Origin of the sequence: Micromonospora sp. DH14 (genome assembly GCF_029809455.1) — a bacterium.
In the GTDB taxonomy this organism is placed as follows: Bacteria; Actinomycetota; Actinomycetes; order Mycobacteriales; family Micromonosporaceae; genus Micromonospora; species Micromonospora parva.
In genome coordinates, this window is the sequence record NZ_JARVKT010000005.1 from 221,702 (window position 1) to 277,761 (window position 56,060).

At 72.0% G+C, this 56,060-nt stretch carries 53 protein-coding genes (1 of these 53 cut by a window edge); 15 read left to right on the forward strand and 38 right to left on the reverse strand.

Going from position 1 to position 56,060, the window contains the following annotated elements:
- Positions 1-229 precede the first annotated feature (229 nt).
- The 3 genes from treZ to glgX are packed head-to-tail and all read right to left on the reverse strand — an operon-like array spanning position 230 to position 6,376.
- Positions 230-1,954 (reverse strand): malto-oligosyltrehalose trehalohydrolase, encoded by a 1,725-nt coding sequence (gene treZ / locus QCZ28_RS09980; RefSeq protein ID WP_279516317.1) that lies wholly within the window; start codon positions 1,952-1,954, stop codon positions 230-232.
- Complete coding sequence (gene treY, locus QCZ28_RS09985) at positions 1,951-4,257, reverse strand: malto-oligosyltrehalose synthase (RefSeq protein WP_279516318.1); 2,307 nt, start codon at positions 4,255-4,257, stop codon at positions 1,951-1,953. Before treY ends, treZ begins: the two co-directional genes overlap by 4 nt.
- Position 4,258: 1 nt before the next feature.
- Positions 4,259-6,376, reverse strand: a complete 2,118-nt coding sequence (gene glgX, locus QCZ28_RS09990) for a glycogen debranching protein GlgX (protein ID WP_279516319.1) — start codon at positions 6,374-6,376, stop codon at positions 4,259-4,261.
- A gap of 318 nt (positions 6,377-6,694) precedes the next feature.
- Here glgX and QCZ28_RS09995 point away from each other — a divergent pair, with 318 nt between their 5' ends.
- Complete coding sequence (locus QCZ28_RS09995; protein WP_279516320.1) at positions 6,695-8,140, forward strand: glycosyltransferase family 4 protein; 1,446 nt, start codon at positions 6,695-6,697, stop codon at positions 8,138-8,140.
- Positions 8,141-8,517: 377 nt separating this feature from the next.
- Entirely contained in the window at positions 8,518-9,162 is a 645-nt protein-coding gene (locus QCZ28_RS10000; RefSeq protein WP_279516321.1) for a maleylpyruvate isomerase N-terminal domain-containing protein, read from the forward strand.
- 186 nt (positions 9,163-9,348) lie between these two features.
- Here QCZ28_RS10000 and QCZ28_RS10005 read toward each other — a convergent pair whose 3' ends face one another.
- From QCZ28_RS10005 to QCZ28_RS10050, 10 genes are all read right to left on the reverse strand, one after another.
- The gene (locus QCZ28_RS10005; RefSeq protein ID WP_279516322.1) at positions 9,349-10,632 is read right to left on the reverse strand and encodes a citrate synthase; all 1,284 of its coding nucleotides are present in this window, start codon (positions 10,630-10,632) and stop codon (positions 9,349-9,351) included.
- 209 nt (positions 10,633-10,841) lie between these two features.
- Positions 10,842-12,887 carry a sulfatase-like hydrolase/transferase gene (locus QCZ28_RS10010; RefSeq protein WP_279516323.1) on the reverse strand — a complete coding sequence of 682 codons (2,046 nt, stop codon included), beginning with the start codon at positions 12,885-12,887 and terminating at the stop codon, positions 10,842-10,844.
- Positions 12,880-14,313, reverse strand: coding sequence for a class I SAM-dependent methyltransferase (locus QCZ28_RS10015; RefSeq protein WP_279516324.1), 1,434 nt, complete (start codon positions 14,311-14,313; stop codon positions 12,880-12,882). The genes QCZ28_RS10010 and QCZ28_RS10015 overlap by 8 nt, the downstream gene beginning before the upstream one ends.
- Before the next feature lie 17 nt (positions 14,314-14,330).
- Positions 14,331-14,480: a hypothetical protein gene (locus tag QCZ28_RS10020; protein ID WP_165947858.1), complete on the reverse strand. Its 150-nt coding sequence runs from the start codon at positions 14,478-14,480 to the stop codon at positions 14,331-14,333.
- Between the two features lie 217 nt (positions 14,481-14,697).
- Positions 14,698-16,539, reverse strand: coding sequence for a glycoside hydrolase family 15 protein (locus QCZ28_RS10025; RefSeq protein ID WP_279516325.1), 1,842 nt, complete (start codon positions 16,537-16,539; stop codon positions 14,698-14,700).
- Positions 16,540-16,786: 247 nt separating this feature from the next.
- The gene (locus QCZ28_RS10030) at positions 16,787-18,034 is read right to left on the reverse strand and encodes a glycosyltransferase family 2 protein (protein ID WP_279516326.1); all 1,248 of its coding nucleotides are present in this window, start codon (positions 18,032-18,034) and stop codon (positions 16,787-16,789) included.
- On the reverse strand, positions 18,031-20,310 hold the full coding sequence (locus QCZ28_RS10035) for a glycosyltransferase family 39 protein (protein ID WP_279516327.1): 2,280 nt from the start codon (positions 20,308-20,310) through the stop codon (positions 18,031-18,033). Before QCZ28_RS10035 ends, QCZ28_RS10030 begins: the two co-directional genes overlap by 4 nt.
- A 44-nt stretch (positions 20,311-20,354) precedes the next feature.
- The gene (locus QCZ28_RS10040; RefSeq protein WP_279516402.1) at positions 20,355-21,800 is read right to left on the reverse strand and encodes a HAMP domain-containing sensor histidine kinase; all 1,446 of its coding nucleotides are present in this window, start codon (positions 21,798-21,800) and stop codon (positions 20,355-20,357) included.
- A gap of 34 nt (positions 21,801-21,834) precedes the next feature.
- Complete coding sequence (locus tag QCZ28_RS10045) at positions 21,835-22,581, reverse strand: response regulator transcription factor (protein ID WP_279516328.1); 747 nt, start codon at positions 22,579-22,581, stop codon at positions 21,835-21,837.
- Between the two features lie 103 nt (positions 22,582-22,684).
- Positions 22,685-22,915, reverse strand: coding sequence for a hypothetical protein (locus tag QCZ28_RS10050; RefSeq protein ID WP_030332596.1), 231 nt, complete (start codon positions 22,913-22,915; stop codon positions 22,685-22,687).
- 188 nt (positions 22,916-23,103) lie between these two features.
- On the opposite strand from QCZ28_RS10050, the gene QCZ28_RS10055 reads away from it, so the two are divergent.
- The 3 genes from QCZ28_RS10055 (at position 23,104) to QCZ28_RS10065 (ending at position 25,925) form a co-directional block, all read left to right on the forward strand.
- On the forward strand, positions 23,104-24,042 hold the full coding sequence (locus tag QCZ28_RS10055; protein WP_279516329.1) for a serine/threonine-protein kinase: 939 nt from the start codon (positions 23,104-23,106) through the stop codon (positions 24,040-24,042).
- Between the two features lie 70 nt (positions 24,043-24,112).
- The gene (locus QCZ28_RS10060) at positions 24,113-24,538 is read left to right on the forward strand and encodes an OsmC family protein (RefSeq protein ID WP_030332593.1); all 426 of its coding nucleotides are present in this window, start codon (positions 24,113-24,115) and stop codon (positions 24,536-24,538) included.
- Between the two features lie 538 nt (positions 24,539-25,076).
- Positions 25,077-25,925: a hypothetical protein gene (locus tag QCZ28_RS10065; protein ID WP_279516330.1), complete on the forward strand. Its 849-nt coding sequence runs from the start codon at positions 25,077-25,079 to the stop codon at positions 25,923-25,925.
- A 30-nt stretch (positions 25,926-25,955) separates the two neighbouring features.
- Here the strand turns inward: QCZ28_RS10065 and QCZ28_RS10070 are convergent, their stop codons facing one another.
- The 5 genes from QCZ28_RS10070 to QCZ28_RS10090 all read right to left on the reverse strand — a co-directional run bounded on the left by QCZ28_RS10070 (position 25,956) and on the right by QCZ28_RS10090 (position 30,373).
- Positions 25,956-26,474: an ATPase gene (locus tag QCZ28_RS10070; protein ID WP_279516331.1), complete on the reverse strand. Its 519-nt coding sequence runs from the start codon at positions 26,472-26,474 to the stop codon at positions 25,956-25,958.
- 113 nt (positions 26,475-26,587) lie between these two features.
- Positions 26,588-27,034 carry a response regulator gene (locus tag QCZ28_RS10075; protein WP_279516332.1) on the reverse strand — a complete coding sequence of 149 codons (447 nt, stop codon included), beginning with the start codon at positions 27,032-27,034 and terminating at the stop codon, positions 26,588-26,590.
- Between the two features lie 84 nt (positions 27,035-27,118).
- Positions 27,119-27,466, reverse strand: a complete 348-nt coding sequence (locus QCZ28_RS10080; RefSeq protein ID WP_279516333.1) for an STAS domain-containing protein — start codon at positions 27,464-27,466, stop codon at positions 27,119-27,121.
- A 115-nt stretch (positions 27,467-27,581) separates the two neighbouring features.
- The gene (locus QCZ28_RS10085; protein WP_347815098.1) at positions 27,582-28,607 is read right to left on the reverse strand and encodes a cobalamin-dependent protein; all 1,026 of its coding nucleotides are present in this window, start codon (positions 28,605-28,607) and stop codon (positions 27,582-27,584) included.
- 8 nt (positions 28,608-28,615) lie between these two features.
- Positions 28,616-30,373, reverse strand: a complete 1,758-nt coding sequence (locus QCZ28_RS10090) for a PP2C family protein-serine/threonine phosphatase (RefSeq protein WP_279516335.1) — start codon at positions 30,371-30,373, stop codon at positions 28,616-28,618.
- 234 nt (positions 30,374-30,607) lie between these two features.
- Between QCZ28_RS10090 and QCZ28_RS10095 the strand changes: the two genes are divergently transcribed.
- The gene (locus QCZ28_RS10095) at positions 30,608-30,937 is read left to right on the forward strand and encodes an STAS domain-containing protein (RefSeq protein ID WP_279516336.1); all 330 of its coding nucleotides are present in this window, start codon (positions 30,608-30,610) and stop codon (positions 30,935-30,937) included.
- A 75-nt stretch (positions 30,938-31,012) separates the two neighbouring features.
- Here QCZ28_RS10095 and QCZ28_RS10100 read toward each other — a convergent pair whose 3' ends face one another.
- Positions 31,013-31,327: a hypothetical protein gene (locus QCZ28_RS10100; protein WP_279516337.1), complete on the reverse strand. Its 315-nt coding sequence runs from the start codon at positions 31,325-31,327 to the stop codon at positions 31,013-31,015.
- Positions 31,328-31,527: 200 nt separating this feature from the next.
- Here QCZ28_RS10100 and QCZ28_RS10105 point away from each other — a divergent pair, with 200 nt between their 5' ends.
- The 3 genes from QCZ28_RS10105 to QCZ28_RS10115 all read left to right on the forward strand — a co-directional run bounded on the left by QCZ28_RS10105 (position 31,528) and on the right by QCZ28_RS10115 (position 34,560).
- On the forward strand, positions 31,528-32,505 hold the full coding sequence (locus QCZ28_RS10105) for a DUF2267 domain-containing protein (RefSeq protein WP_279516338.1): 978 nt from the start codon (positions 31,528-31,530) through the stop codon (positions 32,503-32,505).
- Between the two features lie 115 nt (positions 32,506-32,620).
- Positions 32,621-33,415: a fused MFS/spermidine synthase gene (locus QCZ28_RS10110; RefSeq protein WP_279516339.1), complete on the forward strand. Its 795-nt coding sequence runs from the start codon at positions 32,621-32,623 to the stop codon at positions 33,413-33,415.
- Positions 33,416-33,474: 59 nt separating this feature from the next.
- On the forward strand, positions 33,475-34,560 hold the full coding sequence (locus QCZ28_RS10115) for an AI-2E family transporter (RefSeq protein WP_279516340.1): 1,086 nt from the start codon (positions 33,475-33,477) through the stop codon (positions 34,558-34,560).
- A gap of 33 nt (positions 34,561-34,593) precedes the next feature.
- Here the strand turns inward: QCZ28_RS10115 and QCZ28_RS10120 are convergent, their stop codons facing one another.
- A complete protein-coding gene (locus QCZ28_RS10120) occupies positions 34,594-35,895 on the reverse strand; it encodes an NAD(P)/FAD-dependent oxidoreductase (protein WP_279516341.1) in 1,302 nt (433 codons plus the stop codon).
- A gap of 53 nt (positions 35,896-35,948) precedes the next feature.
- Positions 35,949-38,102 carry a glycogen debranching N-terminal domain-containing protein gene (locus QCZ28_RS10125; RefSeq protein ID WP_279516342.1) on the reverse strand — a complete coding sequence of 718 codons (2,154 nt, stop codon included), beginning with the start codon at positions 38,100-38,102 and terminating at the stop codon, positions 35,949-35,951.
- Positions 38,103-38,273: 171 nt separating this feature from the next.
- Between QCZ28_RS10125 and QCZ28_RS10130 the strand changes: the two genes are divergently transcribed.
- Positions 38,274-39,743 carry a M1 family metallopeptidase gene (locus QCZ28_RS10130; protein ID WP_279516343.1) on the forward strand — a complete coding sequence of 490 codons (1,470 nt, stop codon included), beginning with the start codon at positions 38,274-38,276 and terminating at the stop codon, positions 39,741-39,743.
- Between the two features lie 37 nt (positions 39,744-39,780).
- Here the strand turns inward: QCZ28_RS10130 and QCZ28_RS10135 are convergent, their stop codons facing one another.
- From QCZ28_RS10135 to QCZ28_RS10145, 3 genes are all read right to left on the reverse strand, one after another.
- Positions 39,781-40,308, reverse strand: coding sequence for a GNAT family protein (locus QCZ28_RS10135; RefSeq protein ID WP_279516344.1), 528 nt, complete (start codon positions 40,306-40,308; stop codon positions 39,781-39,783).
- Positions 40,309-40,397: 89 nt separating this feature from the next.
- On the reverse strand, positions 40,398-41,120 hold the full coding sequence (locus QCZ28_RS10140) for a VOC family protein (protein WP_279516345.1): 723 nt from the start codon (positions 41,118-41,120) through the stop codon (positions 40,398-40,400).
- 97 nt (positions 41,121-41,217) lie between these two features.
- A complete protein-coding gene (locus QCZ28_RS10145; RefSeq protein ID WP_279516346.1) occupies positions 41,218-41,982 on the reverse strand; it encodes an antibiotic biosynthesis monooxygenase in 765 nt (254 codons plus the stop codon).
- A gap of 71 nt (positions 41,983-42,053) precedes the next feature.
- Between QCZ28_RS10145 and QCZ28_RS10150 the strand changes: the two genes are divergently transcribed.
- The gene (locus QCZ28_RS10150; RefSeq protein ID WP_279516347.1) at positions 42,054-42,398 is read left to right on the forward strand and encodes a helix-turn-helix domain-containing protein; all 345 of its coding nucleotides are present in this window, start codon (positions 42,054-42,056) and stop codon (positions 42,396-42,398) included.
- A 28-nt stretch (positions 42,399-42,426) separates the two neighbouring features.
- On the opposite strand, the gene QCZ28_RS10155 is transcribed toward QCZ28_RS10150, so the two are convergent.
- The 5 genes from QCZ28_RS10155 to QCZ28_RS10175 form a co-directional block, all read right to left on the reverse strand.
- The gene (locus QCZ28_RS10155; RefSeq protein WP_279516348.1) at positions 42,427-42,720 is read right to left on the reverse strand and encodes a DUF6510 family protein; all 294 of its coding nucleotides are present in this window, start codon (positions 42,718-42,720) and stop codon (positions 42,427-42,429) included.
- Between the two features lie 25 nt (positions 42,721-42,745).
- Entirely contained in the window at positions 42,746-43,510 is a 765-nt protein-coding gene (locus QCZ28_RS10160) for a ferredoxin reductase (protein WP_279516403.1), read from the reverse strand.
- Between the two features lie 7 nt (positions 43,511-43,517).
- Positions 43,518-44,117, reverse strand: a complete 600-nt coding sequence (locus QCZ28_RS10165; RefSeq protein ID WP_279516349.1) for a sulfite oxidase-like oxidoreductase — start codon at positions 44,115-44,117, stop codon at positions 43,518-43,520.
- A gap of 75 nt (positions 44,118-44,192) precedes the next feature.
- Positions 44,193-45,218 (reverse strand): TerC/Alx family metal homeostasis membrane protein, encoded by a 1,026-nt coding sequence (locus QCZ28_RS10170; RefSeq protein ID WP_279516350.1) that lies wholly within the window; start codon positions 45,216-45,218, stop codon positions 44,193-44,195.
- A 217-nt stretch (positions 45,219-45,435) separates the two neighbouring features.
- Positions 45,436-45,846: a DUF2267 domain-containing protein gene (locus QCZ28_RS10175; protein WP_279516351.1), complete on the reverse strand. Its 411-nt coding sequence runs from the start codon at positions 45,844-45,846 to the stop codon at positions 45,436-45,438.
- A 156-nt stretch (positions 45,847-46,002) separates the two neighbouring features.
- On the opposite strand from QCZ28_RS10175, the gene QCZ28_RS10180 reads away from it, so the two are divergent.
- Together QCZ28_RS10180 and QCZ28_RS10185 are read left to right on the forward strand one after the other, a co-directional pair.
- Positions 46,003-46,275 carry a DUF2795 domain-containing protein gene (locus tag QCZ28_RS10180; protein WP_030332551.1) on the forward strand — a complete coding sequence of 91 codons (273 nt, stop codon included), beginning with the start codon at positions 46,003-46,005 and terminating at the stop codon, positions 46,273-46,275.
- A 42-nt stretch (positions 46,276-46,317) separates the two neighbouring features.
- Complete coding sequence (locus tag QCZ28_RS10185; protein WP_279516352.1) at positions 46,318-46,986, forward strand: DUF1345 domain-containing protein; 669 nt, start codon at positions 46,318-46,320, stop codon at positions 46,984-46,986.
- Positions 46,987-47,246: 260 nt separating this feature from the next.
- Here the strand turns inward: QCZ28_RS10185 and QCZ28_RS10190 are convergent, their stop codons facing one another.
- From QCZ28_RS10190 to QCZ28_RS10210, 5 genes are all read right to left on the reverse strand, one after another.
- The gene (locus tag QCZ28_RS10190; RefSeq protein ID WP_279516353.1) at positions 47,247-47,915 is read right to left on the reverse strand and encodes a hypothetical protein; all 669 of its coding nucleotides are present in this window, start codon (positions 47,913-47,915) and stop codon (positions 47,247-47,249) included.
- Between the two features lie 57 nt (positions 47,916-47,972).
- The gene (locus tag QCZ28_RS10195) at positions 47,973-48,947 is read right to left on the reverse strand and encodes a pirin family protein (RefSeq protein ID WP_279516354.1); all 975 of its coding nucleotides are present in this window, start codon (positions 48,945-48,947) and stop codon (positions 47,973-47,975) included.
- A 170-nt stretch (positions 48,948-49,117) separates the two neighbouring features.
- On the reverse strand, positions 49,118-50,092 hold the full coding sequence (locus tag QCZ28_RS10200; RefSeq protein WP_279516355.1) for a hypothetical protein: 975 nt from the start codon (positions 50,090-50,092) through the stop codon (positions 49,118-49,120).
- A 443-nt stretch (positions 50,093-50,535) separates the two neighbouring features.
- Positions 50,536-51,120, reverse strand: coding sequence for a hypothetical protein (locus QCZ28_RS10205; protein WP_279516356.1), 585 nt, complete (start codon positions 51,118-51,120; stop codon positions 50,536-50,538).
- A 597-nt stretch (positions 51,121-51,717) separates the two neighbouring features.
- A complete protein-coding gene (locus QCZ28_RS10210) occupies positions 51,718-52,041 on the reverse strand; it encodes a MazG-like family protein (RefSeq protein WP_030332544.1) in 324 nt (107 codons plus the stop codon).
- Positions 52,042-52,230: 189 nt separating this feature from the next.
- On the opposite strand from QCZ28_RS10210, the gene QCZ28_RS10215 reads away from it, so the two are divergent.
- Entirely contained in the window at positions 52,231-53,601 is a 1,371-nt protein-coding gene (locus QCZ28_RS10215) for a hypothetical protein (RefSeq protein ID WP_279516357.1), read from the forward strand.
- A 63-nt stretch (positions 53,602-53,664) separates the two neighbouring features.
- Here the strand turns inward: QCZ28_RS10215 and QCZ28_RS10220 are convergent, their stop codons facing one another.
- From QCZ28_RS10220 to QCZ28_RS10235, 4 genes are all read right to left on the reverse strand, one after another.
- The gene (locus tag QCZ28_RS10220) at positions 53,665-54,381 is read right to left on the reverse strand and encodes a hypothetical protein (RefSeq protein ID WP_279516358.1); all 717 of its coding nucleotides are present in this window, start codon (positions 54,379-54,381) and stop codon (positions 53,665-53,667) included.
- Positions 54,382-54,810: 429 nt separating this feature from the next.
- Positions 54,811-55,092, reverse strand: a complete 282-nt coding sequence (locus QCZ28_RS10225; protein ID WP_279516359.1) for a DUF3626 domain-containing protein — start codon at positions 55,090-55,092, stop codon at positions 54,811-54,813.
- Positions 55,008-55,499, reverse strand: a complete 492-nt coding sequence (locus tag QCZ28_RS10230) for a DUF3626 domain-containing protein (RefSeq protein WP_279516360.1) — start codon at positions 55,497-55,499, stop codon at positions 55,008-55,010. The genes QCZ28_RS10225 and QCZ28_RS10230 overlap by 85 nt, the downstream gene beginning before the upstream one ends.
- Positions 55,468-55,938 (reverse strand): VOC family protein, encoded by a 471-nt coding sequence (locus QCZ28_RS10235; protein ID WP_279516361.1) that lies wholly within the window; start codon positions 55,936-55,938, stop codon positions 55,468-55,470. Before QCZ28_RS10235 ends, QCZ28_RS10230 begins: the two co-directional genes overlap by 32 nt.
- Positions 55,939-55,984: 46 nt before the next feature.
- On the opposite strand from QCZ28_RS10235, the gene tsaA reads away from it, so the two are divergent.
- Positions 55,985-56,060, forward strand: the beginning of a protein-coding gene (gene tsaA / locus QCZ28_RS10240; protein ID WP_279516362.1) for a tRNA (N6-threonylcarbamoyladenosine(37)-N6)-methyltransferase TrmO. It continues 353 nt past the right edge of the window; the window shows 76 of its 429 coding nt (coding positions 1-76); it begins with the start codon at positions 55,985-55,987; its stop codon lies beyond the right edge, outside the window.

Consider the following 56,060-nt stretch of genomic DNA (forward strand, 5'->3'; position numbering starts at 1 on the left):
TCTCGCGGAAAAGCGTCGACCACGAGGCGACGCCGACGTGTGCGGCTGCAACCTGCCTAGCAGGCCCGGCAAAGTTTGGTTCGCCGCCCATCGCCAGCAGCAACAGGCCTCGTTCTACCTCCGGACGGCATTTAGGACCACCCGACTAACCACATCGACGCGTCGAAGTCCAACCTTCATCGTGCCAGTCTTACGGCGGTTCGCTCCGCCGAGGCACGCACCTCTGAATTCAGAGCGCCACGATCGCCGCAGTCTCCGCAGGCAGCTCGATCCGGTCACGCATCACGGTGACGCCCTCCCCCGTAGCCAGGAGCACCCGCCGAGCCACCCCAGGCAGCGACACCCCCTGCCCCCGCCCAGCAAAGTTCGCCACCACAAGCGTGTCCCCCCGCCGCATCACCAGGAACTGGTCCCCGTGCTGCACAGAAACAGCGTGCAGCCGAGGATCAGACAGGTCCGGAGAAGACCGACGCAAGGCAATCAACCGCTGGTAGAACGACAGCATTGACGCATGCTCGGGCTTATCCAGCTCGGCCCAGTCCAACCGCGACCGTACGAACGTCTCCGGGTCCTGCGGGTCCGGCACGTCCCCCTCCGGCCACCCGTGTGAGGCGAACTCCCGCCGCCGCCCCGTCCGCACCGCAGAGGCCAACTCCGGCTCGGGGTGCGAGGTGAAGAACTGCCACGGCGTGGAGGCCGCCCACTCCTCCCCCATGAACAGCATCGGAGTGAACGGCGCGGTCAGCAGCAGGACAGCGCCAACCCGCAGCAGCGCGGGCGACAACGAGGCGGAGATCCGATCCCCGGTAGCCCGGTTCCCGATCTGATCATGGTTCTGAAGGTAAGCCACAAGCCGATGACCAGGAACGCGGGAATCCAGAGGCCGCCCGTGGTGCCGGTTGCGGAAGCTCGACCAGGTCCCCGCGTGGAAGAACCCGCCGGTCAACACGTCCGACAGCGTCTCCAGGGACCCGAAGTCGCCGTAGTACCCCTGCCGCTCCCCCGTCAGCAACGTGTGCAGCGCGTGGTGGGCGTCGTCGTTCCACTGCGCGTGCAGCCCGAACCCGCCCGCCTCCCGAGGCGTGATGAGCCGCGGGTCGTTGAGGTCAGACTCGGCGATCAGCGACAGCGGCCGACCCAGGTGCGTCGACAGAGCCTCGACCTCAATCGCCAGTTCCTCCAAGAGCGGCACCGCCCGCGTGTCCGGCAGCGCGTGTACGGCATCGAGGCGTAGCCCGTCCACGTGGTAGTCGCGCAGCCACATGAGGACGCTGCCGATGATGTAGCGGCGTACCTCGTCGGAGTGCGGCCCGTCCAGGTTGACCGAGCGCCCCCAGCTGTTCGATTGCTCAGCGAGGTACGGGCCGAACTGCGGCGCGTAGGCCCCGGAGGGCCCGAAATGGTTGTAGACAACGTCGAGGATCACCCCCAGACCGCGAGCATGGGCGGCGTCGACGAACCGTTTGAGGCCGTCGGGGCCGCCGTAGGGCTCGTGTGGGGCATACCAGCAGACGCCGTCGTACCCCCAGTTGTGTTCGCCGTTGAAGGCGTTGACCGGGAGCAGTTCGATCAGGTCGACACCGAGCGAGACGAGGTGGTCGAGGCGGTCGATGGCCGCGTCGAAGGTGCCGTCCGGGGTGAAGGTGCCGATGTGCAGCTCGTAGAGGATGCTGCCGGGCAGTTGCCGGCCGGTCCACGAGCTGTCGGACCACGCGAATTCGGCGTGGTCGTAGCGGCGGCTGGGCCCGTGCACTCCCGCAGGCTGCCACGGTGACCGGGGGTCGGGCAGTGGGGTTTCGTCGTCGTTCAGCAGAAAGGAGTAGTCGAGGCCGGCGTCGGGCACCTCGACCTGCCACCAGCCGTCGGCGGCGGCGCGCATCTCGTGGTCGGTGTCGCCGGCCAGGCGCAGCCGCACCCGGGTGGCGTCCGGTGCCCAGACGGAGAATTCGGTCATGAAACGGCCTCCTCGGCAGCGGTGGGAGGAGCCAGCAGAGCGACGGGATAGTCGGCCAGAAGAGTGTCCAGTGGCGTCTCCCCGCCACTGTAGACCCGGCCGGTGAACAGGTCCTTCATCTCGTGAACGGGAAGTGACAGGGCTGTGTCGCACCACCCGCCGGCGCGGGCCAGGCCCAGCGGCAGCCGGGTCGCCACGGCGATCACGCCACCCCGGTCGAAGGCCAGGGCGTGCCGGCCCAACGGCCCGTGCGCGGGCACCGGCCGGTAGGTGGTGAACAGCTCCGGGTGCGCCCGCCGCAACCGCAGGGTCCGCGACACGACGAGCAGCTTCGCCGCTCCGTCGGTGTCGATCGGGGGACGCCAGCCGCCGTCGATGCGTGCCAGCAACTCTCGGCGTACGTCGAAGTCGACCGGGCGGCGGTTGTCGGGGTCGACGAGGGAGTTGTCCCACAGCTCGGTGCCCTGGTAGGTGTCCGGCACCCCGGGCATGGTGAGCTGGATGAGCTTCTGCCCGAGGGAGTTGCACCAGCCGGCCGGGGTGATCGCGGCGGCGAGTTCGGTCAGCTCGTCGTGCAGGCTCGGGTCGTCGTACAAGCGGTCGACCACGTCGTGCAGTGCCTGCTCGAAGGCCGGGTTCGGGTCCGCCCAGCTGGTCGAGGCGCCGGCCTCCCGGGCGGCCTTCTCGACGTACGCGTGCAGCCGTTCCCGTTCGATCGGCCACGCGCCGACGGCGGTCTGCCAGAGCAGGTGCGCGAACGCCGGGTCGGGCAGCGGCGCGTACTCCATCCAGGTCTTGACCTGCTCGGCCCAGCGGCCCGGCAGTTCGCTGAGCACGGCGAGGCGGGCGCGGACGTCCTCGCCGCGTTTGGTGTCGTGGGTGGAGAGGGTGGTCATGCTGGCCGGCCAGCGGACCTGCTGGGCGGCGGCGAAGCGGTGGAACTCCGCGGGTGGCACGCCGAAGCGGGTGGGGCTGTCGCCGACCTCGTTGAGCGCCACGAACCGGGTCCAGCGGTAGAACGCGGTGTCCTCCACGCCCTTGGCCATCACCGCACCGGTGAGCTGGGGGAACCGCATGCCCAGCTCGTCGTCGGGGTTGCGCAGCCGGCGGGTGATCGCGTCCAGGGCGGCGGCCAGGTCGGGGCGGCGGCGGCCGGCCTCGGAGCGGGCGGCGGCGAGGTGCCGGGCGCCGTGCGGCGGGTAGCCCCGGTAGACGTCGAACGCGGCGGCCAGCTCGGCGAGCGCCGCGCGGGCCTGCTCGGTGGGCACCTCGGGGGCGAGGGCGGCCAGCCGGGTCAGCTCGGCGGCGAGCAGTTGGGTGGCGGCGGCCAGCTTGGTGGTGTGGGTCAGGTCCTCCCAGGAGGTACGCCGACCGGCCAGCTGGGTGTCCAGCACCGTGAAGTCGCCCTCGGCGTCGATGTCGATGAAGAGCCCACCGGCCATGGCCAGGGCGTCGTAGCCGGTGGTGCCGTCCACCGGCCAGTCCGGCAGCTCCTCGCCGTACTCCAGGATCTTCTCCACCACGAGCCAGGCGTCCGGCGCGGCGGCCCGCAGCCGGGCCAGGTAGCCGGCCGGGTCGCGCAGGCCGTCCGGGTGGTCGACGCGGATGCCGTCGACCTCCCCGGCGGCGGCCCAGCGCAGGATCAGCTCGTGGGTGGCGGCGAACACCGCCGGGTCCTCCACCCGCAGGCCCGCCAGGCCCGCGATGGCGAAGAACCGGCGGTACGTCAGCTCGGCGTCACCGCGCCGCCAGGAGACCAGCTCGTAGTGCTGTCGGTCGTGCACCTGGGCGGCGCTGCCGTCGCCGGTGCCGTCGGCGACCGGGAAGCGGTGCTCGTGGTAGCGCAATTCCCCGTCGACGAGCTTGAGGTCGTCCAGGGCGCCCGGGTCGTCGGCCAGCACCGGCAGCAGCAGGCGGCCCCGGTCCCAGTCGATGTCGAACCAGTCGGCGTACGCCGAGTCGCGTCCCCGGCGCAGCACGTCCCACCAGGCCGGGTTGGCGGCCGGGACGGCCACCCCGGCGTGGTTGGGCACGATGTCGACGACCAGGCCGAGGCCCTTGTCGCGCAGCGCGCGCAGCAGCCGCTGCCGGGCGGCCTCCCCGCCCAGCTCCGGGTTGACGGCCCGGTGGTCGACCACGTCGTAGCCGTGCGGGGAGCCGGGGGTGGCGGTCAGCAGCGGGGCGCTGTAGAGGTGGCTGACGCCCAGGTCGGCCAGGTAGTCGACGATCGCGGCGGTGGCGTCCAGGTCGAAACCGGGGCGGACCTGGACGCGGTAGGTGGCCTTCGGAGGGGTGGCCGGCATGTCAGATCATCCTCTCCAGCACGACGAGGGAGCGGTCCGGCACCCGGATGGTGCCGCCCGCGCTGATCACCGTGGCGTCGTCCGGCTCCGGTTCGGCGGTGCTGATCACCCGCTCCCACTTCTGGCCGTACTCGCTGCCGGGCATGGCGAAGTCCAGCGGCGCGTCGTGGGCGTTGAAGCAGAGCAGGAACGACGCGTCGTGGTGCTTCTGGCCGTACTGGCCGCGCTCGCGGATGCCCTCACCGTTGACGAAGAGCGCCACCGAGCGGCCGAAGTCGTTGCCCCAGTCCTCGCCGGTCATCTCCCGCCCGTCCGGGGTGTACCAGGCCAGGTCGGGCAGCGGCTCGTCGATGCCGCGCCCGCCCACCGGCAGTCCGGTGAAGAACCGGCGGCGGCGGAACACCTGGTGTCGTTTGCGGAACGCGGTGAGCGTGCGGACGAAGTCCAGCAGCTGCTCGTCGGCGTTGTCCCAGTCGACCCAGGACAGCTCGCTGTCCTGGCAGTAGACGTTGTTGTTGCCGTGCTGGGTGCGGCCCAGCTCGTCGCCGTGGCCGATCATCGGCACGCCCTGCGACAGCATCAGGGTGGCCAGGAAGTTGCGCCGCTGCTTGGCCCGCAGCGCGAGCACCGCCTCGTCGTCGGTGTCGCCCTCGACCCCGCAGTTCCAGGACCGGTTGTGGCTCTCGCCGTCCCGGTTGTCCTCGCCGTTGGCCTCGTTGTGCTTGTCGTTGTACGACACCAGGTCGTTGAGGGTGAACCCGTCGTGCACGGTGACGAAGTTGATGCTGTGGAACGGTCGGCGGCCGTCGTCCTGGTAGAGGTCGGCCGAGCCGGAGATGCGGGACGCGAACTCGGCCAGGGTGGCCGGCTCACCGCGCCAGAAGTCCCGTACGGTGTCGCGGTACTTGCCGTTCCACTCCGTCCACAGTGGCGGGAAGTTGCCCACCTGGTAGCCGCCGGGGCCGACGTCCCACGGCTCGGCGATCAGCTTCACCCGGCTGACCACCGGGTCCTGCTGCACCACCTCGAAGAAGGTGGACAGGCGGTCCACCTCGTAGAACTCGCGGGCCAGGGTGGCCGCCAGGTCGAACCGGAAGCCGTCGACGTGCATCTCGGTCACCCAGTACCGCAACGAATCCATGATCAGTTGCAGCGAGTGCGGGCTGCGCACGTTGAGGCTGTTGCCGGTGCCGGTGTAGTCGACGAAGTAGCGCCGGTCCTCCTCGCTGAGCCGGTAGTAACTGGGCGCGTCCACGCCCTTGAAGCTCAGCGTCGGCCCGAGGTGGTTGCCCTCGGCGGTGTGGTTGTAGACCACGTCGAGGATGACCTCGATGCCCGCCGCGTGCAGCGCCTTCACCATGCCCCGGAACTCCTGCACCTGCTGGCCGAGCCGGCCCAGCGCCGAGTAGCCGTGGTGCGGGGCGAAGAACCCGATGGTGTTGTAACCCCAGTAGTTGCGCAGCCCCAGATCGTTGAGCCGGTGGTCGTGCACGAACTGGTGCACCGGCATCAGCTCGATCGCCGTCACCCCGAGCCGGGTCAGATAGTCGATCATCGGTGGGGAGGCGATGCCCGCGTACGTGCCGCGCAGCTCCTCCGGGATGTCCGGGTGGCGCATGGTCAGCCCGCGTACGTGCGCCTCGTAGATCACCGAGTGGTGGTAAGGGGTGCGCGGCGGCTTGTCGTTGCCCCAGTCGAAGTACGGGTTCACCACCACCGACTTCGGCATGAACGGCGCCGAGTCGGTCTCGTTCATCCGCTCCGGCTCGGCCATGTCGTAGTCGTAGACCGCCGGGTCCCACGTCACGTCACCGTCGATGGCCTTCGCGTACGGGTCGATCAGCAGCTTGTTCGGGTTGCAGCGCAGCCCGTTCGCGGGGTCGTACGGGCCGTGCACCCGGTAGCCGTAGCGCTGACCGGGCTCGATGCCCGGCAGGTACGCGTGCCACACGTAGGCGTCCACCTCGCGCAGCTCGACGCGGCGCTCCGCGCCGGTGTCCCACTCGTCGAAGAGGCACAGCTCGACCCGCTCGGCCACCTCGGAGAAGATGGCGAAGTTGGTGCCCATCCCGTCGTAGGTGGCGCCCAGGGGATACCGCTCGCCCGGCCAGACCTGCATCTTGCTCCCTCAACCCGTGGTGATGTGCGCACCGGCCGACGCTGGCCCGCGCGCGCAGGCAGGTAGTGCCCCCTGCCCGTGCGCGCCAATCCATCCTTTCAGGCGGTGCCCGGAAACCACCTGTCTGATGCGACCTAAACCATCGGGTGTCCTCCGTCACGATGGCCCTTTTCGAGATGCGTTCTTGGGCCGGATGCCCTTTCCTTGTTCGGGGGCAAGCGTCCGCTCGCGCCCGCCAGGCCCTCGGCCACCCCTTACACCTCTCGCTCCGCCGCCACTGACGCCGGCGCGCACCACCATGCATGGACGGAGATTGATGTGACGACCCTGCGGGTCGACGAGCAGCTCGCTGCCACCAAGGAACGGGCCCACCGGCCCACCCTCACCTCACGGCCCCCCGCGCAGCCCGGCCCCGCTCTTGGCGTGCAGCCCGGCACGCCCGTGCCGGCGCAGTCCGGCGCCGGGGTGCCCCCGCAGACCCGCCGCATCCTCATGCTGTCCTGGGAGTACCCGCCGGTGCTCGTCGGTGGCCTCGGCCGCCACGTGCACGCCCTGTCGGTGGCCCTGGCCGCCGCCGGCCACGAGGTCACCGTCGTCACCCGGCACAGCGAGGGCGCACCCCTGGAGGAGTACGCCGAGGGCGTGCGCATCCTGCGCGCCCCCGAGGACCCGGTCACCTTCCCCCTCGCCACCGGCTCACTGCTGGCCTGGACGATGGCCTTCAACCACACCCTCACCCGCACCGCGCTGCGCGCCACCCAGGCCGGCTCGTACGACGTCATCCACGCCCACGACTGGCTCGTCGCGCACACCGCGATGACGCTGCGCGACCACCTGGACATCCCGCTGGTCAGCACGATCCACGCCACCGAGGCGGGTCGGCACCAGGGCTGGCTGCCGGAGGAGATGAACCGCACCATCCACGGCGTCGAGCACTGGCTCAGCAGCGAGTCCAACCGGGTGATCGTCTGCTCCGGGTACATGCGCGACGAGGTGAACGCGCTGTTCGGCGTACCGGCCGGGCGGGTCGACGTGGTCGCCAACGGCGTGGAGCCGCACCGCTGGCGGGTGCCCGCGAGTGCGGTGGCCGCCGCCCGCGCCCGGTTCGCCGGGAACGGCCCGCTGGTCACCTTCGCCGGCCGCCTGGTGTACGAGAAGGGCGTGCAGCACCTGATCGCCGCGCTCCCCCGGCTGCGCGAACGGCACCCCGGGCTGCGTGCCGTGATCGCCGGCGACGGCCCGTACCGCGCCGAACTGGAGGCCGAGGTGCACCGCCGCGGCCTGGGCGGCATGGTCAGCATGCCGGGCTTCCTCGGCGGCACCGACCTGCCGGCGCTGATGGCCGCGTCCGACTGCTTCGCCGTGCCCAGCATCTACGAGCCGTTCGGCATGGTCGCCCTGGAAGGCGCTGCGGCCGGTGCCCCGCTCGCCGTCGCCGCCACCGGTGGCCTCGCCGAGATCGTCGAACCGGGTGTCACCGGGATGACCTTCCGCCCACACGACCCGGACAGCCTGACCGACGCCGTGCACGCCCTGCTGTCGGACGCCGAGGGCACCCGTGCCATGGCCCGCCACGCCCGCCGGATGGTCCACGACCAGTACGGCTGGGCCGCGATCGCCCAGCACACCGCCGCCAGCTACGCCGCCGCCATCCAGCACGACGCCGCGTTCACCGCCGAGCGCGCCGAGCAGCGGATGTCGCAGGGCCGTGCGCTTCCGGCGCTCCCCGAGGGCAACCTGCTCGCCGCCGCCGGCCTGCGCTGACCCGCGCCGACCCGGCCCTTGCGGTTGGCAGGGCGGGGCGCGGCCTGGCGGGGCGCGGCCTGGCGGGGCGCGGCCTGGCGGGGCGCGGCCTGGCGGGGCGCGGCCTGGCGGGGCCATGCCTTTGGCGGTTGATCGACTCGGTTTTCGTGAAGTCGGGGTGTCCCCGGCACTGGGACACCCCGACTTCCTGAAAGCCGAGTTGATCACGCTGGGCCCGGCCGGTGTGGTGTGCCCGTCGGGGCGGGCCACGCGGGTGGGCCCGGCGGGTGTGGTGCCGGCCGGGCCGAGTCGATCAAGCTGCGCCCGCCGGGTGTGAGGGCCGTCGGGCCGGGCCGCGCCGCTCGGCGGCTGTCGGCCGGTGCTGCCAGAATGTGCTGATGTTTCGCGCTGTCGACGCCCTGGATGCCACCTTTCCGACCGCCGCCGCCATCGCGCTGGACCTGATCCGACGCCCCGAGGTGACCGAGCGGTGGTCACACCCGAGCGCGCTGCCGCACCTGTCGGTGGGTGGCCTGGCGTGCCACCTGGGACGTCAGGCGGTCCGCGCCGCCGAGTTGCTGCCGATGCCGACCGACCTACCGACGTTGGATTCGGCGGACGACCACTACGAGCAGGCCCCGTGGGTCAGCGAGGGCACCCCGGACGAGAAGTCGGTCGCCGAGAGCAACGACGAGGCGGACGCGGCCCGCGGACCGGCCGACCTGCACGCCCGCTGCGCCCAGGCGCTGGAGGTGGTCGGCGACCTGCTCTCGCGGGGTGCCGCCGGTGAGGTCGTGCCGATCCCGTGGCAGGGCTGGTCGCTGCGGCGCGGTGACTTCCTGCTCACCCGCCAGCTGGAGATCGTCGTGCACTCCGACGACCTCGCGGTGAGCGTCGGCGTACCCACGCCGGAGTTCCCGGCGGACGTCTTCGACCCCGTCAGGGACCTGCTGGTCCGCCTGGCGGTGCGCCGCCACGGCCAGTCGGCGCTGATCAGCGCCCTGAGCCGCAGCGAACGATCCCAGGACATCTCGGCCTTCTGAGCACCCGCCGGCGCCCGCGCGTGATCGACTCGGCTTCCTGAAAGTCGGAGTGTCCCGGTCCGAGGAACACCGCGCCTTCAAGGATCCCGAGTCGATCAAGGGCGATCGGGCACGGCCGGAGAGCGGAAACGCGACAGGCCGCCGACCCGGGAGGGTCGACGGCCTGTCGGTGCAACGAAGAGCGGGTCAGCGCTCGCCGAAGGGGACGTAGTTCCGCTCGGCGGAGCCGACGTAGACCTGCCGCGGACGGCCGATCTTGGTCTCCGGGTCGTTGATCATCTCGCGCCACTGGGCGATCCAGCCGGGAAGCCGGCCGAGCGCGAAGAGCACGGTGAACATCTTCGTCGGGAAGCCCATGGCCTTGTAGATCAGACCGGTGTAGAAGTCCACGTTCGGGTAGAGCCGACGCGAGACGAAGAAGTCGTCGGCGAGGGCGATCTCCTCCAGCTCCATGGCGATGTCCAGCAGCGGGTCGGGCTTGGCCATCCGGCCCAGCACGTCCTGCGCGGCCTTCTTGACGATCGCCGCCCGCGGGTCGTAGTTCTTGTAGACCCGGTGGCCGAAGCCCATCAGCTTGACGCCGTCCTCCTTGTCCTTGACCTTACGGACGAAGGACCGGACGTCGTCGTCGCCGGCGTGGATCTGCTGGAGCATCTCCAGCACCGCCTGGTTGGCGCCGCCGTGCAGGGGGCCGAACAGCGCGTTCACGCCGGCCGAGACCGAGGCGAACAGGTTGGCGTTGCTGGAGCCGACCAGCCGGACGGTCGACGTGGAGCAGTTCTGCTCGTGGTCGGCGTGCAGGACGAAGAGCATGTCCAGCACCTTCGACATCACCGGGTCGACCTCGTACGGCTCCGCCGGCACGCCGAACGTCATCCGCAGCAGGTTGTCCACGTAGCCCAGCGAGTTGTCCGGGTACAGCAGCGGCTGACCGATGGACTTCTTGTACGCGTACGAGGCGATGGTGGGGACCTTGGCCATCAGCCGGACCGTGGAGATCTCCACGTGCTCGGAGTCGAACGGGTCCAGGCTGTCCTGGTAAAAGGTGGACAGGGCGCTCACCGCGGACGAGAGCACCGCCATCGGGTGGGCGTCCCGGGGGAAGCCGTCGAAGAAGCGACGCATCTCCTCGTGCAGCAGCGAGTGCCGCCGAATCCACTCGGTGAACTCGGTCAGCTGCTGCTCGGTCGGCAGCTCACCGTAGATGAGCAGGTAGGAGACCTCCAGGAAGGAGGACTTCTCGGCCAGCTGCTCGATCGGATACCCCCGGTAACGCAGGATGCCCGCGTCGCCGTCGATGTAGGTGATCGCGGATGAGGCAGCGGCGGTGTTGACGAAACCGGGGTCGTACGTGGTCATCCCGGTTTCCTTCAGCAGCTTGCTCACCCCGATACCGGCGGGGCCCTCGACCGCAGGATGCACCGGCATCGACAGCTGCCCACCGGGGTGATCGAGCTTGACTTCCGTCATGTGGTTCCTCGCTTCGCCGGCAGATCTACGTTGAATTGCCTTCGCTTCTACCGTAATTGCGGCTCGGGGGACAACGCCCGCCGTGGTTCGGCGGTGAGGTATGCGTCACCCGATTCCCGACCAGGCGGCCGGGAAACCCGGCGTCCCGCCAGCCGGGACCAGACCGGGCCGGCCCGGAAAGCCAGGCCGGACCGACCCCCGGAGCCAGGTCACGACAGGGTGAGGCGGCGCAGCGCACCGTCCGCCGCGACCTGGTAGACGTCGAGTGTGTTGGTGCCGGCGTGGAACAGCTTGTCGTCGGCGAGCAGCGCGGCGAACCGGCGTCCACCGGGGTCGGCCGGCACCACCGGGACGACCGCCCCGATGCGGCCGTTGACGGCGACGGCGAGCAGGGTGCCGTCCGGGATCCCGTCCGGGACGTCGCCCCAGACCAGCGCCGGCAGGGTGCCGGTGTCCGGGTCGGTGGCGGTGAACGCGGCCAGGTCGGCGACCCGGGCGGTGCCGGCGGCCGGGCCGGCGCGTACCTCGGTGCCGACCAGAGGATGCGGTGTGGGCAGTGGCGGAGGGGTGGGCACGCCGCCGGGGAAGGTGACCGGTTCGCCGGGGCGGTCGTAGAAGTGCTTCGTACCGTCGGTGCGGGGCGCCTGCCGGGCGGAGCGCCCGTCGACACGCCAGGGCAACCGGATGCCGGCCTCGTCGGCCACCGTCGGCAGCAGGTCGACGTGTTCCCAGTTGCGGTCGTCGACCCGGCCGGTCTGCTGCCGGGGTTCCTTGACGAACGTCGGCACCCAGGCGACCTCGCCGGCGGCGGCCTTGATGGCGTCCATGCCCCGGCCCTGGGCGCCGGGGCGGAAGCTCACCCCGTGGTCGGCGGTCACCACGACGAGCGCCTGGTCGTAGAGGCCGCTGGCGCGCAGCGTCCGCAGTGTCTCGCCGATCAGCCGGTCGGTGTAGCCGAGCTGGGCGAGGTGCCGCTGCCGGGCCAGGTCGACCCAGCCGGCGCCGTCGTTGGGCAGGTCCTCGGGTGCGTCGTAGCGCGCGCCGGACGGCAGGTACGCCCACGGTGAGTGCGGCATCAGCAGGTGCAGGAAGTGCAATGTGGGGCGGGCGGTCGGCTTCAGCCCGGCCAGGAAGCTGGTGAACCGGGCCGGTTGGTTGTCGTCCAGGCTGTCCCAGCGGAACTTCGGGTCGGCCGGCACCGGTTCGGCGGCGTCCAGGCCGGCTTCGGCCCGGGTCTGCTCGCGGTAGGAGTCTTCCGGGTCGACGGTGCTCTCGGTGGGTCCGGCGACCCGGCCGAGCAGTTTGCCGGTCTCGCGGACCAGCACGCCCATCCCCTGTTCCGGGGTGACCGGCTGTTCGCACCGGCTGGGTGGGCACAACCGGGTGATGCTCTCCTCGGCCTTGATGTCGTAGAGGCCGCCGAAGGCGGTGAAGATGTTGTCCGGGTACTGCGAGTAGTGCGGGGCGACGGGCTTCGCCGGGTAGCGGCCGGTGAGCATCGCCGGCAGCGCGTTCGGTGTCCACCCGCTGACCCCTGTCGAGTTGCGGTACCAGGTGGAGGCGCCGGCCAGCTCGGCGAAGTGCGGGTACCGCCCGGCGTCGATCTTCCCGTCCGCGCCGAGCAGGCTGACCAGTGGCAGCTCGTCGAGGATCAGCATGACCACCGGTGGGTGCACGGCCGAGCCCTGCGCGGTGCCGGCCGCACCGCCGTCGCCGCGCGGCAGGACCACCGCCGAGGTGGGTGAGACGAGCAGGAAGAGCGCCACGAAGGCCACCGGGCCGGCGGCGGCCAGTCGCAGGACCCGGCCCGGCGCCCGCCACCGCCGGTGCGCGAGCGCGCCGGCGGCTCCGGCCAGCACGGCGACCAGCAGCAGCGGTACGCCCCGAAGCGGCGTCACGTGTCGGCCCACCTGCACGGCGAGCGCGGCGACCAGCAGCCCGATCAGCCCGGTGTGGGTGACGGCGCGGGCGGTCCGGCCGGCGAGTCGGCTGAGCGCGCCGAGCAGCGCCACCGCGACGGTGGGGACCACCGTCACCAGGGCTACCAGCAGCAGGATCTCGGCCGGGTCGGCGCGGTGGAAGAGGAAGAAGTCGGGGCTGCGGCCGAGCACGTCCAGCAGGGGTTGGGTGACCACGAGACCGACCAGCGCGACGATCTCCAGCAGCCGACCCAGCTCTGCGCGCCAGCCCCGCTCCCACCGCCCGGCGGGCGGGTCCGGCGGGGCGGGCGGGTCGACGGAGACCGGTTCAGCCACCCATCACCGTCCGGTAGAGGGTGCGGGTGCCCGAGGGCAGCTCCAGCCGGTCGGTGATCCGTCCCCGGGCGGCGAGCAGCGTCTCGAAGGTGTCGCGGCGGTAGTCCGGGAAGAGGCCGGCGGGCTTGTTGGCCAGCAGCCGGGTCGCCATCGGGTCCTCCGGGTGGACGAACTCCACCACCACCGCGCCGCCCGGCGCGGTCAGCCCGGCCAGCCAGTCGACGACCTCCGGCAGCGGCACGTTGCGCCCGATCGCCAAATGGTGCACGACGGCCAGGGCGAGCACCACGTCGGCGGACGCCCGCTCGGCGAAGCCGGCCCGCTCGACGCCGCGCCAGCCGCCACCCGGCGAGGGGTCGGCCAGGTCCAGCACCAGCGGCAGGATGCGCCGCTGCCCCTCGGAGCGCAGCTTGCGGTACAACTCGTCGACAACGGCCGGGTCCTGCTCGACGGCGACCACGTAGTCGGCGTGCCCGGCCGCCAGGCGGGAGTACCGGCCGTCGTTGGCGCCGAGGTCGAGCACCAGGCGGGGGCGGGTGCCGGCGGCGGCCACCGAGGCGGCCACGAACTGCTCCTTCGCCACCCGGTCGCGCACCGAGTAGCCGCAGGTTTGCTGGTAGTCCGACCAGTGGGTGCCGGCCGGGCGGTGCTCCAGCTTGCGGACCAGTTTCTCGATGCCGCGTACGGTGGCGAGCAGCAACTCCCGGGAGAAGCCGGCAGCGCGCAGTTGGTCGCGGACCTCGGTGGTGCTGGCGGCGGCGTTGCGTTGCTGCATGGCCCCGTGCAGGTGCAGGTGGGTGAGCACGCCGGGGCGCAGCCGGCGGGCACCGGTGAACAGGGGTCGCAGCTCGTCGGCCTCGATGCCGTCGACCCGGGCGCGCAGCCAGGGTTGGAAGTCGACGCCCAGGTGGGCGGTGAGCATCAGCGGGTAGAGCACGGTCTGGCAGAACTGCCGGTAGCCGGCCCACGGTTCGCCGTCGCGGACCGGTTCGAACGAGCCGATGTCGATGAAGACCGGTTCGGCGCCGCGCCACTGCAGGTTGTACGCGGAGCCGTCCTTCGTGGTGAATCCCTCGCCGAGCGCGGCGTTGAGGATCTCCAGGTGCAGCAGGGCGGCGTCGCGCAGCATGCTGAACGACCACTCGTACGGGTGGGAGACGAACGGGATGCGCTCGTGACGCAGCACGGCGGCCCACGGTGTTCCGGTCGCGGCGGGCACCAGTGTGGGCGGGGCGTCCTCGGTGGCGCAGACCTTGCGCGCGGCAACGAGCGCCGGAAAGAACGTGCTGCCGGTCAGCGCCCGCCAGTGCTGCGCGGCCTGGGGGTCCAGCCCGCGCAGCACCTCGTCGCCGACGTGGAAGACCCGGTTGGCCGGGTCGCGGAAGGAGGCCGGCTCGGGCCGTACCCCGGTGGGTGAGATCGCCATGGTCGCGACTGGCCTGCTCAGCGCTGGTCGGTGGGTTGCCGGCGGAACCGGTCGACGAGCCGTCGCCAGTAGAGCTTCGCGGCGACCGCGGCGCCGGCCACCCCACCCACGACCGCCTGCACGATCAGGCTGCCGGACCCCGCGTCCAGGTAGGCCAGATGTTCCACGGATCGCTCCTTGCCCTCGCCGTCTCGACACCGGCATCTCGGTCATCACCAATGAGGCTTTTAACCCGGAAAGCCGGACTTGTCCATCACCGTACGCTGGTCCCCGTCGCCGTCGCGGGCACATCGGCGGACTCCCAGCCTCGGCACAGAATGCGGCAGCGACGGCCGGGCACGCCGGCACGCTGCGGACACGCGCGGAGACCTCACCGCGACGCGGTCAGCCGCCGGCCGTTCCCGGTCGCGGCGTCCGTTGCGCCCACGCGTGCAGCGCGTCGCGGTCGCCGGCACCGTCGAGGTTCAGCGCCGCCTCGATCAACGCCAGGTGGGTGAAGGCCTGCGGGTAGTTGCCCAACGCGGTGCCGTCGGCGTCGAGCTGCTCGGCGTACAGGCCGAGCGGCCCGGCGTGCCCGCACAACTGGTCGAACAGCTCGGCGGCCTGCTCGCGTCGCCCCGCCAGGACCAGGGCCGAGACCAGCTCGAAGCAGCACAGCAGGAACGCGCCCTCCTGCCCGGGCAACCCGTCGTCGGCCGTGTACCGGCGGATGAGCGCCGGGGCGACGGCCAGATCCCGCCGGATGCGATCGATGGTGGACAGCACCCGAGGGTCGTCACCGGCGAGGAACCCGACCAGGGGCATCCGCAGCAACGACGCGTCGAGTTCGGTCGAGTCGTACGCCAGCACGAAGCTGCCGATGCCGCTGTCGAAACCACGCTCGACGACCTCGGCGTGGATGGCGTCGCGCTCCCGGCGCCACCGCTCGACGGGGGCGTCGTGGTCGCCGACCAGGCCGGCCAGGCGGATGCCCCGGTCGAGGCAGACCCAGGCCATCATCTTCGAGTTGACGTAGTGCCGCAGCGGCCCGCGGATCTCCCAGATGCCGTGGTCCGGCTCCCGCCACCGGGTGGCCATGGTGTCCACGTGCCGCCGCAGCACCTGCCACTGCTCAGTGGTCAACTCGCCGGTGAGCTGCTGGTACGACAGCGTGGCGTCGAGCACGTGCCCGTACGTGTCGAACTGCAGCTGCTGGGCGGCCTCGTTGCCGATACGCACCGGCCGTGAGTCGGCGTACCCGTCGAGGTGCTCCAGCACCGCCTCCTCGCGGGTCACCCCGTGGATCCCGACGAGGGGGGTGAGAACCTCGCCGGCACAGTCGCACATGGTGAGCAGGAAGTGCAGGTAACGACGGCCCTCCTCGGCGTGGCCCAGCCTAAACAGCGCGAGCAGCAGCAGCGCGGCGTCGCGGTGCCAGGTGAAGCGGTAGTCCCAGTTGCGCACCCCGCCGATCTCTTCCGGCAGCGAGGCGGTCGGCGCGGCGAGCAACGCCCCGGTCTCGTCGAACGACAGCCCCCGCAGGACGGCCGCGCTGTGCCGCACCTCGGCGCTGCCCCGCCCGGTGTAGTCGATGCGGTCCGACCACTCCCGCCAGCTCCGGCAGGTCCGCTCCAGCAGCTCGGCCGGGTCGACCTCGTCGATGCGGCCGGGGCCGTAGCCGAGCAGCACGTCGATCGTCTGCCCCGCGCGCAGCACCGCCTCGGCGCGCAGTGTCGCGCCGTCGACCCGGAACGGCAACGCGGAACGCAGCCGCAGCCCCGCCTCGGCAGCCTCCCACTGGCCGTGGTCCCACCGCCAGTCCACCGGGCGGGAACCGTACCCGGGGCGCGGTGTCACCTCGGCCCGCACCCGCACCGACCCGGCACCCACGTGCAGGCGGCGCACCAGCAGCATCTCCGCGCGGAACGGCTGTGCCTCGTCGCCGGTCCGGACGGCGAGGAAGTCCTGACCGGTCGCGGTGCCACCGGCGGCCCGGTACGCGCTCTCCAGCACCAGGGTGCCGGGCAGGTACCGGCGGACCGGCGCGGCGTCAGCGGCGACGGAGACGGTGAACGCGCCACCGACGCGACGGTCCAGCAGCCGGGCGAAGACCGCGTCGCCCTCGAAGTGCGGCACACAGAACCAGTCGACAGCGCCGTCCGCGCCGATCAACGCCCCGGTGTGGGTGTCGGAGAGGAACGCGTACGAGTCGATCGGCGGCGTGCGCGCGAAGCCGAAGGCCGGCACGCGACTCCTTACCCGGCGGGTCGACGCGGAAACGCGACTACCGGTCATGCCGGTGGGTACACCGCCGCATGCGACAGTTCGTCAACTGGTCCGGCAGCCTCTCGTTCACACCGAGGAGTTCGCCGAGCCGGCCGACGAGGACGCGGTGCGGGAACTGGTCGCCAACGACCTCCTCCGGGCCGACCGACGTGCCCCGAGACGAGGCACGCCGGCTGGTCCGCGAGGCCGCCGCTGGCTGACCGGCGCCTCAGGTACGGCGGTGGTGCATGCCGAGGCGCAGCAGCACGAACCGCAGCACGGTGGCGGTCAGGTTCGCGGCCACCAGCACGGCCAGCTCCACCGGACGGGCCGGTACGGCGGAGACGGCGTGCAGTACGGCCAACGCGCCACTGGTCAACGCCAGACCGAGGGCGAAGGCCAACAATCCCTGCGCGTGGTGCCGACCGGCGTGCCGACGTCCGCTGATGCCGAACGTCAGCCGGCGGTTCGCGGCCGTGTTCGCCACCGCCGTCAGCAACAGCGCCAGCAGGTTCGCCGGCTGCGCGCCAAGCAGGCTCCGGGTGGCCACGAACAGCAGCAGGTACGCGAGCGTGCTCGCCAGCCCCACGGCCGCGAACCGGACCAGCTGCCGGGGCAGCCCGACCGGCATCTGACCCGGCAGAGCCGCTCCGGGCTGGGCACACGGCCCGGTCAGCGGCGCTCGACCGAGCTGCGCGCGCAGGTCGGCCAGTGGCAGCGCGCCGGTGAGCAGCGCCCGGCCCAGCCGACCCACGCCGCGCAGGTCGGCCAGCGCGGTGGCGACGATGTCGACTCGGCTGTCCGGGTCGTCCACCCAGTCGACCGGCACCTCGTGGATGCGCAGCCCGGCCCGCTGGGCCAGCACCAGCAGCTCGGTGTCGAAGAACCAGCCGGTGTCGCGCACCAACGGGAGCAGCTCCGCGGCCACGTCCGCGCGGATCGCCTTGAACCCGCACTGCGCGTCGGAGAACCGCGCCGCCAACGCGCCGCGCAGCAGCAGGTTGTAGGCCCGGGAGATCACCTCCCGCTTGGCACCGCGCACCACCCGGGAAGTCCGCGCCAGCCGGGTGCCGATCGCCAGGTCGGAGTGGCCGGAGATGAGGGGCGCGACCAGCGGCAACAGCGCCGCCAGATCGGTGGACAGGTCCACGTCCATGTATGCCAGCACGGGCGCGGACGACGCCGACCAGGCGGCGGAGAGTGCCCTCCCCCGCCCCTTGGCGTCCAGGTGCAGCACCTCGACGCCGGGCAGCTCACCGGCGAGGCCGTCGGCGACCTTCAGGGTGTCGTCGACGCTCGCGTTGTCGGCGATGGTGATCTGGAACGGGTACGGGAAGTGCTGGCTCAGGTGGGCGTGCAGCCGCCGTACGCACGGCCCGAGGTCGGCCTCCTCGTTGTAGACCGGGATCACCACGTCCAGCACCGCGGCGGTGGGTCGGGCGTGGACGGCAGCCCGTGGGTCACCCAGCGCGGTCACGACGCCTCCGTACCGGCGCCGAGGTCGTAGACGGTGACCCCGTCGACGGTCTGCGCCGTGAACGTCGCCGCGACCCAGGCGGCGATCTCCTGGGAGGCCGAGCTGCCGCCGTTGGCCCGGAAGCCACCACCACCGATGTAGTAGTGGATCTTTCCGTCGGCCACGTACTGTTGGAACTGCGCGAGGGTCGGTGACGGGTCGCTGCCGTTGAACCCGCCGATCGGCATCACCGGCTCGCCGGTGGCGAGCTGGTAGCCGGAGGCGTTGTTCGAGCCGATGGTCGCCGCCACCCAGGTGTAGTCGGCGCTGTCGTGCTCCAGCAGCTCGCGCAGCGCGGCGCTGGGCTCACGGGCGTCGAGCAGCCCGCCCATTCCCCCGCCGGCCGAACGCCCCTGGCCACCCGCGGGCCCGCCGTTGCGGCCACCGCCGGGGAAGCCCGGCCCCTGCCCGCCGTTCTGGCCGCCAGCGTCCCGGCCGCCACCGTCCCGGCCGCCAGCGGGGAGTTGACCCCCGCCGGGGAAGCCGCCCGGAAACTGGCCACCGCCGGGGAGTTGACCGCCGGCCGGCAGTTCCATGCCGCCGGGCGGTCGCCCGCCGGGGAAGCCGCCCCGGCCGAACCCGCCCGCCACGAACGGACCGGCGCTCGGGATGGAGCCGGCGTGCGGGGTCGCGGCGGTCTGCACCGCGTACGCCACCGGGCCCGCGAGGGCCGCCGCCGCGCCGAGGCCCAGCACCACCGGCACCAACCGGCGGGGCAGCCGGCTGGCCAGCAGGAGCAGCGCCGCGCCGACCAGGCCGGCGACGACCACGGTGGTCCGCAGCCACGGGTGCCAGTCCGGGCTGCGCCCGAGCAGCACCCATGCCCACCAGACGGTGACCGAGAGAGTGCCGGCGAGCGTCGCCGACGCGGCCAGCGGACGCCACCGCTGCCTACGCACGCCGCCAGCGGCACCTTCGGCGGACGTGGGCGACGGGTCGCCGGCCGCTGTCCCGGCGGTCGGAGCGGCAGCCGGAACCGCGGCCGGCGTTCCAGACCGGACACCCGCCGGCGTGGGCAGCAGTTGGTGCTGCCGCCAGAGCAGCGTCACGCCGATGCCGACCAGCGCGCCGATCGCCGGTGCGAGCGCCACGGTGTAGTAGGCGTGGAAGATCCCGGACATGAAGCTGAAGATCAAACCGGTGACCAGCAGCCAGCCGCCCCAGAGCAACAGCCCGGCCCGCGTACGGTCGGTGCGGGGCGCCCGCCCGGCCAGCACCAGGCCGACGACCAGCAGGACCAGCGCGGCCGGCAGCAGCCAGGAGACCTGACCGCCGACCTCACCGCCGAACATCCGCAGCACACCGGTCTGCCCGGAGAACGGGCCGCCGCCACCCGGCCGCGCGCCACCGCCGCCGACGCTGCCGACCTCCTCGCCGGTGATTCGGCCGAGGCCGTTGTAGCCGAGGGTCAGTTCCAGGATGCTGTTGCCCTGCGAACCGCCGACGTACGGGCGGGAACCTGCCGGAACCAGCTCGACCAGCGCCACCCACCAGCCGGCGGAGACCAGCACCGCCAGTCCGGCCAGCAGCAGCTGCCGGACCCGCCGCCACAGCGCGGTCGGCGCGGCCAGTAGGTAGATGCCGGCGAAGACCGGCACCACCAGGAACGCCTGCAACATCTTGGTGAGGAAGCCGAAGCCGACCAGGACACCGACCAGCACGATCCACCGGGTGCTGGCCGTCTCCACCGCGCGGACGGTGGCGTACGCCCCGGCGACCAGCAGCAGGACCAGCAGCGCGTCGGGGTTGTTGAACCGGAACATCAGCGTCGCCACCGGGGTGACCGCGAGGACCGCGCCGGCGATCAGACCGGCGGCCGGCCCGTACCAGCGCTTCACCGTCGCGTGGAGCACGCCGACCGAGGCCACCCCGCACAGCGCCTGCGGCACGAGCATCGCCCAGCTGTTCAGCCCGAAGACGCGGACGGACAGGGCCATCAGCCACAGCGAGGCGGGTGTCTTGTCGACGGTGATGGAGTTGGCGGCGTCGGACGAGCCGTAGAGGAACGCCTTCCCGCTCACCGAGCCGGCCTGCACGGCCGCCGCGTAGAACGAGTTCGCCCAGCCGGACGCGCCCAGACCCCACAGGTAGAGCAGGCCGGTGGCGAGCAGCAGCATCGCCAGCGTGGGCCGGGCCCAGGCCGGCGAGCGGCGCGTCCGCGGAGAGTGCTCGTCGGGGCGTGCGGCCGTCGGCGGCTCGGCGGCGGATGCCGTCAGCAGGATCTCTGTCTTGTCCATTGGGCCAGCCTCGACGGCTCAGCTGGCGCGACGCCGTGTGCCGACTATGCGTCAGCTGTGGGATTCGGCAACCGGACGGTGAACACGGTCCGACCCGGACGGCTGTGCACCTCGACAGTGCCGTGGTGGGCCTCCACCACCGCCGCGACGATCGCCAGGCCGAGGCCGGTGCTGCCCTGCGCGCGGGACCGGGAGCTGTCGCCCCGGGCGAAGCGTTCGAAGATCTCCGGTTGCAGCTGCACCGGCACCCCGGGCCCGTCGTCGGCGACGGTGAGCACGGCGCTGGTGCCGTCGACGGCCAACGTGGTGGTGACGGTGCTGCCCGGCGGGGTGTGCACCCGGGCGTTGGTGAGCAGGTTCGCCACCACCTGGTGCAGCCGGGCGGCGTCGCCAGGCACCCGGATCGCCACCTCGGGCAGGTCGAGCTGCCAGCGGTGGTCGGGGCCGGCGACGTGCGCGTCGCTGACCGCGTCCACCACCAGGGCGGTCAGGTCGACCGGTTCGACAGCGAGGGGACGGCCGGTGTCGAGGCGGGCCAGCAGCAGCAGGTCGTCGACGAGGCTGGTCATCCGGGTGCTTTCCGACTCGACCCGGCGCAACGCGTGCGCCACGTCGACGGGCACCTCGTCGCGGCCGCGCCGGGCCACCTCGGCGTAGCCACGGATCGCCGCGAGCGGCGTGCGCAGTTCGTGGCTGGCGTCGGCGACGAACTGGCGTACCCGGGTCTCGCTGGCCTGCCGGGCGGCGAGCGCGTCGGCGACGTGGCCCAGCATCCGGTTCAGCGCCGCGCCGACCTGACCAACCTCGGTGCGCGGGTCGGTGTCGGCGGCCGGCACCCGGACGGCGAGCGCCACCTCCCCACGGTCCAGGGGCAGCTCGGTGACGCGGGTGGCGGTGGCGGCCACCCGGTGCAGCGGTCGCAGGGTGGCCCGCACGATCAGCGCCCCGGCGGCACCGGCGATGACCAGCCCGATCGCGGCCACCCCGAGCTGCGCCGCGATCATCCCCCAGACGATCTCCTGGACGCCGGAGAGGGGGATCGCGACGACGCGTACCCGACCGTCCCAGTACTGCCGGGCCACGGCCCGGTAGTCGCCGCGGTCACCGAGGTCGACGGTGCGCGGTGCGGTGTCGACCGGCACGTCCGCCAGCGCGGCAACCTCCCCCACCGGCACGGACCGTGGGTCGGGGAACGCGTTGGAGCCGGACTTGGTCAGGGTCCGGGCGCTGGTCACCCGGCCGTCGGTGATCTCGGCGACCACGGTGCCGGACGGCAACCCGGGTGGGATGCCCGGTCCGTTGCCGGGGAAGGCCGGCCGGCCCGGCCGGTCCCCGCGCATGGCCGTCGCGGGGGCCAGCTGGGCGTCCAGCCGGTCGATCAGGAAGTGCCGCAGCGCCACAGTGGTCAGGCCACCGATGGCGACGCTGACCAACGCCAGCAACGCGAGCAGGGCGAACACCAGTCGGGTACGCAGGGAGCACCCGGCCAGCCAGCCGCGGACGGCGCGCAGCGGACGGCGGTGGCTACTCGGCGGGTTTGAGGACATAGCCCGCGCCGCGCAGGGTGTGGATCATCGGCGGCCGACCGGCGTCGATCTTCTTCCGCAGGTACGAGATGTACAGCTCCACCACGTTGGCCTGGCCACCGAAGTCGTAGTTCCACACCCGGTCCAGGATCTGCGCCTTGCTGAGCACCCGGCGCGGGTTGCGCATCAGGTAGCGCAGCAGCTCGAACTCGGTGGCGGTGAGGGTGACGAGCTGGCCGCCCCGGCGGACCTCGTGGCTGTCCTCGTCGAGGCTGAGGTCGCCGACGGTCAGCACCGCCTCCTCCCGGGCGACGACCGCGAGCCCGGAGCGGCGCAGCAACGCGCGCAACCGGGCGATCACCTCCTCCAGGCTGAACGGTTTGGTGACGTAGTCGTCGCCGCCGACGGTCAACCCGGCGATGCGTTCCTCGACCGCGTCGCGGGCGGTCAGGAAGAGCACCGGCACGGTGGGGGCGTCCTCGCGCAGCCGGCGCAGCACCTGGAAGCCGTCCAGGTCGGGCAGCATCACGTCGAGCACCACCGCGTCCGGTTGGAACTGTCGGGCGGTGCTCAACGCCGCCGTGCCGCTGCCGGCGGTGCGCACCTGCCACCCCTCGTAGCGCAGGGCCATCGACAGCAGGTCGGTGAGCGTGGGTTCGTCGTCGACCACCAACACCCGGACGGGTTCGCCGTCGGGGCGACGCAGCTCGATCCGGCTCGGCGCGGCCTGCCCGTTCATGACCATGCCCCCATCGTGGCCACGATGCCTGTGCCGCGCCCCTGCGGACGCTGTGTGCCAGCTGTACGGCCGGGCCGCCGCGCCGCCACCGGTCAGCCCCGCCTCGTGGTCACTCGGACACCCCGTACGCGTCGGTGCGCACGAAACGCATGCTCCAGCCGCCCGCCTCGTCGGGCCGGTCACGTTCGTAGAGATGGTCGGGGCCGGGCTGCACCGGGCCCGTACCGTCCGGGTGCCGCATGATCCAGCGCTGGGGTGGGGCGCCGTCCGACCCCGCCGGTAGCAGCCGGACCAGGCCGTCCGCGGGCCCGCCGACGAAGCGTACGGTGACCTCGCCCATCGCGGTGTCCCCTCAGGTGACCGTGCCGGCACAATCGGTGACACCGGCTCTGGCTCGCAAGCTACCGCACCCCGCCGCCGGGGCGCAGCGAGTGCGCGGGGCCGTCCGGCCTCGGTTTGCCCAGTTCGGAGTACGGGTACCGCGATCGAGCACCCGGCCGTCGGCGGGGCGAGGGCGAGGAGTGGTCGATGCGGACGCTGGACGGGCGGTACCGGCTCGAACAGCGCATCGGCGTGGGCGGGATGTCCGAGGTGTGGCGGGCGTACGACCAGGTGCTCGACCGGCCGGTCGCGGTGAAGCTCATCTCGCCCGGTCGCGACGACCAGGACGGCCCGGTGGACCGGATCCGCGCGGAGGCCCGGTCGGCGGCCCGCCTGGAGCACCCGAACGTGGCGAGCGTGCACGACTTCGGCACCTCCTCGACGTGGCCCGGCCGGCCGGTGTCCTACATCGTGATGGAGCTGGCCGAGGGTGAGACGCTCGCGATGCACCTGCGCTCCGGGCCACTGGACTGGCGGATCGCGGTGCGGGTCTGCGCGGAGGTCGCCGCCGCGCTGGCCGCCGCGCACGCCGAGGGCATCGTGCACCGGGACGTCAAGCCCGCCAACGTCATGCTCACCCCGGCCGGGGTGAAGGTGCTCGACTTCGGCATCGCCATCGCCGCCGGCGCGCTGGACCCGATGCCGTCCGGGATGGTGCTCGGCACCCCGGCGTACCTGGCACCCGAACAACTGGAGAAGACGCCGGCCACCCCGGCCGCCGACATGTACGCCCTCGGCGTGCTGCTCTACTACAGCCTCACCGCTCGCCTGCCGTACCGCGCGGAGACCGCCAGCGAACTGCTCCTCGCCCGCCGCTGTCAGCCGCCGGAGCCGCTGCCCGACATCGCCGGGCTCCCGGCGGAGGTCGCCGAGCTGTGCCACTCCTGCCTCGCCGACGACCCCGAGCAGCGTCCGAGCAGCCTGGTCGCGGCGCTGCTGCTGGCCGAGGCGGTGGACGCCCGGGTGTACGTGCCGTTGACGATCCCGACGGCCCGTCGGCAGGCCCCGACGTCGCCGTGGACCGAACGGGCCGCCGCGGAGGCCACCGAGGCGGTGGCGCTGGTGGACGAGCCCTCGCGGCGCTGACCGTACGACGCACGGCGTTTCGCCGGGCGACGGCGGGGTAGCCGGCCTGGTGAGCGACGGGAGAAACGCGATGCCGGATCAGAGTTCCTGGCTGCGTGAGGCCACAGCGACCGCCGAGGGCGGTCACGTACGCACCGACGATGGCGGGCTCTCCACCGCGCTGGCCTCACCGCTGGCGCCGCACTGCACCGGGCTGACCCCGGAACAGTTACTGGCCGCGGCCTTCGCCTCCTGCCTGCACCACGCGGCGGTGGAGGTGGCCGGGGAGATCACCGACGAGGCGCACACCGTGCAGGTCCGGGCGGAGGCGAAGCTGGGACGCGACAACGACGGCCGGTACCGGGCCGACGTGCACGCGGAGATCTCCTCGGCCGGCCTGAGCCGAGATCAACTGGCCGACCTGGTCGAGTACGCCGACCGGCTCTGGCCGTTCTCCAGCGGCGACGCCAGCCGACACCGGCTGACCGTCACCCCGGCCGAGAACGGCCGACACTGACCCGCCGGGCGGCCCCGACCCGAGGTCGCGTCGGGTCTCGCATGATCGACTCGGGTTGCTGAAAGTCGCGGTGTCCGGGTGGCGGGGTTACCCCGACTTCATGAAAGCCGAGTGGATCATGTCGGTCTGCCTCGTTCGGCCCCGCCGCCAACGAGGCACCACACCCCCAAGATCGTGCCCGATCCAGGAAACAGGCCCCTCGCCAGGCCGGGGAGGCCACTACCACAAGGATCGAGCACGATCATCGCGAGCGGCGAGACCGCCCGCCGGAGGATCGGCCGAGGAGGCGGTGGGCCTTCCGGTGGCCTCGCATCGGGCGTTCGGTGGAACCTGGAGCGCGGCCGGACGTCGGACCGACGGCACCTCGCCGCGAGCGCATTCACCCGGCAAATCGGGAATAACCGACTAGAGGCATCCGCGAGGTTGATCAGCTTGGCTGGGGTTTTGCCCACTTAAGTCGGCAAGATCAGGGCAAATTGTGGCGCATGCCACCGTACCGGCCGATGGCATCGGGCATTCAGCTCTTTAGCCTCGGCAGGTGCATCCCGACGACCCCTCCGCCCAGAAGCTGACCGACGCGCGCCCGACCACCCCATCGGACGACGCCGCATCAACCGAACGGACGATCGGCCGTCACCGCGCCGCCGAACCGCGACGACGGGCCCTGCTGGGCTCGACCCCGGTGCGGGTGGCGCTGGCCACCGGTGTCACCTGCTGCCTCAGCCTCGTCGCGGTCGCCACCGCCCAGGGCAACGACGACACCCCCCGTACGGTCGAGCCGCTCGCCGAGGCGGTGGCCGAGCGCGCCGCCATCGCCGACGAACGCGCCTCCCGGTCCCTGGACCGCGACCTCGCCCCGGCCCGGGTCCTGCCCAGCCCGACGGCGAAGCCCACACCCAGCCCCACCGCCGTGCGCAAGACACCCAAGAAGCCGGTCAAGCCCCGCCGACCCCGGCCCGTCGCCGGCCTCGACCAGGCCCAGATGGACAACGCGAAAATCATCGTGGACGTCGGCCTGGAGATGAAGATGCCGCGCCGCGCCCTGGTGGTGGCGTTGGCGACCGCCATGCAGGAGAGCAACCTCTACAACCTGGCCAGCGACGTCCTGCCCGAGTCGGCGCAGTACCCGAACCAGGGCAGCGGCTCCGACCACGACTCGGTCGGGCTGTTCCAGCAGCGGCCCAGCAGCGGCTGGGGCACGGTGGCCCAACTGATGCGCCCGTCGTACGCCGCGCGAGCCTTCTACAGCGCGCTCAACGAGATCCCCGGCTGGCAGGACATGAGCGTCACCTCCGCCGCCCAGGCCGTCCAGATCTCCGCCTACCCCGACGCGTACGCCCAGCACGAGGACCGGGCGACCACCGTCGCGGCGGCGCTCACCGCCTGAGCCGGGCGACCAGCCCCGCGGCCACGCGTCTCAGCGACGGCCCGGCGGCTGCGCGCCCGGGTCCGGCCCACCGGCCCCGACGCGACTGCCCGGCACACCGGCGGCGGCGGTCGGGGTGTCCGCGGGCACCTGGTCGACAGTCACCTGGCTGAGGATCTCCTCCACCCGCGCCTCGCGCCGTCGACGGGCGTCCAACGCCGCCTCGACGTCACGTCGGGCCTGCACGGCCTCCGCGTACGCCTGCTCGCGCACCCGCCGTGCCTCCTCGCGGGCCTCGTCCAGCTCGACGCGGGCCTGGGCCAGGATCTCGGCGGCCTCGCGCCGCACCGCGTCCCCGGCGTGCCGGGTGACGGCGGCGTCGCCCAGGTCCAGCCGTTGCAGCAGCCCGCTGAGCCAGGCCGCCTCCTGACGGATCTCGTCCCACTCCCGGGCCGCCCCGGCCGCGCTCTCGGCCCGCGCCGCGAGCCGGGACAGCCGGATCCCCAGCTCGTCCAGGCAGTAATCCACCTGCCGCTGGTCGTAACCGATGTCAACGACGGAGAACCTCATACTGTCGCCCCCAGGCAGCCGCTGTTACTTCCCCACCTGGATCCTCGGCCGGGACCGCTCGCGCCGAGGAGGTTCGGGGAAAATGTTCAGCATCCGCTCAGGTGGCGGCGGCGTCAGGTGCGCTTGGGCAGCACCACGACCCGGCCGAAGAACTCGTCGATGCGGCGGACCACGTCGTTGAAGTCGTCCAGGTCGATCGGCTTGGTGACGTACGCGTTGGCCTGCAACGTGTAGCTGCCGACGATGTCGGTGTCGGCGTTGGAAGTGGTCAGCACGACGATCGGGATGGTCCGCAGATCCTCGTCCTGCTTGACCGCACCGAGCACCTGCCGACCGTCCATCCGCGGCATGTTCAGATCCAGCAGGATCACGTCCGGTCGGTGGGCCTGCTGGTGCCGGCCCTCGGCGCGGAGAAACTCCATCGCCTCCTCGCCGTCACTGACCACATCGATGATCTTATCGACGTCGGAGTCCGCCAGCGCCTCCTCGATCATCAGCACGTCACCCGGGTCGTCGTCGACCACCAGGATGCGTACCGGCTGCGGGCTGTCTACGCCCATCACTACCTGCCTCAGAGTCGGCGGGGACGGGACCCTGACGGTCACCGCGCTGGCGGGAAAATGCTGGCGGGGAAATCTAGCCCATCAGGACGCACTGCGGGACGCGGGGTCGACCGACTCCGGTTCGTAGCGCAACACGTCGGCGAGTCCGGTCACCCGCAGCACCCGCTCGACCCGCCCGTGGGCGCCGGTGAGCCGGAGCCACCCGCCGTCGGCGGCCGCCCGGTTGTCACCCCGGACGAACACGGCCATGCCGGTGGAGTCGCAGAACGTGAGGTCGGTCAGGTCGAGCAGCACCCGGGTCTCGCCCGCCGCGGCGAGCCGGTCGATCATGGCGGACAGCTCGGGGGCGGTGCTCAGGTCCAGCTCGCCGGCGAGCCGCAGGCAGGCGCCACCACCGTCGCGCTCGACGTAGTTGACGCTGAACGTCACCGTTCTCCCCCTCGCTCCACCCATGGGTGGGACGTTTGCAGTCCGGCAAGTATACGCAGAGCTGACCGCGCCACCGCCGAGCGCGGTGATCGACAAGAAGCCACCAGCGGGTCGGTCAGCGGGGCATACCAGGCAGCGCCGCCGATCCCAGCGCCAGCGCCCGCGCCGCCCGCGGGAAGTCCCGCAACGCGACCCCGTAGTGCTCCAGGGGCAGGGCGATCGCCCCGACCGGCACCCCACGACTGAGCAGGATCCCCGCCAGCCACTGCACGAACTCGGTGAACAGCGAGGCGTCGTCGACGTAGACCGCGGCGGCCAGGAAATCAACGATGTGGCCCAGGTCGCTCACTGTCGCGTCGAGCTGCGCGGCGGTGTACTCCCGGGTCGCCGGCACCCGCTCCCGCAGCTCCGCCAACGCGCTGTCGATCAACTCACCCCGACGGCGCAGGAGGCTGGGGTACTCGTCGTCGGCCAGGTGGGCCAGCCGGGCCGGCGGCGCGCCGCGCAGCGCCCGCTCGTCGGCGATCAACTCGGCCGCCGAGGGCGCGTCCGGCGCCCACGCCACCCCGAGCCGTCGCGCCCACCGGCCGTCAGCGCCGAACCCGCGCCCGCCGACCACCACCGGCACGTCCGAACGGCGGCACGCCTCGATCATCCGGTGGGCGTACGGCAGGCGCATCGGCAGCGCGCACGCCAACGCGACCGCGTGCGCGTCGTAGCGGTGCAGATACGACACCAGGTGCGCGGCGGGCACGCTGGCCCCCAGGAAGGTCACCTGCCACCCGCGTAACCGCAGCACCTCGGCCACCAGCCGGGGCGGCAGCGCGTGCCACTCGCCGTCCATGCAGGCGACCACCACCCGACCGCCGGTCGGCCGTGGCTTCACGTGCGCGGACACCGCCGCCACCACCTGTTCGCTGATGTGGGTGGCCGCGTGTTCCTGGGCGACGCTCCACTCGTTGCGCGCCCACCGCTCGCCCACCTCGGCCTGGGCGGGAGCGACCAGGTCGAGCAGGACCCGTTCCGCCGCGACGCCGGCGTCGAGCAGGCCGATCGCCAGGTCGGTGGCGGCGTACTCGTCAGCGTCGGCGAGGTGGTCCAGGTAGCCGGAGTACGCCTCACCGAGGTCAGGAACGGCCATGGCGGCGGTCACGCGTCGATCTCCTCTGTCCGGTCGATGCCGGCGGGCACCGAGTGCAGGTGCCGCCCTCCGCGCCCGCCCGGGCCGGCCGCCCGCAACGCCAGCACGGCGATGTCGTCGTGGTCGCCCTGGGCCAGCCAGTCGCAGGTGACCTGCTCGACCCGTTCGGCCAGGGCCGGCGCGGGCATCCGCTGGCAACCGGTCAGCGCGGTGACCAACCGCTCGGGGCCGAACTGCTCGTCGCCGCGCCGGCCGCCTTGGGCCTCGGTCACGCCGTCGCTGTAGAGCAGGCAGGTCTCGCCCGGCGCCAGCCGCACCGTCACCTCCCCGACGCGGGGGTCGGGCACCACCCCGATCAGCATGCCGCGCAGCGGCACCACCTCCACCTCGCCGGAGGCGCGCAGCACCAGCGGCGGCAGGTGCCCACCGCCGGCCAGGCTGAGGGTGAGGCCACCGTCGCGCTCCGGGCGGGCGACGCCGAGCACCATCGTGGCGAAACGGCCCTGGCCGTGCGCCTGGGTGGTTTCCAGCAACGCGTCGTTGAGCAGCCGCAGCAACCGCGCGGGGTTGGACTCCAACCGGTGCAGCGCCTGCAGGCACTGGCGCAGTTGGCCGGTGAAGACGGCGGCCTCGACGCCCTTGCCCGACACGTCGCCCAGGAAGAACACCGAGCCACCGTCGGTGAGCCGGTGCGAACCGTAGAAGTCGCCGCCGATGCGCAGCCCTGCCTGCGCCGGCCGGTACGCGGTGCCCCACTGCACACCGACGGCCTCGACCGGCTCGACCGGCAACAGGCTGGCCTGCAGGGTGTCGGCCACCTCCGCCTGGTCGCGGTAGAGCAACGCGGTGGTCAACGCCGCACCGGCCCGGGCCGCGAACGCGCGGACCAGCTCCACGTCGTCCTCGTCGTACCAGCGGGTGGCGCGGCGGGCGACCAGCAGCACACCGACGGGCGCGTCACGGCCCGGCAGCGGGACGACCCGGGCGACGGTCTCGGTGTCGGCGAGCCCCGGCAGCCACCCGGCATCGACCGCCTGCTCGACCAGCCAGTCCACCGCGTGCGGCTCGGCCCCGGTCAGCCCGTCGGCGATGGCTGTCGGCAGCTCGCCGCCGACCAGCACGCCGCTGTCCACCGCCGGCGCTTCGTCGTCGGTGCGCGAGGCCCGCCACCAGCGGGCGCGCCCGGCGCGCGGGGCCAGCACCAGCACCGCCACCTCGGCCAGGGTCGGCAGGGCGAGTCGGACGACGGCGGCGGCGGCCCGGTCCGGGTGCAGCGGGTTGCCGAGCTTGTCGCCGACCACGGCCAGGAACGCCGAGCGGGCCCGCTCGGCGAGCAGCGCGTCGGCGCGGCTGACGCTGTCGGTGACGTCCTCGACGTACCAGCAGCAACGGGCACCGGAGAGCGGCACCCGGCGCACGGTGAGCCGACGCCCACGATGGGTGAAGCCGCCGTGGGCGTCCTCGCTCAGGCCGGGCACACCGGCGGAGCTGAGCGGCTCGCCGGACGTCACCTCGGGCAGCAGCCGCTCGGCCACCGGGCTGACGTGGCGCACCACGCCATCGGCGTCGCAGACCACCAGGCCCTCACGGAAATGCTCGACGACCTCGAACCAGTCGGGCGGGGCCTGACCCCGGTCGGGGGCCAGTGGCGGCATGGCCGTCGTGGTACGGCGAACGTCGGCGGACCACGCCGAGGGTCGTGTCGTGCTCGGCGTGGAGAGCCGTCCGTCGCCCGGGTCACAGTCCCTGACGTCGGAAGCAGTCACCAGCTGAGCCTCACTCCTTGTCGTTTAGCGAACCCGTGTTGTCGTTCACCGAACCCGTGCCGGAACGGGCGTCCACTGTCAAAAGCCTCCAGCCCACCCTACGCCCGAACCCGGACAGCGGCATCCCACGGCAGGTGGCGGGCATCGCCACGGCGGTGGACGCCACACCAGGGACACGGGTTCGCTGTCACCGCCCCGCTTTGCGTTTTGTCGGCTGGCAAGGAGAATGGTGGGATGCCCGATCAGCTGTTGACCATCGAGACAACCCGGCTCGCCGCCGGGCACGTCCGACTCCGGCTGACCGGCGAGCTCGACTACGACACCGCGCCCGAGCTGATCGCCGCGGCGGCCGAGCTGCGCAGCGGCGTCCCGGTGCTGGTCGACCTGACCGGGGTGACCCTCTGCGACTCCTCCGGGCTCAGCGCGTTGCTGGTGGTGCACCGTGCCGCCGGGGCGATCCAGTTGACCGGGGTCAGTCCCCAGTTGCAGCGGATGCTCGACCGCACCGGCCTGAGTGAGTTGCTGGCCGTGGCGTACTCCGACGACGTGCGCGCCATCGGCTGATCCGCCGGCCATCCCCGGATCCGTTCGGGGATGGCCCCCGACCCTGGGACCTGGGGTCGGGGGCCGGAGGAATGTCTAGGGCGCCGTCATCGGCTGGAGCCGGGGGCCGTCGGCACGCAGTTCGCCGACCGGGGTCTCATCGACGTCCTCGGGCTCCCCCGAATCGGGCGTCTGGTACAGGTAGCGGACGAACTGCCCACCCGCCTCGTTGTCGTCCGCGCCGGGCCACTGGCCGATGCAGTCCATGCCGATCACCTCGCGGCCGGTCCCGTCGGCCTCCTCCAGCAGCGCCCACAGGCTCACCGGGTAACACCTGGTGACCTCGGGTGTGAGCTGCCAGCGGGCGTACCAGCCGGGTCGGGCGGGAACGATCTCGACGACTTCCTTCATGACGACCTTCCTTCCGTGTACCTCGGAAGAACTCCGGTCCTGACCCGATCGTGCGGGCCGTGCGGGTGAGCACCCCTCACCCCGCCCGGATGAAGCGTGGCGCAGGCCGGTCCGACCCGGCCGGCGGCCTCCGTTTCGTCCTCTCCGACGGCGGGAAGGCGACTGGCGCAGCCACGATCCCCAGCGGAAAGGGGTGCACCATGCGCAAGCAGATGGAGGGCGACAACCAGCGCCGTCGGGCCCTGGCCCGGCAGGCCCGGGAGCAGAGTCGCCAGCCCAGCGAGATCGGCGCCAGCCTGAGCGCCTCCAAGCAGCTCACCAGTCTTGAGGCGGGAAAGCGGGCCGGCCCACCAGCGGCCGGACCGCACAAACCGGACAGCACGCGCGGCGGTCCGGCACCGCCGCCGGTCGGTAGCGCCGACAATCCGCGACCCCAGCCGTCCTCGCCGGGCGGCGCGGCGGGTGTGCGCAGCATGGGCTACCACGACCTGGTCGACGAGGTGCGGCGTCGCGCCGGGGTCGACTTCAAGACGGCGAAGGTGGGCACCGAGGCGACAGTGCTGGTCCTCGCGTTCGCCCTGGAGGCCGCCGAGCGGCAACGGCTGCTCGCCGCGGTGCCGGCGTCGCTGCACGACGTGCTGCCGGTCGACGGCATCGAGCGGCACCAGGACCTGCCCGGCTTCCTGGCGGAGGTGGGCCGGATCAGCGGCAACACCCCGGAGCAGGCCCGCTACCAGGCGGAGGCGACGATCGCCGCGCTCGCCGAGCAGGACGGCGACCTGGTCGAGTCGTTGCACGTACCCGACGGGTTGCGCGACCTGCTGAACCCGCCGGCGGCGGGCGGTGGCCTGGTGGGCGCCTCCACCACCACACCCACCCTGGACGACGACGAGATCAGCGCGGCGTTGGACGACCTGCCCTACTGGAGCGGCGACAGCCAGGGCCTGCACCGGGTGGTCGCGCTGCCGCCGGACAACCTGGACCGGGTGCTCGCCCGGCTCGACCGGCTGCGCCGGGACAACGGCCGCGGCCCGAGCATCGGACGGCCGGGAGACACCGCAGCCGTTCTGACGGTACGGACCAACCAGGCCAACGGGGTGACCGCGCTCGACGTGGACCTCGCCCGCCAGATCGATGACGCGATCGACGAGGTGGGGGCCGGGATGGCCGGCGGCTGACCGGTCACCGCGACATCGGCGGGCCGGCGGGTTCGGGGGCGACCCCGCCCGTCGGCCCGTCCGTCGTGCCGGGCCACCGGTCGGGTGGGCCGTGGGCTCGGCTAGCGTGCCGGACATGAACCGCGCCGCCGACCGGCTGGAACTGGTCGCCGACCCGGTCCGCCGGACCGGGCGGACACTGCTGTCCGCCGGGGTCGAGCAGTCGTACGTGGATGTCGAGGACCCCCGCCACCTCCATTTCGAGTACGTCCGGCGGATCGCCTCGGCGGTGGACGTGGCGGCCCCAGCCGGTGCGCCGCTGAGCGTCCTGCACCTGGGCGGCGGGGCGTTGACGCTGCCCCGCTGGCTGGCCGCCACCCGGCCCGGCTCCCCGCAACGGGTCGTCGAGCGGGACGCGGCGGTGGTCGAGCTGGTGGCCCGGGAGTTGCCGCCGCTGCCGCCGCAGGTGCGGGTGGAGGTCGCCGACGCGCGGGACGCCCTGACCGCCACCCCGGCCGGCCGCTACGACCTGGTGATCGCCGACATCTACCGGGCGGCCCGGATGCCCCGGCACGTCCGCACCGTCGAGTTCGCCGCCGAGGTGGCCCGCGTCCTGCACCCCGACGGGTTGTACCTGGTCAACGTCACGGACCTGCCGCCACTTGTCGGCACCAGGGTGCAGGTGGCCACATTGCGCGCGGTCTTCGCCGACGTGTGCGTGGTCGGCGACCGGCGGATGCTGCGCGGCCGCCGGTACGGCAACCTCGTGCTGGCCGCGACCTCCCGCCGCGGCGGGCTGCCGGTGGCCCGGCTGGCGGTGGCCGCCCTGCGTGACCCGGTGCCCGGGGGCCTGTTGCACGCCGCCACGCTCGACACGTTCGTCGCCGGGGCCCACCCCGTCACCGACGCGGACGGCACCTCCGGGCGCTGATCGCCCGTTGCGCCCGCCGTGCCGGGTTTCCGACGGTCTGCGCGGGGAAGGCGCGCCGGATGAGCGACACCGACGACCGGGGCACCGCGCGGCGCACCCTGGTCGTGATCGGTCTGGTGCTGGCGACCGCCCTCGCGCTGGGTTTCGTGTACGCGACCCGCCGGGTGCTGGTCTGGGCGGTGCTCGCCGCGTTCTTCGCGGTCGCGCTCAAACCCCTCGTCGACCGGTTGCAACGTCGCCTGGTCCGCCGTCGGGCGCTGGCCACGCTGCTGGTGTTCCTCGCCGCGTTCGTGCTGCTGGCGATCCTGGCCGCGCTCATCCTGGTGCCGCTGTTCGGGGAGTTGAGCCGCTTCGCCGACCGGGCTCCCGAGCTGGTGCGCGACGCCCGCGCCGGACGGGGCCCGGTGGGGCAGCTGCTGGAGCGAACCGGGGCGCGGCGCTACCTCAGCGAACACTCCGAGCAGCTGCGCGGCTTCGGCGGGCAACTGCGCCAACCCGCGGTCGGCGTGCTGCGCGGCGTCGTCGAGTCGATCGCCGGGCTGGTTACTGTCATCGTGCTCGCGTACCTCATGGTGTTGGAGGCGCCGCGGATCATCCGCGGTCTGCTCGCGCTGGCCGGGGACGGTCAGGGCGAGCGGCTGCGTCGGGTGGGCCGGGAGGTGTCGCGCACCGTCACCGGCTACCTCACCGGGAACCTGCTGATCAGCGTGATCTGCGGGGCGCTGACCTACGCGGTGCTGGCCCTCACCGGGGTGCCCTTCGCGGCCGTGATCGCCCTGCTGGTGGCGGTCGCCGACCTGATACCGCTGGTCGGGGCGACGCTCGGCGCGGTGATCGCGGTCGGTGCCGGCTTCCTGCACTCCCCCACCGCCGCCGTGGTGGTGCTGGTCTTCTTCGTGGTCTACCAGCAGGTGGAGAACCACCTGCTCCAGCCACTCATCCTGTCCCGCGCGGTCCGGCTGAACCCGTTGACCGTGCTGGTCAGCCTGCTGCTCGCGGCGGAGCTGGCCGGTCTGCTCGGCGCGCTGCTGGCCATCCCCGCCGCCGGCATCGTCCAGACCCTGCTGCGCGAGTACGGCCCGCGCCGGCTCCGGCCCGCCCCACCGGCCTCACGGCCGGGACGACCGGCCGGCTCCACCGACTGACGCTCTCCTCCCCGCGACCGGCCGGGTGCCGGCTCAGCGGATCCGGGTCGCGACCTCCGGGGTGGTGCTCTCCAACGGCACCGCGTTCGCCGGCACCAACCCCAACTGGACGGCCGACCGGGTCAACGCGGCGTCCAACGCCCAGTCGGCACTGACCCGCGTGCGGTTTCCCGGCATCGCCATCAGGTGGTACGCCCGGGTGACCGCCTTGGCCGGCAACCCGGCCAGGTTGACCTGCAACGGGTTCGCCGCCGCGTCCTTGCCACCGAGGTCGACGACCCAGCCCAGGTCGTGGTGCTTGTACGGCTTGCGCCGGCCGAACCCGTACGACGCGGCGATGTTGTACGCCGCGCGCTTGCCCTGCCGCTGCGCGTGCTGGGCCGTCATGCCGCAGACCTTCCCCGGGTTGACCAGGTCCGGCACGGCGGCGGCGTCGCCGCACGCGTACACCTCCGGGTAGCCGGGAACGTTGAGGAACTCGTCGGTCACCAGTCGACCCCGGTCGGTTCGCAGGCCCAACTCGTTGACGAACGGGTCGGGTCGCACCCCCACACACCACACCAGGGTGCAGGTCGGCACGTACTCCCCGTCGGTGAGCTTCACCCCGTCGCAGGTCGCCTCGGCCACCGAGGTGCCCATCCGCACGTCCACCCCACGCCGGTTGAGCACCTTGTGCGAGGTGTCCGACATCCGCTTGTCCAACTCCGGCAGCACCCGCGACGCCACGTCGAGCAGCATCCAGCGGGGGCGGACGGTGAGCCGCGGCCGTTGGGCGTGCAGCGCGTCGGTGAACAGCTGCCCGTGCGCGGCGACCTCGGTGCCGGTGTAGCCCGCCCCGACCACCACGAAGGTGGCCCGGGCCTGCTGCTCCGCCGGGTCCTCGGCCTGCTCGGCCAGCTCGAGCTGGCGGACGATGTGATCGTGCAGGTAGACGGCCTCGGGCAGGCCACGGAAGCCGTGCGCGTACTCGGTCACCCCGGGGATGGGCAGCAGCTTGTTGACGCTGCCCACGGCGAGCACCAGCCGGTCGTACGCCAGCCGGTTCTTCTCCCCCTCGGCCTGCGTGAAGCCGACCCAGCGGTTCTGCAGGTCGACGTGGTCCGCCTCGCCGACCACCACCCGTACGCCCTTGAGCGTCCCGGTCAGCGGCACGGCGATCCGCTTGGGTTCGACCACCCCGGCCGCCACCTCGGGCAGCAGCGGCAGGTACAGGAAATAGTCGGTGGAGTTCAGCACCACGATCTCGGCCCGGTCCCGGGCGATCCGGCTCAACGTCTTCGCCGCGTGGTAACCGGCGAACCCGGCCCCCACGATCACCACACGAGGTTTCGTCATTGCGGGCCGTTTCCCGTCGCAGCCCGCAACAAACGTCCGACGGCAGGCCGCGCTCAGCTCGGCTGCAGCCGGACGTGGCCGCTGCGGCCGATCGCCTCCACCTCCCACTGGTGGCCGAACGCTCGGACCCGCTCGGCGGCGATCCGGCCCAGCTCCTGCGGGACGTCCGGATCGAGGACCAGCCGGCCGTTGGCCGGGTTGACGCCGAGCATGGCGCGGATCAGGGCCAGCGGCGTGCCGGCCGCCCACGCCTGCGGGCTGCACGCGGTCGGGAACGGCACGGCGAACAGCAGCCGCTTGCGATCGAAGCCGCTGAGAGCCTCCGGCAGCCGGTAACCAAACTGTTCGGCCGCCTCGATCATCGCCAGACTGATCCGGTTCGACTCGGCCCGGTAGCCGTACCGGGCCAGACCGAGCGCGGCGATCGAGTTGTCGTGCGGCCAGACCGTGCCCAGGTGGTATCCGAGGGCGTTGTAGAGCCGCTCCTCCCGGGACAGCGTGCGGATGCCCCAACCGGAGAACATGTCCGGCGACATGAGCTGCCGCACCACCGCGTCGGCCCGCTCCGGCGCCACGATCCCGCTCCACAGCAGGTGACCCATGTTGGAGGTCTTGGAATCGACGCGGTTCTTGTCGCCGTCCAGGGCGACGGCGTAGTAGCCGCCCCGTTCCTCGATCCAGAAATCGTGGTTGAACCGCTCGTACAAACTGGTGGCCTCGGCGCGCAGCCGGCGCGCCAAGACGGGGTCGTCCAACGGCCCGTCGAACAGCTCGGCGAGTCGCAGTTTGGCGTCGTAGGTGTAGCCCTGTAGGTCCGAGGTGGCCAGCGGGAGCACGGGGATCCGGCCGTCGGAGAAGCAGACCCCGTCCGGGGAGTCCCGCCAGCACTGGTTGCCCAGCCCTTCGGGCGAGCGGGTGGCGTACTCGACGTAGCCGTCGCCGTCCCGGTCGCCGTACTCGTCGATCCAGCGCAACGCGGCCAGCGCGTTGTCCCGCAGGTGGCGGATGGTCTCGTCGTCGCCGCTCCAGCGCCAGTACTCGGAGAGCAGGATCAGCCAGAGCTGGGTGGCGTCGGCGGTGCCGTAGTACGGCCCGAACGGTTTCTCGCCACTGCGGGTCAACTCGCCGCTGCGCACCTCGTGCAGGATCTTGCCGGGCTCCTCGTCGGTGAAGTCGTCGCACGTCTCACCCTGCAGCCGGGCCAGCGCGAGCAGCGTGCCCTTCGCCAGCGCCGGCCCGGCGACCAGCGTCTGATACGCGGTGATCAGGGTGTCCCGGCCGAAGACGGTGAGGAACCAGGGCAGTCCGGCACCGGGTAGCAGAATCCGCTGGCCCTTGACCTCCAGGTCGAGCCGCAGTGCCGCCAGGTCGTTGCGGGACTGCCGCACGGTCCGTTCCAACGCCGCGTTGTCGCTGCGCAACACCGCCCGGTCCGTCAGCCACCGGCGCAGCGGGTCGTCGGCCCGGCCGTGGATGACGTCGGCGATGTCGCCCCGGACCGGCTCGACCACCCCCATCCCGGGCGGCAGGGGCACGTGCAGGTCGACCTGCCACTCCTCGCCCTGGCCCAGCTCCAGTTCCCACACCAGGTCGTCGCCCTCGATGCGGTCGGCTGGTTTCGCGCAGCACACCCGGGTCTGCGCGAAGAAGTCACCGCGCTGGTAGGAGAAGCACAGCTCGGACCCGTCGTCGGCGTGGTCACGGCTGATCTCGGCGGAGCGGTCCCGGACCGTCGACTTGACCTCGAACAGGTCGGCGAAGTCGGCGGCGACGGCCAACCGCAGTTCCACCCGGACCGGCTCCCGCCGGAAGGAGATCAGTTCCACGCGTTCGTGAAACCCGTCGCCGACGTAACGTAGGCGCCGCAGGCCCAGCGTGTTCGGTGGCAGGCCGGGCACCTCCGGGTTGGTGAGGACGTACTGCGCGGAGTAGTGGTCGATGGTCTCGGCGCGCAGCAGCAACAACTCGCTGCCGTTGACGGTCAGGTTCCATCCGCTGACCAGGCGGGTGTCCAGGTGGACGAGTCCGCCGATGCTGCCCGTCGGCACATCCCCGCACGCGTTGGAGTACAGGAACGTGGGCCCGCTGAGCACCGCGAGGGAGTCGGGGCCCAACTCGGGCGGAATGGCCCGCTGGTCGGCCCTGTCCGCGTCCGCGACGGACACACCGGGGGTGGGATTGGCAGGGGTCGCGCGAACGGCAGCCATGACACCCACCGTAGGAATGAGGGTACGCAGCGTCATCACCCGGTCCGGGTGAAGGTTCCGAGGCTCCTGGGAGACGAATTAACAAGATCGCAATCCGGGTTTCGGCAACTCACCGGCGTGGCCAGGGCGTTTGACACCGCGCAACACGTTCCCGACCTTCGGAGTTCCCAGGTGCGTACCCGATCCACCGTCGCCGTGCTGGCGTCCCTGACGTTGCTCGCCGGCTGCACAGCAGACCCACCGACCGCACCTACCTCAGGCGGCACCTTCGCCACCCCGCCCGGCGCACCGGCGCTCTCCGGCCCGTACGCGGCGTGGGCGGCGGGTGTGTCGACGCCGGTCGTCGACCCGCTCTACCCGGAACGCGGCACCGACGCGGTGGACGTGCTGCACTACGGACTGGACCTGAACTGGTCGCCCACCACCCGCACCCTCACCGGCACGGCGACCGTGCACCTGCGCCCGACCCGGGATGCGCCCTTGGTGAGCCTGGACTTCACGCCGTACGCCATCGACACCGTCACCGTCGACGGCACGACCGCCGTCGGCGCCGTCGCCCACGAGAAACTGGTGGTCGAGACGCCGGTCCGGGCGGACGTTCCGATCACCCTCGTCGTCGGTTACCACGGCAAACCGTCCACCACCCCGATGCCGTCCAAGCGGGGTGACGCGCACCCGCTCGGGCTGACCGTCGACAGCGACGGCGGGATCTGGACGATGCAGGAACCGTTCGGCGCGTTCACCTGGTACCCGGCCAACGACCACCCCTCCGACGAGGCGCTCTACGACATCACCGTCACCGCCCCGAAGGGGTGGACGGGGGTGGCCAGCGGCACCCCGGTCGGGCACAGCGGCAACACGTTCACCTACCGCAGCACCGCCCCGGTGGCGTCGTACGCGACGACCCTGGCGGTCGGCAGGTACAAGAAGCTCGCGGCCACCGGCCCGCACGGCATCCCGGTCACCACCTGGTACCGCGCGAAGGACGCCCGGTACCTGCCGATGCTCAAGCGGTCCCCGGCGTTCCTGACCTGGCTGGAGCAGCGTTTCGGCCCGTACCCGTTCGACTCCGCGGGCCTCGTCGTGGTCGAGTCGGCATCCGCCATGGAAACCCAGCAGATGGTCACCCTGGGCGAGGTCCAGCCGCAACGCGGCGACAAGATGTTCGACCTGACCACCCTGCACGAGTACGCCCACCACTGGTTCGGCGACGCGGTCACGCTCACCGACTGGCCCGACATGTGGCTCAACGAAGGCTGGGCCCTCTACGTGCAGAAGCTCTACGAGCAGGACAGGTACGGGCTCTCCGACGCCGAGTTGGTGGCGACCAGCCGGCAACGCGACAGCGAACTACGCAAGGAGTACGGCCCGCCGAGCAGGCCGGACCCCGCCGAGTTCGGTGCGACGAACGTCTACACCTGCGCCGCGGCGATGATCCGCCAACTGCACCAGGCGCTGGGCGACGAGCGGTTCTTCGCGCTGGCGCGCGGCTGGGTGCAGGAGAACCTGCACACCCAGCAGACCCGGGCGTCGTTCACCGCGTACGTCAACAAGACGACCGGCCACGACTTCACCGCGCTCATCGACGCGTGGCTGGACTCCCCCACCACGCCCCCGGAGACCGGCCCGCTCCCGCAGTGACGCCGTGACCGTCGGCCCGGTCGGTCCGGGCCGGCGGTCAGGCGGGGGTGGGCGCGGTGATCGCCCAGCGTTCGTGGTCGCGCCAGGCGCCGTCGATGAACAGGTAGTCCGGGGAGAAACCCTCCAGCCGGAAACCGAGCTTGCGGGCCACCCGCCGCGACGGCTCGTTGCCCGGCTGGATGTTCGCCTCCAGCCGGTGCAGACCGACCGAGGTGAACGCGTGGTCGATCGCCAGGGCGATGCCCGCCGAGGCGTGCCCGGTCCCGCTGTACGGCAGGAACGCCGCGTACCCCAGGAAGCCACCACGCAGCGCACCGAGCACGATCCCGCTGATGTTCACGTAGCCGGCGATCGCGCCGCTGGCCCGGTCGCAGATCAGGTAACCGGCGCTGTCGCGGCGACGGATCCGGCGCAGGTAGAGGTCGTACTCCTCGGGGGTGGCCGGCGCGGCCAACCACGGATGGTGCAGGTCCCGACTGCGCCGCGCCGCGGCGACGAACTCGTCGGAGTCGGTGGGCCGGGGCCGCCGGATCGCGGCGGGACCACCGCTACGCAGGTATCTCACGGCCGACTACTCTGACCGACCACTGCCGCCGTTGTCCAACCGGCCGCCCGGTGCGTGGCGCCCCGCGATCATGCGGGCGTTGGTCGCCGTTAGCGAGGCATCAGGAGGCTGAACTCCTGACCATCAGGGTCGGCCAACGCGAGACGGCCCGTCCCGTCCGGGTCGGTGCCGAGCCGGGTCGCACCGAGCGAGAGCAGACGGTCGACCTCGACCTGCCAGTCGACGCCAGCGGCCGGGGCGAGATCGAAACGCACCCGGTCCCGGCCGCCGTTCGGCATGTACGGCGGACCGCCCCAGGTGATCTTCGTGCCGCCGTTCGGTGACTGGATGGCGGTCTCCTCGCCCTCGTCCCAGACCAGCGGCCACCCGAGCGCCCGGCTCCAGAAGTACCCCACCGCCTGCGATCCGTCGCAGGCCAGCGCACCGACGAAGCCGCAGCCGGCGAGGAAATTGTTGCCCGGTGCGATGACATCGAACTCGTTGCCTTCGGGGTCGGCGAGCACCACGTGATCGATCTCCGGGCCCTGCCCGATGTCGGCGTGCCGCGCGCCGAGTTCCAACGCCCTGGCCACCGTCTGCCGCTGGTCCTCCAGCGAACTGCTGGTCAGGTCGAAGTGCATCCGGTTCTGGACGACCTTCGGCTGATCCCAGGGCACGAAGCGCAGGCGCAGTTGCGGATCGGCCCCCGGCAGGACCAGGACGCCGTCCTGCGGATCCTCCACCATCTCCCGACCCAGCAGCCCGGACCAGAACCGGGCGAGCCGCAACGGCTCACGCGCGTCGAAGCTGATCGCGAACAGGTGTGCGGTCATCGCTGCGCTCGTCTCCCATCCGACCGGACGCCGTGCCAGCCGTCGGAGCGGGAGCCTAGGGATGCGCCAGGGCGACCGCACCCGAGTTTCGGCGGGGTCATCCGCGATAGGGCGGGGCCACACCCCAGCCCCAGCGGGGGACCGGCGCCTGCCGGACCGGGTCCGCGTCCGGTTGAGAATTGCCCACCGCCAACCGGGTGCCCCATTCGAGGTAGCCGGTGAAGGCGGCACGGAACTCCGGGTCGTCGGGCAGGCCGACCTCGTCGGCAGCGTCCATCATCAAGGAGACCCACCGCCGACGCTGCGCCTCGCTGATCGCCCTCCCCAGGTGCTGGCCGAGCATGTGACGGTAGCCGCCGCGCTCCGTCGTGTAGGTGTCCGGCCCGCCGAAGACCTCGGCGAGCCACACCGCCACGAAGCGGGGGTGCTCCGGGTCCATGTGCGCGAACATCGGCGCGAGCAGGTCGTCGGAGCGGACCAGGCGGTAGAAGGCGTCGCAGAGCCTCATCAACGCGTCGGTACCGCCGGCCCACTCGTACAGGCTCGGCGGGGCGGCGCCACCAGCGCCGGCAACCGGGGTTCGGGCGTAGTGCCGCATCTCCTCGATGTCCTCGACGTACGGCTTGATCGCGGCGAAGAACTCCCGGAAGACCGGACCGCCCCGAAACCCCTTCAGGTGCTCGTCCACCGATGTCCAGGTGATGCGCAACAGGTAGCAGGCGCTGTCGTCCAGGCAGCGGCTCAACTCGTAGTCCACACACTGCGGCGCGGCGCGTAACGCGCCGGCCGCCCGCTCGTACGCCGCCTCGAAGCCGTCCAGCCGCTCCGGCGGCACCCGGTACCTGATGTACTCGATCACCATGGCTACAGCTGAACACCAGTGGTGACGAAGATCAAGTACGCACCATCTGGTGCGTACCGAGGGAGGCCACAATGCCCAAGCGATACCACTGCCCGGTGGAGCTCGCCGTCGACGTCGTCGGCGGAAAATGGCGACCGGTGATCCTGGCCCATCTCAAGGAGGGCGTGCACCGCTACGGCGAACTGCGCCGCCGGATGCCAGGGATCAGCGAGAAGATGCTGACCCAGCGCCTACGCGAGTTGGAGGCCGACGGGCTCGTCCTGCGGCACGACCACGAGACCACACCACCTCATGTGGAGTACCGGCTCACCGAGGAAGGGCTCAGCCTCGCCCCGGTGTTGCAGGCCCTGTACGACTGGGGCGCCGCACGGGCCGCACGTACCGGTACCGTCATCGACGAAACCTCCGCCGCCTGACTCGACGCGCCGCGTTCGGACCGACCCGTCAGAGCGGGCCGGGGAACGGCTGCTCCATCGGCATCGGCACCTGGAGGTAGGTGGTGCCGCGCATGTCCAGCCAGGCCCGGTCCGGCCCGCGCACCAGGCGCACCATCACGGCCTCGCAGGACGGGCAGCGCGCGACCAGACCCGGGGCGTTCGAGTAGACGTGCAGGCTGGCCATCGAGCCGGTCATCCCGCAGTTCTCACAGCGGCCCATCGCGCTGCTCAGGTCGACGGTGAACAGCTCACGCATCGGGCCGTCGAGCATGTTGCCGTCCAGGTACGACATCTCGGTCATGCGATCTCCCTCGACAAGGCGTGAGTCAGCCGGTGGGGCCGAAGCGTTCGGTCTTGACCCGGCGCGACGGGTGGCCGAGACCCACCATCAGGTCGGCCACGGTCTCCACGAACGCGGTCGGGCCACAGACGTAGGTGAGCGGTTCCAGGTCCGGCGGCCATCCGTGCGTGTTGACGTCGGCCAGCCCGATGCGGTGCGGCTCACCGCGCCAGCCCTCGGGCGCCTCACGGGTGTAGACGTACGCGACGTCCAAGCCGAAGTCGTCGCGGCCCCGGCGGCGCAGCTCGTCGGCGTAGATCACGTCACCCGGGGTGCGCACCGAGTAGATCAGCCGGAACGGCGCCTTGCTGCCCACCGCCCGCCGGGCCCGGATCATCGCCATCAACGGCACGACACCGGAACCACCGGCGACGAGCTGCACCGGCGCCGTCTCCTCGGGCCGCCAGATGAACCAACCACCGAGCGGTCCGCGGACCTCTATCGGGTCGCCGGCGCCAAAGACATCGATGAGGTACGGCGACACCTCGCCGTCGTGCACCCGCTGCACCGTCACCTCGATGCGCGGACCGCCGGGCCCGTCCACGGCCGGCCCGGCGATCGAGTACGAGCGGGCCGCCTGGTAGCCGTCCGGGGCGGTGAGCCGCAGGTCGACGTGCTGTCCGGGCAGGTGCCCCGGCCAGTCCGGCACCTCCAGCACCAGGGTCTGCGCGGTCGCCGTCTCCACCCGGCGCTCCACCAGCCGGCCCACCTGCCAGCGATTCGGGGTTCGACGCTGGGTGCTCGTCGCCACGGCGCGCTCAGTCACCCTGGTACCGCTGTTCGCGCCACGGGTCGCCGTAGTCGTGGTAGCCGGCGGTCTCCCAGAACCCCGGCTCGTCCATCGTCTTGAGCCGCAGGCCACGCACCCACTTGGCGGACTTCCAGAAGTACAGGTGCGGCACCAGCAGCCGGGCCGGCCCGCCGTGCTCGGCGGGCAGGGGTGCGCCGTCGAAGGTGTGCACCACCCACGCCTGGCCGCCGCGCAGGTCGTGCAGCGGCAGGTTGGTGGTGTACCCGCCGTAGGAGTGCGCGAGCGCGAAGTGCGCCCCGGTGTCGACGTCGGCGAGCAGCGTGTCCAGTGAGACGCCCTGCCAGTTGGTGCCGAGCTTGGACCAGCGGGTGACGCAGTGGATGTCCACCATCGGCGTCTCCTGCGGCAGGGCCATCAGGTCCTGCCACGACCACCGGTGCTCGCTGCCGTTCTCGGCGGAGATGACGAACTCCCAGGTGTCCAGCGACACCCGGGGCGTCGGGCCGGCCGAGAGCACCGGAAAGTCCTCGGTCAGGTACTGACCGGGCGGCAGGGCCGGCTCCTGCGTTCGGGGCCGGCCCTGAAAGCCGGGTGACACGATTCCCATTGCACAGTCGTACCATCCGCCCCGGCCGGGGCGGGAGCTTTCCCGCGTACCCCCTCGTCGGCTGGCGCGGCGCGGTCAGTGCCGCTTCGCGACGACCTCGCGGTCCTCGGGCAGGTCGCCGCCCCGGGTGGCGCGCAGGCTGGTCACCGTGACGACCACCAGCACACCGATGATCACGCCGAGCGAGGCCAGGGTGGGGATCTGCGGCACACCCTCCCAGATGCCGTGCGCCCAGTGCAGACCCAGCTTGAGGCCGATGAACGCCAGGATGATGGCCAGACCGTAACTGAGGTGCACCAGCCGGCTCAGCGCCGCGTGCAGGACGAAGTAGAGCGCCCGCAGGCCGAGCAAAGCGAACGCGTTGGTGGCGAAGACCAGGTACGGGTCCTCGGTGATGCCGTAGACCGCCGGCACCGAGTCGACGGCGAAGACCACGTCGGTGGCCAGCACCGCGACCACCACCAGGGCGAACGGGGTGAGCGCCCGCTTCGCGCCCTGCCGCACGGTCATCCTGGTGCCGTGGTACTCGTCGACCACCGGCATGATCTTGCGCAGCAGCTTCACCGAGCGCATCTTGTTGATGTCGACTTCCTGCTGATGCCCGGACATGGCGTCGCGCAGCAGCTTCACCGCGGTGGCGATGAGGATGATCGCGAAGAGCAGGAAGGCGAAGTCGAGGGTCTGCAACGCCGCGGCACCGAGGGCGATGAAGACGGCCCGCAGCACCAGCGCGCCGGCGATGCCGTAGAGCAGCACCCGCTGGGCGAGCACCGCCGGCACCGCGAACGCCGCCAGCAGCAGCATGAAGACGAAGAGGTTGTCGACCGAGAGCGACTTCTCCACCAGGTAACCGGTCAGGTACTCCACGCCCTGCTGGGAGCCGAAGCGGGACCAGATCCAGGCGCCGAACGCCAGCGGCAGCGCGATGTAGAACGCCGACCAGCCGATGGCCTCCCGCATGGAGACCTCGTGCGGGCGACGGGTGACCAGGAAGTCCAGCACCAGCAGCAGGATGACCCCGGCGATGGTGACCGCCCACAACGTCGGGGTGCCCACCGACGACAGGTCGCTGGCGGCGGACAGATATGACACTTGGCTCATCTAGGGTCTCCTCGAACACCGTCATGTTCGAGGTCTCCTTCACCCACCACCTGGTGGGCAACCACCCGAGGCACGCCGGGCGCACCGTACTGACCGGAATGGTTCGTGGGAAGTACTCCCCTCGCACGACAAGGTTAGGCCAGGCTGAATCACCGCGCCAAGCGGGACATCGATGGTTGCCCTGGTAAACCGCTGTGCCTGCCCGCGACGGGCGCGGTCAGCCGCGGCGCAGCGTCGCTCCCGGTGCCATCGCCTGCTCGACCAGCCCCCGATAGTCACGCGGCAGTTGAGTCGCCACGTCATCGAACTCACCGCCGGTGATCGCTTCGCGCAGGGTGGTGAAAACCGCCCGAATGGCGTCCCGGGCGGCCGGCTCCTGCACCCCGGCGCGCAACGCGACCCGGGCCACGAACTCCGCCGCGCCGAACCGGTCCGCCTGCTCGGTGCTCGGGCTCGGTTTCAGCACGAGTTGCAGCGGTTGGGGCAACTGGGCGGCCAGGTCCAGAACCTCGCCGCCGGTCAACCGCTCGGCGAACGTCTCCAACACGGCCCGGGTCAGCTCGACCGCCCGCTCGGACGACGTCGCGGTGCGCTGGGAAACCTGGTCGATGAAGGTGTCGTAGTTCATCGCGTACTCCCTTGGGCTCGCGTCGGCGTCAGCGGGTACCCACGGCGGGCGAGGAGAAACGGCACCCGGTTACCCCCGGCGGGTGGGCGTGACCGGCCGGCAGACGGGTAACCGCCGCCGGTCGTCACCACATCGATGCCCGAGGGAGCCCACGCCATGGCGAGCTACGCCGACGTCCTGCAGTACCTGTCGAGCCTGGACTACCCGGCCGAGAAGGACGACGTCGTCCGCGAGGCCGAACGGGAGGGCGCCCCGCCGGACGTGCTGAAGGCGCTGCGCGCCCTGCCGCCGGTCGACTACGCCAACGGAACCGAGGTGGCCCGGTCCGCCGGGATCGAGGCCGCGCCCGAGGTCGGCCCCGCCCAGCGGGCCGAGCAGGCCCGGGACAAGAAGCACAACCGGGTCTCGCAGCACCTGCGCGGCATCTGACCCAGCGGTGACGCCCACAGCCCGGCGGAGGAATCGTCACCGATGACCTACACCGGTGGGCCGTCCCGGCCGATGGAGGTGCGCTTCCCCGCCGCACGGCAGCTCGCCGTGGTGGCGGTGGTCGGGGTCCTCGCCGGCTGCGCCTTCGCGCTCGTGCTGCCGCTGCCGCTCGCCGCGCTGGCCGGCTGGGACGTGGGCGCGCTCAGCTGGCTCGTGCTGGTCTGGCACAAGATCTGGCCGATGGACGCCGAGCGGACCGCCCAGCTGGCCGTGCACGAGGACCCGAACCGGGCGGCCCGGGACGCCCTGCTGCTCTTCGCCTGCCTGGCCAGCCTGCTCGCCGTGGGGTTGGTCGTGGCCAGCGCGCAGAGCGCGCCCCCCGGACTGGCCCGGGAACTGCACAGCGGCCTGGGCGTGCTCAGCGTCGTGCTCTCCTGGTTCGTGGTGCACACCGTGTTCGCCGCCCGATACGCCCGGATCTACTACTCGGGCCCGGACGGCGGGGTGAACTTCAACCAATCCGAACCGCCGCGCTACTCCGACTTCGCGTACGTCGCGTTCACCATCGGGACGACGTTCCAGGTCTCCGACACCAACCTGACCAGCAACGAGATGCGTCGTACGGTGCTGCGCCACTCGATGGTGTCGTACCTGTTCGGCGCGTTCATCATCGCCGTGACAGTGAACCTGTTGGCGGGTCTGGCGCGATGACGACACCGGCTCGCCGGTCCCCCGGAGCGCGACACGGGGCGGGGCCGATCGAAGGGCCGGGACAGGCGGGCGCCCTGGTCACGAACCGCGACCGAGGGCGCCACGCAAGCCTGCCCAGGCGGTGAACCGCATCCGAACCGGTCGCGGTCACCAGGCGGTGGAGGCTCGCCCGAACCGAGCGGCCAGCACTGCCGGGTCCAACCATACGACAGAACATCCCCCGTTTGGTCAGAATTTGCGGAAGTGTGGGCCAGGGCACGTCACCGCCGACCGGTCACCTCCGCGTACCGATGCTCCAGGTCCACCCGCGCCAACGCCCCCACCAGCCAGGCCAACTGCTCCGACTCGCCACTGGCCAGGCCGGCCAGGTCGTCGGCCGACCTGCCCAGCCCGAGCCGACGCGCGGCAGCCAACGCCCGCCGGTCGGCGACCGGGGCCACTTCCCGCCACAACGCCTGCGCCTCGCGCAGGAACAGGTCGACGACGTGGCCGTCCACCCCCGGAAGCTCGGCGAGCAGCGCCCGCTCCCGGACCGGGTCGTGGTGCGCCACCGCCCGCAACCGGCGTAGATCACCCCGGTACCGCTCGACCACCGTGCGGGCCAGGTCACCGAGCACGCTGGCGAGCCCGTCCACGTCGCCGCGCTGGCCGCTGGCGCGCAACAACCGCACCCGGTCCTCGTGCAGCGAACGAGCCAGCCGGGCGGCGCTGTCCCACCCCTCGTCACGCAACGCCCGCGCCCCGTCCAACGCCCGCCGGAAGTCACCACGACGGGCCAGCAGCACCGACAGACACAGCACCTGGAACAGGCTCGCCGGGTTGTTGGTCACCCGGAACCCGTACTGCTCGGCGAAGCCCCGCCCGCTACCGGCGAGCCGGCGCGCCAGACGTTTACGGTCCTCCACCGGAGTGATCAAACTGGTCGCCATGCCGGCGACTACCCGCGCGGCCACCGGCCACACACCGCGCCGCCCGCCCCGGTGTCGTCAGCCGTGCAGGCCACCGGTGCGGTCGCGGGCCTTGAGGCGGGTCGTGGGCAACGCGGGCGCCGGCAGCGGCGGCGCCGGATCGTCGGCGACCACACCGAAGCGTGCGTCACCCGCCATCCAGTCCTCCCGGGCGGCGGCGATCTCCTCGTGCGACCGGCCCACGAAGTTCCACCACATCACCAACGGCTCCTCGAACGGCGTACCGCCCAGCAGCAGCAACCGGGCCCCCGCCCCGCCGCGCACCGTCAACTCCCGGCGGCCCGAGCCCAGATACAGCAGCGCCCCCGGCTCGAACCCGACCCCGGACGCCTCCGCGGACCCGGACATCGCCAGGACGGCGTACTCGAAATCGGGCCGCAACGACATCGTCGCCGGCGCCTCGCCGCGCAGCTCCAGCTGCGCCCCCACCAGCGGGGTGTGCACCACCGCCGGTGACCGTTTCCCGGCGAACTCGCCGACCAGCAGCGTGCCGTCCAGGTCGCCGTCGCGCCAGCGGGGCAGGTCGGCGTGGTGCGCAAAGTCGGCCGCCCCGGCGCGCGCCGCATCCGGCAGCGCCACCCACAGCTGCACGCCGTGCATCACCGGCGGGTGGGTGGCCGGTGACCGCTCCGAGTGGGCGATGCCGTTCCCGGAGGTCATCACGTTCAGCTGGCCGGGAACGATCGGCTGGACGTTGCCGAGGCTGTCCCGGTGCAGAATCTCACCGTCGAGCAGCCAGGTCACCGTCTGCAGCCCGGTGTGCGGGTGCGGCGGCACCTCCATACCGGGCCGCTGCGCCACATCGTCCGGGCCAAAATGATCAACGAAACACCATGCGCCGACCATCCGGCGGGCGCGCTGCGGAAGCAGCCGCCGCACCGTGGTGTACCGACCCAACGGCACGTCGTGGCCGGGCAACAACACACTGCCGGGATCGACGTCGGCCACGCCAGGCGGTCGGGTCTGCGCCAGCATTGATTCAGTACGCTCCACCGCCCGACTGTACGCTCACGCCCACCTGCGACCGCGGCGCTTCCCGCCAGGGCCGACGGACGTCACCAGCCCGTGGCCGGCGCGGGCGTGGCGGCGCGGGCGTGGCGGCGCGGGATGGCCGGTGCGGGATGGCCGGTGCGGGATGGCCGGTGCGGGATGGCCGGTGCGGGTCAGCGGTTGCTGGAGGACACGATCACGGTGTTGGCACCGGCGACCAGGTCCAGGTACAGGCGCTCGGCCGACCGGTCCCATCCCGGCGTACCCAGCACCGAGCCAGCGGCCACCCCGTCCCAGCGCTCGTCGCGTACCACCACCGAGCCGGCGCCGACTCCCGCCCGCACCCGAACCGGCGTCTCCCCGGGGACCCGGACGTCGAGCTGACTGGTCCCGCCGGTGAGTCGCACGGTCAGGCTGTCTGAGGTCGGACCGGCGAGGCCGTCGGGGCCGGCCGCGGTGATCGGTGGCAGGAGAATCTCGGTGCGGCTGGAACCACCGGCGAGGTCCACGCCCAGCAGCCGGGCCCGGCTCAGATCCAGCACCTGACTGCTCACCCCACCAACGAGGTGCAGACGCCAGGCGACCCGCTCGTTGAGCAACACCCGCACGGCGCGCGGCCCACGCGTCCCGGATTCCACGAGGTCGAGCCGGGCGGTCTCCCCCCGTACCGTCGGGCGGCCCGCCACACCCGAGCCGGCCGGGACACTGATCCGGTACAGGTCCTCGCCCAACTCGGCCACCCGCAGCTCGAACGAGGTCAACCCGTCCGCGAGCACGAAGGTGCCCTTTCGCCAACCGCCCAGGGGCGCTGTCAGCAGTTGCTCGCCAGCAGCGCCCGCACCACCGCTGCGACCGTCGGGCGCGTCCGGGTCAGCGCCGTCCCCCGGACGACCGCCGTCACCGGGCCGGGTGCCGTCCGGCGCGGTGCCATCCGGGCGGGTGCCGTCGGGTTGGCTGGAGTAGGTCATGCCGAGGCGGCCGGGATCGGCAACGATCACGGCCACCGCCGCCGCACCCAGCAGCAGCACGACGACGGCGGCAGCCACCAACAGGCGAGCCCCCGTGGACCACCGTCCTGGTGTGGCCGCACCGGAGGGTTCCGGCCCCGACTCCGGTTCGCGATCCACGCCGTTCCCCACTGCGGCCATGCCTCTGTCCCTCCGCCGGTCCCCGTCCAGGGGTACGTACCCGCCGGCCGATCGGATCACTCGGCGCCGATCACGTCACTCCGCTACGTCGCCAACGGTAGATCTTGGACAGTTTCCGTTCCGAGCGAACGGAAACTGTCCAAGATTTACGGACACCCACCGGTCAGACGACACCACGCGCCTCCCCGACGACCCCTGGAGCGCCGATCCCGGCCCCCCGCAGCCAGCGGCAGGCGGCAGGCGGCGGACGGCAGGCGGCGGACGGCAGGCGGCAGGGGATGCGACGGGTGGCCGGCGAGGGCGTCGGTGGTTGCGGGCGGCCGTGGTATGGCTACCTACCCGCACGGCGACAGCAGGAATGCCGCTGGCCGGCACCCCGGGGTTGCGGGTGCCGGCCAGCGGTCGGAATCGTGCGGTGGTGCGATGGTCTTGCGGGGTGCGGGTCAGCTGTTCCAGTACTGGGCGACCAGGTCAGCGGCCTGCTGCTCCCACTGGGCGTAGGCATCCGGGTACGCCGACACCTGCACCGTCTGCGCGGCCACGGTCAGCGGCATGTCCTGCCACCCGTCAACCTGCTTCAGACCCTTCAGGAACGCAGTCGTCGAGTACTCAGGGTCGGTGATCTGCTCCGGCGTACCCCAACCCGAGCTCGGGCGCTGCTGGAACAGACCCAGCGAGTCATGATCGTTCATATCGCCGAGGTGGCCGAGGTTCTCCAGCTTGGACTCCTGCAGGCTCGTCGCGATCGAGATGACCGCGGCGCGCTCGGGCAGGCCGGCCTTCTTCGTCGCGGCGATGATCGCCTTCACGTTGGCCGTCTGCTCGTCGTTCAAGGTGATCCGGGACTGCTCGCCCTGGGTGCCGTGCGGGATCAGCTTGCTGGTGTCGGGCTTGTCAGCCTGCACCGCGACCGCGACCGGCTTGGTGTCGGCCTGGTTGGCCACGTGGGCGATCGGGCCGGCGAACACACCGCCGACGAACGCGAGACCAGCAACGGACAGCACGCTCTTACGCATGATCGTGTTCATGGGGGTAGCTCCTTCGGGGGTAAGGACACCCACACGTCGGGGGACGCACGGGTGTGAGCACCTCGTCCGGCGCTGCACAAACAAAAGGGGAAAGTCTTCGGGGTCGGCGGCCTGCGAGCGGGGGCTCGTGGCACCGGGGTCCAGGTGTAACGACCCGGGGGCCGGGGTCATTCCGGGTTGGCCCATCCATCGGCGGCCTCGTGGAGGCGGTGCCGGGTCGGTCGTGGGGACTGTAACGACCGGGTGGGGGCTGGCATTCCAACCCTGCGCGACCAGCCTCAGCGCCCGGGGCGCACTCGGTGGTGCTGCGATCGTCAGGATGTGTAACGACCCCGACTCGGCCATGATTCCGGCCCACGAGTGCGGCCGGTCACCACCCACTGACCCCACAACCCGACAAACCACCCAGACGCGATGGACGGTTGGCGTCGAACCGCCCACACCGGGATGATCCACTGACAGCGGGGTGTCCCGGACGGCGGGACAGCCCGCCGTCAGGGAAAACCCACGTCGAGAACGGAAGCATCAGGCGCGCATTTCGCCCAGACGCGGTCGGCCTGCCATGGCCCGGCAAGGGTGGGTGGGCGTAACCGGACGCTACCGACGGTCCTGGTCTGCCAGGCGGGAACGCACCTTCGCGGCGCAGGCGTCCAGGACGGTTTGCGCGTCCAGCCCCAGGCTCTCGATGGCCACCAGCGCGGTGAAGGCGACGTCGGCCAGCTCCGCCGCCACGTCATCGCGGGTGTGGGTGACACCCTTGCGCGGATTCTGCCCGAGCAGACCGATCCAGGCGGCCGACGCCTCCCCCGCCTCTTCGGTCAGCTTGAGGATGCGGCAGGTCAGCTCGGTCTGCCCGGTGCCGTTCGCCGCGTCCAGCCAGCTGCGCGACACCCGGGCCGCCTCCCATATCGACTCGTCCACACGACCAGTCAACCCGATCGACCCACCGACCCGGACGACCGGGTTCGGCCGGACAGTCGTGATTGAGTCGCCGGTCAGCGTACCCATTGACACTTATCGACGGCGGTTCTAGGTTCAGGACGCTACCGGCCGGTAGGCAACCGTCCCGCTGGTCGCCCCCGGGCGACATCCGTCCGATGGGGAGCATCGATGCTGTCCACACCCGTTCGCACCCTCCGCCGGTTGCTCGCCGCCACCGCGACGCTGACCCTCGCGGTGGGGCTGGTCGGTGCCGCACCGGCCGCCGCCGCCGGCCGCGACGCGAGGGGCGGCGGGCCGCTGCCCGGCTACACCATCGAGAATCCGCCGTTGGCGCCGCTGGTCGTCGGCGGCAAACCGACGACGGTCCGCCAGGGCGTGCACCGCCACGCCGGGTACCTCATCGAGGTCCCCGCCCGGTGGAACGGCGACCTGGTGATGTGGGCGCACGGCTACCGTGGCCAGGGCACCGTGCTCTCGCCGGAGCCGCCGGGCTTCGGGCTGCGCCAGCGACTCCTGGAGCAGGGGTACGCGTGGGCGTCGTCCTCGTACGACCGCAACGGCTTCGACATCCGCTCCGGTGTGCTGGGCACGAAGGACCTCGCCGACCACTTCGCGCGGACGGTCCGCCGGCCGCAGCACACCTACGTCGCCGGGGTGTCGATGGGCGGGTACGTCATCGGTCGTTCGCTGGAGCAGTATCCCGGCTTCTACGACGGCGCGTTGCCGATGTGCGGGGTGCTCGGCGATCAGACGCTGCTCGACTTCTACCTGGACTACAACCTGGTCGCGCAGGCGCTCGCCGGGGTGCCGGCCTATCCCACGCCGGCCGACTACCTGACCAACGCGGTGCCGCGCATCCAGGTGGCGCTCGGCCTGGCCGGGCTGACCCCCACCGGGCCGGACACCACCACCGAGCGGGGCAAGCAGCTACGGGCGATCACGGTGAACCGCTCCGGCGGGCCGCGTCCGGGAGCCGACGCCGCGTTCGCGGTGTGGAAGGACTTCCTCTTCTCAATCAGCGTGCCCACCGGCAGCGGCAACTCCCCCGCCCAGCGGCCCGGCCAGCTGTCCACCAATCTGCTCACCCGCTACACCCCGAACAGCCCGGTCAACGTCAACGCGACGGTGCGGCGGGTCGCCCCGGAGAACCTGCGGCAGCGACTCCTGCCGACGTTGACCGAGGTGCCGCGGATCGCCGGCCGTCCGACCGCGCCGGTGCTCAGCCTGCACGGTCTGGGGGACCTGTTCGTGCCGTTCAGCATGGAGCAGGCGTACGCCACCGACGTGGCGCGGCACGGTCGCAGCAGGCTGGTGGTTCAGCGGGCGATCCGGGCCACGCAGCACTGCGAGTTCAGCCCGGCCGAGGCCGGCGCCGCCTGGGACGACCTGGTGTCCTGGGTACGCACCGGCAAGCGCCCGGCCGGCGACACCGTCACCGACCCGGCGGTGGTGGCCCGGCCCGACTACGGCTGCCGATTCAGCGACCGGGACGCGTACGCCGCCGGGGTCGGCACCCGCCGTCTCTACCCGGCCTGCTGAGGGCACGACGAACGCCGGCCGGCCCCTGAACGGGACCGGCCGGCGCGGGATGTGCGGGTGTCGTCACCAGAGCTGCTGGACGATGTCCGCCGCCTGCTCCTCCCACTGCGCGTACGCGTACGGGAAGGCGGAGACCTGCACGGTCTGCGCGGCGGTGGTCAGCGGCAGGTCCTGCCAGCCGCCGACGTTCTTGAGTGCGGTGAAGAACGCCGTGGCGGCGTACTCCGGGTCGGTGATCTGGTCGGGCGTGCCCCAACCGGACGACGGGCGCTGCTGGAACAGGCCCTGCGAGTCGTGGTCGTTGTACGCGCCGAGGTGGCCGAGGTTGTACAGCTTCGACTCCTGCAGCGACGTGGCGATACCGATCACCGCGCCCCGGTCACCAACGCCGGTCTTCTTGGCGGCGTGGACGATGGCGCGGGCGTTGGCCAGCTGCGCGTCGTCGAGGGGTACCCGCGACTGGGCGCCCTCGATGCCGTGCGGGATGAGCTGCGCACGGCTCGGCTTGCCCTCCGGCGGCTTGCCGGTGGCGGAACCGGTGGTCAGGCCCGACTCGACGGGCTGCTCGTCGTTCTGCTGTGCCGAGGTGGCGGCCTTGCCGGTGGCGCGGTCGATGGCGGCGACGGCGCCCTGGTGCGGTCCGGAGGTGACCGGTGCGGCGACCGCGGTCGGCGCGAGGGCCAGACCACCGAGAGCGGCCACACCCGCCACGCTCAGCGCGGTCTTGCGGTACGAGTCCTTAGCGATGGCGGGGAGCCATCGAGTGAAGTCGACCTTCACGATGGTTGCCCTTTCGATCGTGCGGAGCGCTCCGGGGTGAACACTCCTCGGGAGATGACCGCGGAAAGGGGTTTGGGCTCCGGCGGTACGGGGGACACAACCAGGTTCACGTGTCGGTCATTCCGGAAATGGCCTCACGTCGAACCGATGCGGTCCCGGTCACGGCGCAGAACCGGACAGACGCGACTCGCTGCCCGCCACACCTCACGGTGGTGACGCAGGGTGACTGAGCGGTCGGAGACGGAACCCCGTTCACAGCCTTTGCTTTGCACCCCCATACGCAACAGACACCGTGCGTGACGGCGGTGCGGAATGCCTACGGCGGGCGCAAACGGCTCATCCGCAGCTCAGGGTCCGTGGTGCCGATCTGGGTGCAGAGCAAAGGGCGAATTCACCGTGCTGGGGGGCGGGCGGCTGGCGGTTTCGCCGCTACCGTGAGCGACCGACCAGCGCCGCGTCCACCGGCTCGCCCGGTCCGGCGAACTCCCGATGCAGCCGCGCCGCCAGCACCGGAATCGCCGGCCCTCGGAATTCGGCGTCGCCCCGGTCGACGGGCAGCGTGAAGCCCGGGTGCCACCGCAGCGGGAAACCGTGCCGCTCGGCAAATGATTCCAGCGTCGCGCCGGTCAGGGTGCCGGCGAAGGCCGGGTCCACCACCAGTTCCTCAACATCGCGCGCGAGGTCGAGGGTGCCGTGGATCTGGGCCTCCACCTAGTCGTCGAGCACGCGACCGACAGTGTCCGGCGTGGTCGGTACGTCCCGCACTGTCCGAACGAGTGCGCCGACGTCCGTTCCGGCGCGCCGTCCGCGTGACCGAGCAGGTTCATTCCGCCGTACGTGGGACGGTCGGCCGCCGTGACGCCGGTTCGCTGGTACGCGCCGTCGAACATCCGTTGTTCCCAACGGTCCCGGTCTCCGCCCGGATAGGCGGTGAGCCCGCCGTTGGAGATCCCGGTGACGAACTGGCTGCGGTACACCCCGTCCTCGGCCAGGGCGGCGCGCCGCTCGGCCACGGCCAGGGACCGGGCGTGGGCCAGGGCCGCCGTCTGCGCCGGGGTGAGGGCGGCAGCCCGGGAACTGCCGGACTCAGTTGTCGCTGTCACGTCCGGGCTCCGCATGCCGCGTCCCCTCCCGCACGTCCGGCGCGAGCAACTCCTGGAAGACGGTGATGTGCAGGCCGGCGGGCGCGTCGAGGCGGGAGTTGAGCGACTGCCACGGTGTACGCGTCGGCGGCGCGACCTCATTCGCCCCGGCGGCGACCAGCCGGGCCGTAGTCGCCTCGGCGTCGTCCACCTCGAAGGCCACCCGCAGGCGGGGGGCGACCTGCCGCCCCACCTCGACCTCGTCGATCATGCGTTTCTGGGCCGGGTTGGCGATCTCCAGGGTGGCCCGGCCCGCATCCAGGATCACCACCCGGGCGTCTCCGTCGCCGACGAACGCTGCCTCCTCGGGCAGGCCGAGCGCGTCACGGAAGAACGCGACGGCAGCGTCGTAGTCGTCGGCCTCCACCACGAGGCGGAGCTGACGGACGGCGGGGGTGGGGTGCTCGGCGGCCATGCGCGATCCTAACGCCGTAGGCTCGCACCGTCGGGAAGGGAGCGTCATGGCTGGAACAGCTCAGGACGAGACGTACCCTCTGCGCCCGGTCGGCCGGGTCGCCTCGCCGCTGACCGACGCGG

What these genes read in the sequence shown, in the direction of transcription:
- treZ (WP_279516317.1), bottom strand. Translation starts at nt 1,954, where the DNA reads ATGACCGAATTCTCCGTCTGGGCACCGGACGCCACCCGGGTGCGGCTG.
- treY (WP_279516318.1), bottom strand. Translation starts at nt 4,257, where the DNA reads ATGCCGGCCACCCCTCCGAAGGCCACCTACCGCGTCCAGGTCCGCCCC.
- glgX (WP_279516319.1), bottom strand. Translation starts at nt 6,376, where the DNA reads ATGCAGGTCTGGCCGGGCGAGCGGTATCCCCTGGGCGCCACCTACGAC.
- QCZ28_RS10000 (WP_279516321.1), top strand. Translation starts at nt 8,518, where the DNA reads ATGTTTCGCGCTGTCGACGCCCTGGATGCCACCTTTCCGACCGCCGCC.
- QCZ28_RS10005 (WP_279516322.1), bottom strand. Translation starts at nt 10,632, where the DNA reads ATGACGGAAGTCAAGCTCGATCACCCCGGTGGGCAGCTGTCGATGCCG.
- QCZ28_RS10015 (WP_279516324.1), bottom strand. Translation starts at nt 14,313, where the DNA reads ATGGCGATCTCACCCACCGGGGTACGGCCCGAGCCGGCCTCCTTCCGC.
- QCZ28_RS10035 (WP_279516327.1), bottom strand. Translation starts at nt 20,310, where the DNA reads ATGGACAAGACAGAGATCCTGCTGACGGCATCCGCCGCCGAGCCGCCG.
- QCZ28_RS10045 (WP_279516328.1), bottom strand. Translation starts at nt 22,581, where the DNA reads ATGGTCATGAACGGGCAGGCCGCGCCGAGCCGGATCGAGCTGCGTCGC.
- QCZ28_RS10050 (WP_030332596.1), bottom strand. Translation starts at nt 22,915, where the DNA reads ATGGGCGAGGTCACCGTACGCTTCGTCGGCGGGCCCGCGGACGGCCTG.
- QCZ28_RS10055 (WP_279516329.1), top strand. Translation starts at nt 23,104, where the DNA reads ATGCGGACGCTGGACGGGCGGTACCGGCTCGAACAGCGCATCGGCGTG.
- QCZ28_RS10060 (WP_030332593.1), top strand. Translation starts at nt 24,113, where the DNA reads ATGCCGGATCAGAGTTCCTGGCTGCGTGAGGCCACAGCGACCGCCGAG.
- QCZ28_RS10070 (WP_279516331.1), bottom strand. Translation starts at nt 26,474, where the DNA reads ATGAGGTTCTCCGTCGTTGACATCGGTTACGACCAGCGGCAGGTGGAT.
- QCZ28_RS10075 (WP_279516332.1), bottom strand. Translation starts at nt 27,034, where the DNA reads ATGGGCGTAGACAGCCCGCAGCCGGTACGCATCCTGGTGGTCGACGAC.
- QCZ28_RS10085 (WP_347815098.1), bottom strand. Translation starts at nt 28,607, where the DNA reads ATGGCCGTTCCTGACCTCGGTGAGGCGTACTCCGGCTACCTGGACCAC.
- QCZ28_RS10095 (WP_279516336.1), top strand. Translation starts at nt 30,608, where the DNA reads ATGCCCGATCAGCTGTTGACCATCGAGACAACCCGGCTCGCCGCCGGG.
- QCZ28_RS10100 (WP_279516337.1), bottom strand. Translation starts at nt 31,327, where the DNA reads ATGAAGGAAGTCGTCGAGATCGTTCCCGCCCGACCCGGCTGGTACGCC.
- QCZ28_RS10105 (WP_279516338.1), top strand. Translation starts at nt 31,528, where the DNA reads ATGCGCAAGCAGATGGAGGGCGACAACCAGCGCCGTCGGGCCCTGGCC.
- QCZ28_RS10110 (WP_279516339.1), top strand. Translation starts at nt 32,621, where the DNA reads ATGAACCGCGCCGCCGACCGGCTGGAACTGGTCGCCGACCCGGTCCGC.
- QCZ28_RS10115 (WP_279516340.1), top strand. Translation starts at nt 33,475, where the DNA reads ATGAGCGACACCGACGACCGGGGCACCGCGCGGCGCACCCTGGTCGTG.
- QCZ28_RS10120 (WP_279516341.1), bottom strand. Translation starts at nt 35,895, where the DNA reads ATGACGAAACCTCGTGTGGTGATCGTGGGGGCCGGGTTCGCCGGTTAC.
- QCZ28_RS10125 (WP_279516342.1), bottom strand. Translation starts at nt 38,102, where the DNA reads ATGGCTGCCGTTCGCGCGACCCCTGCCAATCCCACCCCCGGTGTGTCC.
- QCZ28_RS10140 (WP_279516345.1), bottom strand. Translation starts at nt 41,120, where the DNA reads ATGACCGCACACCTGTTCGCGATCAGCTTCGACGCGCGTGAGCCGTTG.
- QCZ28_RS10145 (WP_279516346.1), bottom strand. Translation starts at nt 41,982, where the DNA reads ATGGTGATCGAGTACATCAGGTACCGGGTGCCGCCGGAGCGGCTGGAC.
- QCZ28_RS10150 (WP_279516347.1), top strand. Translation starts at nt 42,054, where the DNA reads ATGCCCAAGCGATACCACTGCCCGGTGGAGCTCGCCGTCGACGTCGTC.
- QCZ28_RS10155 (WP_279516348.1), bottom strand. Translation starts at nt 42,720, where the DNA reads ATGACCGAGATGTCGTACCTGGACGGCAACATGCTCGACGGCCCGATG.
- QCZ28_RS10165 (WP_279516349.1), bottom strand. Translation starts at nt 44,117, where the DNA reads ATGGGAATCGTGTCACCCGGCTTTCAGGGCCGGCCCCGAACGCAGGAG.
- QCZ28_RS10170 (WP_279516350.1), bottom strand. Translation starts at nt 45,218, where the DNA reads ATGAGCCAAGTGTCATATCTGTCCGCCGCCAGCGACCTGTCGTCGGTG.
- QCZ28_RS10175 (WP_279516351.1), bottom strand. Translation starts at nt 45,846, where the DNA reads ATGAACTACGACACCTTCATCGACCAGGTTTCCCAGCGCACCGCGACG.
- QCZ28_RS10180 (WP_030332551.1), top strand. Translation starts at nt 46,003, where the DNA reads ATGGCGAGCTACGCCGACGTCCTGCAGTACCTGTCGAGCCTGGACTAC.
- QCZ28_RS10185 (WP_279516352.1), top strand. Translation starts at nt 46,318, where the DNA reads ATGACCTACACCGGTGGGCCGTCCCGGCCGATGGAGGTGCGCTTCCCC.
- QCZ28_RS10190 (WP_279516353.1), bottom strand. Translation starts at nt 47,915, where the DNA reads ATGGCGACCAGTTTGATCACTCCGGTGGAGGACCGTAAACGTCTGGCG.
- QCZ28_RS10200 (WP_279516355.1), bottom strand. Translation starts at nt 50,092, where the DNA reads ATGGCCGCAGTGGGGAACGGCGTGGATCGCGAACCGGAGTCGGGGCCG.
- QCZ28_RS10205 (WP_279516356.1), bottom strand. Translation starts at nt 51,120, where the DNA reads ATGAACACGATCATGCGTAAGAGCGTGCTGTCCGTTGCTGGTCTCGCG.
- QCZ28_RS10215 (WP_279516357.1), top strand. Translation starts at nt 52,231, where the DNA reads ATGCTGTCCACACCCGTTCGCACCCTCCGCCGGTTGCTCGCCGCCACC.
- QCZ28_RS10230 (WP_279516360.1), bottom strand. Translation starts at nt 55,499, where the DNA reads ATGCGGAGCCCGGACGTGACAGCGACAACTGAGTCCGGCAGTTCCCGG.
- QCZ28_RS10235 (WP_279516361.1), bottom strand. Translation starts at nt 55,938, where the DNA reads ATGGCCGCCGAGCACCCCACCCCCGCCGTCCGTCAGCTCCGCCTCGTG.